Source organism: Streptomyces sp. NPDC127129 (assembly GCF_042671585.1).
Lineage (GTDB): Bacteria > Actinomycetota > Actinomycetes > Streptomycetales > Streptomycetaceae > Streptomyces.
Window position 1 is genome coordinate 281,841 of sequence record NZ_JBHXTV010000008.1, and the last position, 51,374, is coordinate 333,214.

The window sequence follows — 51,374 nt, forward strand, 5'->3', positions numbered from 1 at the left end:
CATGACCCAGAAGCCTGCCACCTCCACGCGGTCGCCAGGGTACGCGGATGATATTCCGGCGTGAGCGGCTCGAAGCCGCTGTGGGTGCGTTCGAGGCCGCCGTGCGGGCGCAGGACGCGGCTGCGGCGGAGGGGGCCTTCGAGGGGCTGCACCGGGCGTTCGGGCGCGCCCGGGACGAGGAGTTGCGGGAGGCCGCGCCCCGGCTCGCGGCGTTCCTGGCCGAGGTGCCCGCGGGCCCGCGGGCCGTGGTCGCGGTCATGATCGGCGCGTGCGTGGAGCGGGGTGCCGACGCGGTCGTCTGCGCGCCCGCCGTCCTCGCCGCCGCACGTGAGGCGTTCGAGACCGCCGAGGTGTTCTGCGAGCGCTGGGCGGCCACCGGTGGCGGTGACCTGCCGGGCCACGAGGACGACCTCACGGAGGCCGACGTCGAGCGGGTGGGCTTCGACGCCGTCGTCGGCTGGGAGTCGCTCCCGCAGTGGGAGATGGCCTGCGTCGCGATGCTCAACGTGAAGGCGGTACGGCGCGCAGCCGACGGCAAGGCGGAGCTGCGGGCGGTCGTGGAGCGCGTCCGGGAGGCCTCGGGGGATCCGTTCAAGTGCCTCGCCTACGCCTTGGACGTGCTGGACGACGAGCCGCTCGTCATGCTCGACCGGAAGACCGGCGCCGGCTTCGCCGTACGGGTCTCCGGGATCGGCGACAACTTCCAGCTGCACACCCTCCTGGCCGACGCCCTGATCGGCGGCGGACACCTGCCCGGCAGGGCGCCCACCCCGCAGGCCGTCGCCATGTGCCGCGACCGGCCCGGGATGACCTCGACCACCGGGTCCTTCAATCTCGTCGGCGCCGACGGCGAATGGATCTGGAACGAGGGCAACCCCTCGGAGATCCCCGTCGTCGGCGGCGTACGGATCGTGGTCCTCGACCCGCCGCCGTACGAACGGAGCTGGCCCGCCGGACGGTTCTTCCCCGGGATGACCGGCGAGCTCGTGCTGGAACGCGTCCTGCCCGGGACCGAGGCCGCGGGGCTGCTCGTCCAGGTGGCGGAGTCCGTGCGCTGAGGTGCGGCACATGTGCGGCCCGGGTCCGTGGGGTTCGGGGCGGGGCGGTGTACGGGTAGGGCCATGACGATTCCCGTGGACAGACTCACCGATCCCGCCGTGCGCGCCTTCGTCGCGGCCCTCAACGCCAACGACCGTGACGCGTTCTTCGCGGTCCTCACCCCCGGCGCCACCATGTCCGACGACGGCTCCGACCGGAACGTCGACGAGTGGACCGACAAGGAGATCTTCTCCTCGCGCGGCCACATGGAGATCGAGTCCGAGAAGGACGGCGGGCACGCCCTCGTCGCCCGCTACCGCAACGACACCTGGGGCGAGATGCGGACCGCCTGGCGGTTCCAGGTGCAGGACGGGAAGGTCACCCGCTTCGAGACCGGCCAGGCGTAGCCGGAGGGTGCCTTCAGGGCCTCTCGGCACCTGTTCCCGAGAGGCCCTTCCGAGGCCCCTAGCCCCGGCCGATGTACGGCATCGCCGTTGCCATCACCGTCGCGAACTGCACGTTCGCCTCCAGCGGCAGGGCCGCCATGTGCACCACCGTCGCCGCCACGTCCGCCGCGTCCATCACCGGCTCCGCCGCCAGCTCCCCGTTCGCCTGCAGGATCCCCGACTGCATCCGCGCCGTCATCTCCGTCGCCGCGTTCCCGATGTCGATCTGCCCGCACGCGATCCGGTACGGGCGGCCGTCCAGCGAGAGCGACTTCGTCAGGCCCGTCATCGCGTGCTTGGTCGCCGTGTAGGCGATCGAGTGCGGGCGCGGCACGTGTGCCGAGATCGAGCCGTTGTTGATGATCCGGCCGCCCTGCGGGGACTGTTCCTTCATCACCCGGAACGCCGCCTGGGCGCACAGGAACGAGCCGGTCAGGTTCACGTCCACGACCGAGCGCCAGGTCTCGTAGGCCAGGTCCTCGACCGGGGTCCCGCCGCCCGCGAACGTCCCCGCGTTGTTGAAGAGCAGGTCGACCCGGCCGAACCGGTCCCGTACCGACTCGAAGAGCCGTGCCACCTCCTCCGGTGACGTCACGTCCGTCGGGACGACGTACGCCGCGCCGGCCGCCGCCAGGGCGTCCGCCGTCTCCTCCAGGGGCTCGCGCCGGCGGCCGGCGAGCGCCACCGACCAGCCCGCCCCGGCCAGGGCCAGGGCCACACCCCGGCCGATGCCCGATCCCGCTCCCGTCACCACAGCGATGCGCGACTCAGTGCTCATGGGCGCGCAGCGTACGTGAGATCGGTGCACAGGGAACTCATCTGTCCGACACGCGGATGTTCTGTACCCGACAACCCAGGGACGTCCCGCGCCACTCCAATGCCTGACGGACAACATCCGTCAGGGGAGGGGCGTATGACGTACGCACAGACATCCACGCCGAACCATTCCGACGAACTCCGCGCCGCCGCCCGGCACTTCGGGCGCCGCGGCTTCCTCACCACCGCGGGCGCCGCCGCCGCGCTCGCCCTCGCGGTCCAGCTGCCTGCGGCCGGCACGGCGAGCGCCGCCGAGCTGGATCCGCGCCGCATCACCGAGGACCCGTTCACCCTGGGGGTGGCATCCGGCGACCCGCTGCCGGGCTCGGTCGTCCTCTGGACCCGGCTCGCGCCCCGGCCCTTCGACCCCGACAGCGGCCTGCCCCGCGAGCGCGTGGCGGTCCACTGGGAGCTCGCGCACGACGAGCGCTTCGGCCGGACCGTCCGGCGCGGCAAGGTCACCGCCCATCCCGAGTTCCAGCACAGCGTCCACGTCGAGATCGACCACCTCGACCCGGACCGGGTGTACTTCTACCGGTTCCGCGCCGGGGCCTGGACCAGCCCCGTCGGCCGCACCCGGACCGCGCCCGCCCCCGGCGCGCGCATATCCGGCCTCAAGCTCGCCGCCGTCTCCTGCCAGGCGTACCACGACGGCTACTTCACCGCCTACGGCCACCTCGCCCAGGAGGACCTCGACGTCGTCTTCCACCTCGGCGACTACCTCTACGAGTACGCCGTCACCGCCACCGGCGGCGCCCGCGCCTACACCGACCGGCGGCTGCCCGCCGTCTTCAACCGGGAGACGCTCACCCTGGAGGACTACCGGCTGCGGTACGCCCTCTACAAGTCCGACCCCGACCTGCGGGCGGCCCATGCCGCGCACCCCTTCGTGGTCACCTGGGACGACCACGAGACCGAGAACAACTACGCGGGCGACATCCCCGAGAACGACGTGCCGCCGGAGGAGTTCCTGCTCCGCAGGGCCGCCGCCTACCGCGCCTACTGGGAGAACCAGCCGCTCCGGAGGATCCAGCGCCCCGAGGGCCCGGACATGCGGCTCTACCGCCGTCTCCGCTTCGGCCGCCTCGCCCAGTTCGACATCCTCGACACCCGCCAGTACCGCTCCAACCAGGCGTACGGAGACGGCTGGCGGGTTCCCGGGCCCGAGTCCGAGGACCCGAGCCGCACCATGACCGGCGCCACGCAGGAGCGCTGGCTGCTCGACGGCTGGCGCGACTCGCGCGCGCTGTGGAACGTCGTCCCGCAGCAGGTCGTCTTCGCCGAGCGCCGCGACGTGCCGAGCGACGCCTTCAAGCTCTCCATGGACTCCTGGGACGGGTACCCGGCCTCCCGGCAGCGGATCCTGGACGGCGCGGCGGCGGCCGGCATCGAGAACCTGATGGTGCTCACCGGCGACGTCCACGTCGGTTACGGCCTCGACATCAAGGCCGACCACCGCGACCCCACCTCGCGGACCCTCGGCACCGAGATCGTCGCCACCTCGATCGCCAGCGGCAAGGACGGCGCCGACCGGCCCGCCAACTACGCCAACCTCACCGCCGCCAACCCGCACCTGAAGTTCTACAACGGCCGGCGCGGCTATGTGACGGTCGCGCTCGGCCAGGACAGCGCCCGCGCCGACTTCCGTACGGTCGCGGCCGTGACGACCCCCGGCGCCCCGGTCACCACGGCCGGGTCCTTCGTCACCGAGGCGGGCAACCCCGGGCTCACACCGGCGTGACCGACAGCTCTCCGGGATAGCGGACGCCGATGCGGTCCCGTACCGCGTCGAGCGTCCGCATCACGGCGAGGGAGCCGTCCAGCGGTACGAGGGGGGACTCCGTCAGGCCCGCCCGCAGACAGCGCGCGACCTCGGCCGCCTCCGGCAGCAGCGACTCCCGGTCGCCGTCGAGGACGAACTCCTCCGGCTCCCGGCCGTGGCGCCGCAGCGTGAAGCGGTCGGGGAAGAAGAAGCCGGCCGGGACGTCGATCCGGCCCGCCGACCCCGTCACCGAGGCGGCCATCGGGGTGTCCGCCACGAGCGAGCAGGACAGCAGGGCCGAGGCCCCCGAGGACCAGCCGAGGAGCATCCCCGTGTTCAGGTCCACGCCCTCGGGCGAGAGCAGCGCGTGCGCCTGGACCGAGTCGGGTTCGCCGAGCAGCAGCTGGGCGAAGGAGACCGGATAGACGCCGAGGTCCAGGAGCGCCCCGCCGCCGAGGGCCGGGTCGCGCAGCCGGTGGCCGGCGGCGAACGGGCCCGCGAGCCCGAAGTCCGCCTGCACCGTCCTGACCTCGCCGACCGCACCCTCCGCGACCAGCTCCCGGATGCGGCGGATCAGCGGGTTGCAGTACATCCACATGGCCTCCATCAGGAAGAGACCACGGTCCCGGGCGAGGGTGGCCAGCTCCTCCGCCTCGCGCGCGTTCAGGGTGAGCGCCTTCTCGCAGAGCACCGGCTTGCCGGCCTCCAGGGCGAGCCCGGCGGCCTCCCGGTGCGCGTGGTGCGGGGTGGCCACGTACACCACGTCGACGTCCGGATCGGCGACGAGCGCGGCCCACTCGCCGTACGCCTTCGGAATCCCGAACCGGTCGGCGAAGGCCCGCGCCGACGCCTCCGTACGGGAGGCCACGGCCACCACCTCGGCGTCGTCCGCCGCGAGCAGGTCCCCGGCGAACTTCGCCGCGATCCCGCCCGTCGCCAGCACGCCCCACCGCACGGTCCTGCCCATGCCCCACCCCACGAAAGTCTCGGCCCGTTCCGACGAGCTGAGAGCATAGGGAAAGTTTCAACGAAATGGAGCAGTCGATGCCGGAGAGCGGCCAGCCCACGAAGCGGGGATCCCAGGCACACATATCCGCCGGTCCCGCGGCCCCCGCGCGGCGTGCGAGCCTGCTCGTCACGCTCGTCCTCGGCGGTCTGACCGCGCTTCCGCCGCTGTCCATGGACATGTACCTGCCGGCGCTGCCGGAGGTCACCGAGATGCTGCGCTCGCCTGCGGCAACCGTCCAGCTGACCCTGACCGCCTGTCTCGCCGGCATGGCGCTCGGTCAGCTCGTCGTCGGCCCGATGAGCGACCGGTGGGGCCGTCGCAGACCGCTGCTCATCGGCATGCTCGTGTACGTCGCGGCCACCGCGGTCTGCGCCTTCGCCCCCACCGTCGAACTGCTCATCGGCTTCCGGCTGCTCCAGGGCCTGGCGGGCGCGGCGGGCATCGTGATCGCCCGGGCCGTCGTCCGCGACCTGTACGACGGCGTCGCGATGGCCCGGTTCTTCTCCACCCTGATGCTGATCTCCGGCGCGGCCCCGATCATCGCCCCGCTCATCGGCGGCCAGATCCTGCGGATCACCGACTGGCGGGGCGTCTTCCACGTCCTCGCCCTCATCGGCGTGCTCCTGACCCTGGTGGTCTGGAAGTGGCTGGAGGAGACGCTGCCGCCCGAGCGCCGCCACGAGGGCGGTGTCGGGGAGGCGCTGCGCACCATGCGCGGACTGCTCGCCGACCGGGTCTTCACCGGCTACATGCTGGCCGGAGGGCTCGCCTTCGCCGCGCTCTTCGCGTACATCTCGGCCTCCCCGTTCGTCGTGCAGGAGATCTACGGCGCCTCGCCGCAGACCTTCAGCCTCCTCTTCGGCCTCAACTCCGTCGGTCTCGTCGCCGTCGGGCAGATCAACGGCAAGCTGCTCGTCGGCCGGGTCAGCCTCGACAAGGCGCTGGGCTGGGGGCTCTGCGTGATCCTGCTCGCCTCGGTGGCGCTGCTCGTCATGACGAGCGGGGTCCTCGGGAAGCCGGGGCTCGCGCCCGTGGCCGCCGGGCTCTTCGTCCTGATGTCGGCGATGGGTCTGGCGATGCCCAACACCAACGCGCAGGCGCTGATGCGCACTCCGCACGCGGCGGGCTCCGCCTCCGCGCTGCTCGGCACCTCCTCGTTCCTCATCGGGGCGGTCGCCTCGCCGCTCGTCGGCATCGCGGGCGAGGCCACGGCCGTGCCGATGGCCGTGGTGCAGCTGGTGTGCGCGGCCGGGGCGCTCGCCTGCTTCCTGGGGATGTGCCGGCCGTGGCGCCCCCGGGAGGCCGCCTAAAATGTGGAGGTGAACGCCTCCCCCTCCTTCCCCTCCGGCGACGCACTGCGCGCCGCGCTCGCCGGGCTCCTGGCCGGGCTGCCGCCGCGCCAGGCGACGCAGGCCGTCGACCGGCTGATCGCCAACTACCGGGGGACCACCCCGACCGACGCCCCCGTACTGCGGGACCGCTCCGACGTCGCCGCGTACGCCGCGTACCGGATGCCGGCGACGTTCGAGGCGGTACGGGCGGCGCTCGGCGCGCTGCGGGACGCGGCCCCCGCCTGGGAGCCGGCCACGCACACGGACATCGGCGGCGGCACCGGGTCCGCGAGCTGGGCGGTCGCGGAGGCCTGGGACGGGGCCGCGCGCACGACCGTGCTCGACTGGGCCGAGCCCGCGCTCGCCCTCGGCGAGGAGCTTGCCGACGGGGTCTTCGAGGCGGAGTGGCGGCGGGCCCGGATCAGCGGGGCGCTGAGCCTCGACGCCACGGACCTGGTGACCGTCAGCTACGTCCTGAAGGAGCTGACCGAGGCCGACCGCCGCGCGGTCGTGACCGAGGCGGCGCGGGTGGCGCAGGCGGTCGTGATCGTCGAGCCGGGCACCCCCGACGGCTACGAGCGGATCATCGCGGCACGCTCCCTCCTCGTGGAGGCGGGCTTCACCGTGGCCGCGCCGTGCCCGCACAGCGGGACCTGCCCGATCGAGCCGGGCAGGGACTGGTGCCACTTCGCGGCCCGGGTGAGCAGGTCGTCGCTGCACCGGCAGGTGAAGGGCGGTTCGCTGCCGTACGAGGACGAGAAGTTCAGCTACGTGGCGGCGACCCGGTTCCCCGTCCTGCCGGCGGCCTCCCGCGTCATCCGCAAGCCCCAGATCCGCAAGGGCCAGGTCCTGCTGGACCTCTGCGGCCCCGAGGAGACCGGCCTGACGCGCGAGACGGTCACCAAGCGGCACGGGGCGCTGTACAAGGCGGCGCGGGACGCGGAGTGGGGCGACCCCTGGCCCCCGGAGTCCTCGGAGTCCTCGGATTCCTCGGAGTAGGACCCGGGGGCAGGGGCCGCCCCCGGGCTCACCCCTGGGCGGGGCGCAGCTCCTGGGTGCAGCACTTCACGCTGCCGCCGCCCTTGAGCAGCTCCGACAGGTCCATGCCGAGGGGCTCGAAGCCCCGGTCACGGAGGGGTTCGAGGAGCCCCACCGCCGCCTGCGGCAGCAGCACGTGGTGGCCGTCGCTCACCGCGTTCAGGCCGAGCGTCGCCGCGTCCTCCTCCGTCGCGAGCAGGGCGTCGGGGTAGAGCCTGGCCAGCACCTCCCGGCTGCCGGGGGAGAAGGCGCCGGGGTAGTACATGATCTCGTCGCGCGCAGGGTCCAGGACGCAGAGCGCCGTGTCCAGGTGGTAGTACCGCGGGTCCACCAGCTCCAGGCCGATCACCGGGCGCCCGAAGAACTCCTGCGCCTCCAGGTGCGAGAGCGGGGTGGAGCGGAAGCCCCGGCCGGCCAGGATCCAGGACGAGGTCACGGCGAAGTCGCCCTCCGCCTCGTTCACGTGCTCCGGCACGCGGACCTCCGCGTAACCGTTTCCGCGGAACCAGTCCAGATGCGCCTTCTCCTCCTCCGTACGCTCCGGATGGGCGAACTTCGCGCCGAGCACGCGGCCGTCCACCACGGTCGCGCCGTTCGCGGTGAAGACCATGTCGGGCAGGCCCGGGACCGGGTCGAGCAGCTCCACGGTGTGGCCGAGCGCGCGGTACTTGGCCGTCAGGTCCTCCCACTGGGCGAGGGCGAGCGGCAGGTCGACCGGCTTGGTGGGGTCCATCCAGGGGTTGATGGAGTACGTCACCTCGAAGTGCGTGGGTGGGCACATCAGATAACGGCGGGGCGAGGCCTCGCGCGGGGTCTGGCGCAAAGAGAGCTCCTCACGGACGGAAGAACAGTCGTCGGACGGAGCCCATGGTCCGCCCTCGAACGGCTCCGCGCAGTGGACCGTTCGGGTGGTTCACCGAACGTTCGGTCCGGGTATCCGAAACCGGCAGGCGAGACGCGCCGTCTCGTCCGCTGCTAGATTGGCGCCATGCCCGACACCAGGACCCCCGCCGCCAAGAGCCCCGACGCCACCCGTCGCAGCGAGCGCTCCCGCCGCGCCATCTACGAGGCGGCCCTCGCGCTCGTGTCCGAGACCGGCTACGCCAGGACGACCGTCGAGGGCATCGCCGCCCGCGCCGGGGTCGGCAAGCAGACCATCTACCGCTGGTGGCCCTCCAAGGCCGCCGTCCTCCTCGAGGCCTTCCTGGACCTCGCCGCCCAGGCCAACGAGGCGCTCGGGGGCGACGCCGACAGTGAGATCCCCGACACCGGGGACCTCGCCGCCGACCTCAAGTACGTGCTCCGCGCCACGGTCGACGAGCTGAACAACCCCACCTACGACGCCCCCTCCCGCGCCCTGGCCGCCGAGGGCGTCGTCAACCCCGAGCTCGGCGCCCAGTTCGTCGAGAAACTCCTCGAACCCCAGCTCCAGTACTACGTACGCCGCATCGAGGCCGCCCAGGCGGCCGGCGACATCGACCCCGACGTCGACCCGCGCATCGCCCTCGAACTCCTCGTCGGCCCCCTGAACCACCGCTGGCTGCACCGCACCCTGCCCCTCACCCACGCCTACGCCGACACCCTCGTCGACTACGCGCTGCGCGGGCTCGCGCCCAGGGCGTAACCCCGTTACGTACCCCGGTTGGGGACTCCGGTCACCCGGAGCACCGGAAGATGCGACGATGGGCAGAGCCGAACGGGCGAGGACAGGTGTGAGGGGATAGATGGGCGACGGTATCGGCCGCTACCGCGGCACGGAGAGCAGGCTCCCGCAGTGGCTGCGCAGGCGGCCCAAACGCACCGCGGCCGAGGACGAGAACCGCCGCGAGAACCTGCTCCTGGCCACCGCCGCCGCCGGACTGCCCCTCGCCCCCGCCGCGTACCCCGTCGGCTACCGCTGTTCCTGCGAGCGCATCGGCTGTCCCACCCCCGCCCGGCACCCCGTCTCCTTCGCCTGGCAGACCCAGTCCACGTCCGACCGCGCCCAGATCGAGCGCTGGGCCCGGAACGAGCCCGAGGCGAACTTCGTCACGGCCACCGGCATGGTCCACGACGTCCTCGACGTCCCCCTGGACGCCGGCCGGGCCGCCCTGGAGCGGCTCCTCGACCAGGGCGTGGAGGTCGGACCGGTCGCCGAGTCCGCCGACAGCGCGGGCGACGGCGGCCGGATGCTCTTCTTCACCGCCACCCGCGGCACCCCCGAGGACGAGGACGAGTGGTGGCCCTGCGAGCTGGACTGCCATCCGGAGACCATGGACGAGCACCCGGGGCTGCGCTGGCACTGTCGCGGCAGCTACGTGCTCGTTCCGCCGGCCCGGCTCATCGGTGACGAGGAGGAGCGGCCGGCGGTCAGCTGGGTCCGCGGCCCCGAGCACCCGCTGCCCGACCCGCTGAACCTCCTGGAGACCCTGACCGACGCCTGCGCCCGGCACGCGGCCGAGCAGGGTGACCAGCACACCGGACACGAGGTGGCCTGGCCGCTCGGCCGCCGCTGAACCGGAGCGACCGCCTACCGGAGCGGGCCGTGAACCGTACGGGCCGTGAACCGTACGGGCCCGGCCGGCTCTCCTCGCCGTATGACGAGCCCTACGAGCCCTACGAGCCCTTCGCGCCCGTGACGCCCTGGAGCCGGCCCGCGACCGTGACGCCGTCCGCGTCCGTGCCCGCCGGCTTCACCAGCACCGTCTGGCTCGACACCCACTCCTTGGTGACGGTGTTCTTGACCTCGCCCGTCATCAGCGCCTTCACATCGGGATCGACCTTGGGCCGGTAGCCCGTGGCCGCCGTCTGCTGCTCGAAGTACCGCGTCGCGAAGAAGACCAGGGCCCCGCCGTCCTCGGTCGCGAGGGCCAGTGGCGCGAAGTCCCCGGCGTCCGTGACCTGGTCGGCGTACTGCGTCGCGAGACCCAGCCGCTTCGAGCCCTTCTCACGCTCCTCACGCCAGAGCGTGGTGTGCGGACCGGCGGCGAACTGGCCCCGCTCGCCCCCGTCGAGGAACGAGACGTAGTTCCGTCCCAGGTCCTTGGGCGCGACGGCGAGAGCCGTGGAGTCCGCGGGGACCGGGACGGCGAAGCCGCCCTCGGTCTTGAACGCGGGGATCTCGTTCGGGGTCAGGATCGCCAGATAGGCGACCTCCCACAGCTGGTCGGCGCCGTTGCGCACGAAGACCAGGAGCCAGCGGTTGTCGCCCGGGCCGTCGTCGGCGTCCCGGTTGGAGTCGGTGTCCGCGACGAACCAGCGCGGCCAGCCCGCCTTCTTGGGGAGGACGTACGTCGCGTCCGTCAGCTCCAGGGGCTGGTGCTGCGGGTTGCCTCCGGGCGCCGTGATCGAACGGGACTTCAGACCGGCCTGGTTGATCGCCCCCAGCGCCCCGGTGACCCGGTCCGCGTCGAGCTTCGGGTCGTGCGCCTTGTCGGCCTCGTTGTAGGCGTCGGTGAACTCCTTGAGAGCCTGTTCGGCCTCGGCCTTCGTCGCCGCCGGGATCAGCTCCCGCTCACCGTGCACCGTCACGCAGCCGCTCGCCGTCAGCGCCAGCACGGCCGTCGCCGTCGCCGCCACGGACACCCGGGACGGTCGTCCCGGCTCAGCGAGTGCCCTCGACGGTCCCCTCAGCCTTCTCATCGGTCGCCTTCTGCTCCTTCACCGGCACGGACGGAACCGACCCTACCGGGGTCAGGAACAGTGCGAGTGCCGGGACCAGATAGAGCACCCACACCGTGACCTGAAGAACCGTCGGGTTCGGCTGGAAGTTGAAGACGCCCTTGAGTAGCGTCCCGTACCAGCTGTCCGGCGGGATCGTCGCCGAGATGTCGAAGGCCTTGTCCGCGAGACCGCCCAGGAAGCGCGCCTCCTGCAGGTCGTGCACGCCGTACGCGAGGACGCCCGCCGCCACCACGACCAACATGCCGCCGGTCCAGGTGAAGAACCGCGCCAGGTCGATCCTCAGCGCGCCCCGGTAGAAGAGCCAGCCGAGCAGCACCGCCGTCGCGATGCCGAGCAGCACCCCGATCAGCGGCGCGGACGTGCCGTCCGAGGAGGCGCGTACCGACGCCCAGACGAAGAGCGCCGTCTCCAGACCCTCGCGGCCCACCGCCAGGAACGCGGTGGCCACCAGAGCGCCCGTGCCCATCCGGAGCGCCGTGTCGAGCCTTCCCTGCAGCTCCGCCTTCAGATGGCGGGCCGTGCGCCGCATCCAGAAGACCATCCAGGTGACCAGCACCACCGCGAGGATGGAGAGCGAGCCGCCCAGCAGCTCCTGTGCCTCGAACGTCAGCTCCCGGGAGCCGAATTCGAGCCCGGCGCCGAAGGCGAGCGCGATCCCCGCCGCCGCGCCGATGCCGGCCCAGACCGGCTTCAAGGCGTCGCGGCGCCCGGTCTTCACCAGGTACGCGACGAGGATGCAGACGACCAGACTGGCTTCCAGGCCTTCGCGCAGGCCGATCAGATAGTTGCCGAACACGTCGGTCCCTTCCCGTCTAGGAGAACAGCGCCCGGCCCCACCAGTCGTCCTTGTCGCGGACGCCCGGCGGGACGGCGAAGAGCGCCGAACCCACGTGCTGGATGTACTCGTTGAGGACGTCCGCGCGGGCCAGCGAGGTCTGGACCGGCACGAAGCCGGTACGGACGTCCCGCTGGTACGCGAGGAAGAACAGGCCCGCCTCCAGGCGGCCCAGGCCGTCCGTGCCGTCCGTGAAGGAGTAGCCGCGGCGCAGGATCGTGGCCCCGTTGTTGCTGTCGGGGTGCGCGAGGCGGACGTGCGCCTCCGGCTTCATCGCCTTCAGGAACGGCTCGTCGTGCTCCCTGGCCTTGCCGACGGGCGCGCCCTCCTTCTTGTCGCGGCCGAAGATGTCCTCCTGCTCGGCCAGCGGAGTGCGGTCCCAGGTCTCGACGTTCATCCGGATCCGGCGGGCGACGAGGTAGGAGCCGCCCGTCATCCAGGAGGCCTGTCCCGGGGCGTCCTTCGCGGCGACCCAGACGTGCTTGTCGAGCCCGGCGGTGTCGGTGCCCGCGATGTTGCGGGTGCCGTCCTTGAAACCGAAGAGGTTGCGCGGGGTCTGGGCGTCCGGGGTGGTGGAGGACGTCTTGCCGAAGCCGAGCTGCGACCAGCGGACCGCGACCCGGCCGAAGCCGATCCTGGCCAGGTTGCGGATCGCGTGCACCGCGACCTGCGGGTCGTCGGCGCAGGCCTGGACACAGAGGTCGCCGCCGCTGCGGGCCGGGTCCAGGTTGTCGCCGGGGAACCTGGGCAGGTCGATCAGGGCGCCGGGCCGCCGGTCCTTCAGGCCGAAGCGGCCGTCGAAGAGGGAGGGCCCGAAGCCGATGGTGAGGGTGAGCCGGGACGGCTTGAGGCCGAGGGCCTCGCCGGTGTCGTCCGGCGGTGCCTCCGGCAGGCCGCCGTAGGCGCCCTCGCCGACCTCGTGACCGGCCGTCATCCGCTCGGCGGCGCGCGTCCACTCCTTCAGGAGCCGCACCAGTTCGGCGCGGTCGTCCGTCTTCACGTCGAAGGCGGCGAAGTGCAGCCGGTCCTGGACGGCCGTGGCGATCCCGGCCTGGTGGGCGCCGTGGAACGGCACGGCCGAACCGCCGTCGGCCACGGGGACGGAGGCGTCCCCGGTACGGGCGAGGGCGACGGCACCGCCGGCCGCGGCGGCGCCGAGCGCGAGCCCGGCACCGCCCCAGCCCAGGACCGTGCGCCGCGAGGCCGGGGTGCGCCCCGGCGCCGTGTTCTCCTGCGCGTCGGACATGTCGGTGTCCCCCTACTTCACGACGGCGGCGGCGAGCTTGGAGAGCGGCTCGGCCAGCGCGTTGACGCCGTCCGACAGCTCCTTGCGCTCGGCCTTGCCGACCTTGTCGTACGAGGTGAAGACGTAGCTCGTCTTGTCCGCGCGGTACTTGTCCAGGAGCGTGTTCAGCGCCGCGAACTGCTTGTCCAGCTCGGCGACGAGCGCCGGGTCGTTCTTCGAGGCGACCGGCTTGAGCAGCTCGAAGGACTTCTGCGCGCCCTCGACGTTCGCCTTGAAGTCGACCAGGTCGGTGTGGGAGTAACGCTCCTCCTCGCCCGTGACCTTGCCGGTGGCGACCTCGTCCAGGAGCTCCTTGGCGCCGTTGGCCATCGAGGTCGGGGTGATGTCGGCCTTGCCGACGCGCTTCACCCAGTCCGCGAGGTCCTTGTCGAGGATGTCGGCGAGCTGCTTCTCGCGGTCGCCGATCTTGTTGTCCTGCCAGAGGGCCTTCTCCAGGCGGTGCCAGCCGGTCCAGTCCTTCGCCGGGTCCTGGCCCTCCTCGAGACCGTCCTCGCGGACGTCGACCTTGGGGTCGATGTCGCCGAAGGACTCGGCGACCGGCTCGGTGCGCTCCCAGCCGATGCGCGAGTCGGCGTACGCCTTCTTCGCGGCCTCGACGTCACCCGCGCGGACGGCGTCGGTGAAGACCTTCACCTTCGGCAGGGTGCCGTCGGCCTGCGCCTGCACGTACTGGCGGTAGGAGGCGACGGCGGCGTCCATCTCGGGCGAGCGCTTGGCGGCGGCCGCGCCACCGGTGACGGTGACCTTCTGGCGGATGCCGTCGCCCGTCATGCCCGGCTTGCAGGCGATCTCGTACTCGCCCGCCTTGACCTCGGCGGTGATCGTGGCCTTGGTGCCGGGGCCGATGTTCTCGCGCTCGGTCACGATCCGGTCGTCCGGGTAGAGGACGTAGACCTCGGTGACCTTCGTGCCGCGGTTCTCGACGGCGAGCTTCACGTGTCCCGCCGGGAACTCCTTGGCGGAGACCTCGCAGGAGTCGTCCTTGGCGACGACCTGGACGGCGCCGTCGCCGCCCTTGGCGTCGCTCTTCTCGGCGCAGCCCGTGACGGCGGTCAGGGCCGCCACGGTGGCGGCGGCGGTGACGACGGAGAGACGGACGGCGCGCATACGGGCTCCAGGAAGGGACGGTGTCGGGGGAAAGGCGGGCCTAACTTAACCGAGGCTTACCTCACCCGAAACGGGGCGTCCAGTGATTCGTCTCTCACGTTTCCGCCCCGCTCACGGTGGGGTCACGGAGCGCCCAACGGCGCCCCAAGGCCGGGTCAACCACGGGTCAAGGAGCCGGATTTGTCTGTTTCGGCGTCTCCGTCGCCGGGTGCGGCCCCGCGCCGGGGAACGACCAGCGGCACCCCGGTCCTCGGGTGCGGGAGGACCTCCAGCGGCTGCCGGTACACCCGGCTCAGGAGCGCCTCCTCGAAGACCTCGGCCGGCGGCCCGTCGACGGCGATCCGGCCGCCGTGCAGCACCCCGACCCGGTCCGCGTGCGCGGCCGCGAGTCCCAGGTCGTGCAGGACGACGACGACCGCGACGCCGGCCGCGGCACGCTCCCGGCAGACACGCAGCACCAGTTCCTGGTGGCGCAGGTCGAGCGCCGCCGTCGGCTCGTCGAGCAGCATCAGCGGGGTGCGCTGGGCCAGCACCCGGGCCAGGGCGACACGGGCCCGCTCGCCGCCGGAGAGCGCGGAGAACGGGCGGTCGGCGAACTCCTCGACCTCGGTGGCTGCCATCGCCTCGGCGACGGCCGCCTCGTCCTCGTCCTCGCCTCCGGTCCCCGCCCAGGGCGCCCGCCCCATCCGGACGACCTCGGCGACCGGGAAGGGGAACGCGAGCGCGGCCGCCTGCGGCAGCACGGCCCGGCGCAGGGCGAGTTCGGGCGCCGACCAGCCGGCGGCGGGCCGGCCGCAGATCCGTACCTCGCCGGCGGCGGGCGGGAGATCGGCGGCCAGGGCGGCCAGCAGCGTCGACTTCCCGGCCCCGTTGGGCCCGACCAGGGCCAGTACCTCACCGGCGCGTACGGCGGTGTCCACCCCGCCGAGCACCTCCCGTCCGCCGAGTCCGACGCGCAGCCCCCGGGCCTCGGCGACGACCTCGCCCGCCACGGGAGGGGCGGGCAGCTCACGCGTACGACGGGGGAGGAGACCGCGGAACCGTACGGACCTCATACCCAACCACCTTGCCTGCGACGGGTCCTGCGCAGCAGCCAGAAGAAGAACGGGCTGCCGAGGAGGGCGGTCAGGACGCCCAGGGGCAGTTCGGCGGGCGCCGCGACCGTACGGGCCGCCAGGTCGCCGGCCGCGAGCACCACCGCACCGCCCAGGGCGCTCCCCGGGACGAGGAAGCGGTGGCCGGGGCCGTTCGCCATGCGCAGCAGGTGCGGCACCAGCAGACCCACGAAGGAGATGATGCCCGCCACCGCGACCGCGGCGGCCGTCAGCAGCGCGACGACCAGGATCAGGACGATCCGCAGCCGCTCGACGTCCACGCCCAGGTGACGGGCCGGCCGCTCCCCGAGCGCGAGGAGGTCCAGCGTGCGGGCGTGGAGCGGGGCGACGGCCAGTCCGGCCACCGCGCAGGGCAGCACGGCGAGCACCTTGGGCCAGGTGGCCTGGGCGAGCGAGCCGAGCTGCCAGAAGGTGATCTGGGTGATCTGCGCGTTGTCCGCGAAGAAGATGAACAGGCCGATGAGGGCGCCCGCGAAGGCGTTCACCGCGATACCGGTGAGGATCAGCGTCACCACCTCGGTACGGCCGCCGTCCCGGGACACCGCGTACACGAGGAGGACGGTGGCGAGCCCGGCCACGAACGCGCAGACCGTCACGGTCCAGTTGCCGAGGAACGTGAGTCCGAGCGCGATCGCACCGACCGCGCCGACGGCCGCGCCGGCCGAGATGCCGATCACCCCGGGCTCGGCGAGCGGGTTGCCGAACACCCCCTGCATCAGGGCGCCCGCGCAGCCGAGCGAGGCGCCGACGAGGAGCGCGAGGACGACCCGGGGGAGCCGGATGTTCCACAGGACGCTCTCGGCCGAACGCTCAAGGGCGTGGCCGCCGAGGCCGAGGCGGTGCTGGACGGAGGCGAGGACGTCTCCGAGCGGGATCTCGTACGCCCCGATGCCGGCGGAGAGCAGCGCGAGGGCTGCCAGCGCGACGGCGAGCACGAGCGTGAGTGCGGCGGCCCTGCCGCGGGGTGCGACGCGGCGGGAGGCCTGGGGGCCCGGGACCGGTAGGGGGGCCGTCGAGTCGGCGGATCGCGCCGCGCCCGCCGGTGTCACCGAGTCGTCGACGGCGGTCACTTCGTCTCCCCGTACAGCTGGTCGACGAGTGACTTCAGTACCTGGTCCGTACGCGGGCCGTAGTTGAGCAGGACGCCGTCGTCGATCGAGACGACCCTGCGGTCCCTGCCTGCCGGGGTCTCGGCGACGCCGGGGACCTTCTTCAGGCCCTCGATCCCGCCGACCGACTCGAGTCCCTTGCGCATCACGAGGATCGCGTCCGGCGCGGCGGCGGCCAGGGCCTCGCTGGTGATGGGCGTGAAGTCCTTCTTCAGGCCCGATTCCTTGCCCGCGTCGACGGCTCCCGCCGCCTCCAGGAGCGACGCCGCCCCGGACTCGGCCCCGCCGAGCAGATAGACGGCCGCGGATCCGCGTACGTAGAGGAAGGCGACCCGCGGCCTGTCCCCGCCGGCTCCGGCGGGGATGTCCCGGCGGACGGCGTCGATCCGGTCCTGCGTGCGCCGCTTCAGCGCGGTCCCGGCCTCCGGCGCACCGACGGCGGCGGCGACCGTGTCGATCCGCGCGGACACGTCCGCGAGCTCCTTCGCCGGCTCCACCACGACGAGCGGGACGCCCGCGTCGCGGATCTGGGCGATCGCCTCGGCCGGCCCCGTGGAGGTGTCGGCGAGCACGAGGGTGGGCCGAAGCGACAGCACGCTCTCGGCGGAGACGTCGTGGGCGCGGGTCACCACCGGGAGTTCCGCGGCCTGTTCGAAGGTGGCCGTGACGTCCCGGGCGACGACGCGGTCGCCGAGGCCGAGGGTGAACACGATCTCGTTCAGGGAGCCGGTGAGCGGGACGATCCGTTCGGTGGAGGTGACGGTGACCCTGCGGCCGTCCGCCGACTCCACGGTCGCCGGGAGCGTGGACTCCGGTGCGCCGGCGAGGGGTTCGACCCGGTCGGGGGCGGCGTGCCGGGTCGTGGCGGGCGCGGCCGTCCCGGGAGCGCTTCCGCCACCGCAGCCGGTGGCCACGAGGGCCGGGGCGAGTGCCGACATCAGCACACCCGCGAGGCGAGTTCTCCGCACGAGGAGGCACCTTCCGTTCGTTCCGGGCAGCGGTCTGTCGTTCTGCCTCGGGTTAGCTTAGGTTAGCCTTACCTCACTTGCCAGCCCTCGGAGGGGTTCCATGCTGCTGTCCAGACGGGCCCGAGCGCTCGCCGTCACGCTCTTCGCGGCGCTCCTCGGGTCCCTGCTCCCGGCCACCTCCGCCGAGGCGGCGGACCGTACCGTGCAGGGGGGCAGGCTCGACTGGGGGATCAGATCCTCGTTCCAGAGCTATGTCACCGGCCCCATCGCACAGGGCAGTTGGAACCTCACGGGCGGCGCCGCCACCGTCGGCGGCAGCCGGTTCCGCTTCCACTCCGCCCAGGGCTCGTACGACCCCGCGAGCGGAGCCTTCACGGCCGGCTTCGCGGGCGGGGTGCGCTTCGTCGGTCATCGCAGGAGCGACGGCACCCACGAGCTCGATCTGACGATCAGCCGGCCTCGCGTCCGGATCGAGGGCGGGCGCGGCACGCTCCACGCCGACATGGCGAGCAAGGCCAAGGGCACGGGGAGGATCACCTCCACCGCCCAGGTGCCGATCGCCTCGCTCGACCTGTCCGGCATCGACATGCGCGGCGGCGGCAGCCCCGTCTCCCTCGCCGACGTGCCCACGACGCTCACCACCCAGGGTGCGCGCGCCTTCGCCGGGTACTACCCGGCCGGGACCCCGCTCGACCCGGTCAGCCTCACCGTGGACGTGCAGGCGGCCGCCGAGCCGTCGCTCACGGGCGCCACCAAGTCGCCGGAGCCGACGGCGAGTTCCTCGACCGCCGACGGATCCCTCAGGGACGCGGCGGTCGACTGGGGCGTGCGCCGCACCTTCCGCGAGTACGTCACCGGCTCCGTCGCCCAGGGCGGGTGGACCCTCTCCGGCGGTGCCCAGGACGGCGGCGCGCTGTTCCGCTTCCCGGCCGGGAAGGGAACGTACGACCCGCGGAAGGAGACCCTCGACGCCGACTTCACCGGCACCGTCCGCTTCACCGGCACCCACCTGGACCTCTCCCTCGGCGCCGTCTCCGTCACGGTGAAGGGCGGCAGAGGCACGCTCAGCGCGGATGTGACCAGCGCCGGGAAGACCGGGAAGGCCGTCCCCCTGATCACCTTCACGGCTCGGGACTTCGCGCCCAGGAACGGCCTCGCCGTTCTGACCGAGGCGCCCGCGACCCTCACCGAGGGCGGCGCCAGGGCCTTCGGCGGGATGTACAAGGCCGGCACGGAGATGGACCCGGTGTCCCTGGCCGTCGCCGTCGACGCGACAGCGCGGCTACCGGCCCTCCCGGACCTGGGCGGCGACGCGACTCCCTCCTCCTCTCCCACCTCCACGCCTCCGGCGTCGATCGCCCCCGCGAAGACGGCCGCCGCGAGCGAGTCCACCGGCACGGCCGCCTACGTCGCCGTCGGTGCGGGCGTGCTCCTGGTCGCCGCCCTCGCCGTCCTCGTCGCCGTACGCCGCAGGTCGGTCACCGCGGCCGCCGACCCCGCCGACCCCACCACCCCCACCGACTGAAGCCCCCGATTCCCACCCCCGTAGGGAGACCACCCACCATGTCCACCGTCACCCGACGCCCTGTCGTCCTCGCCGCCGCCGTCGCCACCGCGGCAGCCCTCGGCACGAGCGTCCTCGCCCTGCCCGCCCTCGCCGCCGACGGCGCGGACGGAGCGGCCGCCGCTCCCGCCCTGCAGCTCAAGGACGGCACGCTCGACTGGGGCTTCAAGGAGTCCTTCCGGAAGTACCTCGCCTCGCCGATGGCGCAGGGGAAGACCACGGTCGGCGGCGGCGCGAAGCAGGCGGCGGACCACGGCGTGTTCACCTTCGTGGAGGGCGCCGGCACGTACGACACCGGCACGCACGCCACCGCCACCGGCTTCAAGGGCAGCGTCCGCTTCGAGGCCCACCACGGCGTCCTCGACATCACGCTCTCCGACGTGAAGCTGACCACCAGGGGCACGGCCGCGCCGACCGGCGAGATCCTCGCCGACGTCGTCACCAAGGCCAAGGACGGCACGTTCGTCACCCGGAACGACGTCGCCGTGGCCGCGCTCGACATGACCGGCGTGCGGCCGGGCCAGGGCGCGGGCGGCGCGATGGTCTTCAAGGACATACCGGCGAAGCTGACCAAGGGCGGCGCGGAGGCGTTCGCGGGCTTCTACAAGGAGGGTGACGCGCTCGACGCGGCGACCCTGACGGTGAAGGCGGGCGGCACCCAGCCGACCCCGACGCCCACGCCGACGAAGACCACGACGCCCACGCCGGCCCCAACCCCCACGCCGACGAAGACCACGGCACCGCCCACCACGGCCCCCACCACCGCGAAGCCCACCGCCCTACCGGCCACCGGCACCTCGTCCGTGGTGAGCGGCAGGCTCACCTGGGGCGTGAAGGGAACCTGGCGGTCGTACGTCGTGAACACCTGCGGCGGCAAGGCCGTCACGACCGGCGGCGCGACGAGGAACGGACCGGTGTACGACTTCGCCCTCGCCTCCGGCGCCTGGAAGGCGAGCAGCCGCACGGCGGACGCGGCCTTCAAGGGCACGGTCCGCTTCGAGTGCGCCGCGCACACGATCGACCTGGCGATCAGCGACGTGAAGGTGATGGCGAAGGGCTCGGCCGGCACTCTCGTCGCGGACGTCACGACCTCCAAGGGCACGAGGAACGACGTGACCTTCGCCGACCTCGACTTCACCAAGGCCGACTACACGGCGAAGAACGGCGTCGTCACCCTGAAGTCCGTCCCGGCCAGGCTGACCAAGGACGGCGCGGCCCAGTTCGCCGGACCGAACGGCGAGGCCTTCTACAAGCCGGGCACGGCCATCGACCCGGTGACGGTCGCCCTCACCGTGGACAAGGACGCCACGCTGCCGTCCACGACCACGGGCACGGGCGGGACCACGGGCGGCACCGCGGGCGGCTCGACCACCGGCGGTGGAGGCACCGTCGGCGGCTCCGGCTCCCTCGCCGCCACCGGCGCGGATGTCCCGGCCGGCACCCTCCTCGCCACCGCCGGGGCCACCGCCCTCGCGGGCGCGGCCGTCGTCCTCGCGGCCCGCCGCCGCACGACGGAGTCCTGACCCCACCTCCCCGCAGCCAGGGCCGCACCCCGAGAACGCCGGTGCGGCCCTGCCGCGTGCGCCGATTCCCGGGGGACCGGCGGAACGGGGCGCGTGGATGCTTGAATTCCGCCATGAACACGACCGCGACGACTGGCGCCTCCGACCTCGACGTCCTGCGCGTCTTCTGCGCCGGCGACGGCCGGTACGGCAACGCCCTGGGTGTCGTACGGGACGGGCGCACGTATCCCGACGAGGCGTCCCGGCAGGCGCTCGCCAAGGAGCTCGGGTTCAGCGAGACCGTTTTCGTGGACGATCCCGAGCGGGGCGTCGTCGACATCTACACGCCCGGTGTGCGGCTGCCGTTCGCCGGTTACCCGCTGGTCGGGACCGCCTGGCTGCTCGACCTGGAGGTCGTGTGCCCGCCCGTCGGCGAGGTGTGGGTGCGCGGGGACGGGGAGTTCACCTGGATCGAGGCGCGGGCCGAGTGGGCCCCGCCGCGGACCCTGCTCCGGTACGGCTCCGCTGCCGAGGTGGACGCGCTCGAGGTGCCCCCGCCGGGGACCTGGATCTACGCATGGGCCTGGGAGGACGAGGCCGCCGGGCGGGTCAGGGCGCGCGGCTTCCCGGGGCGGGGTGACGGCATCGACGAGGACGAGGCGACGGGCGCCGCGGCCCTGCTGCTCACGGCCGAGCTGGGCCGCGCGCTGAACATCACGCAGGGCCGGGGGTCGCAGATCCTCACGGCCCCCGGCCCCGACGGAGTGATCGAGCTGGGCGGGCGGGTCCGCCTCGAACGGACCCTCACCCTCTGACGCTCAGGCGCTCACGCGCTGAGCGGGAACTCGACGCCCAGCTCCCGGAAGACCGCGCCGTTGAAGTCGAACGCGCGCTTGCACTCGTCGATGATCCGCTGCTTCTCCAGGTCGTCGGCGTTCACCCCGTCGAGCAGCTCCCGGTACCCGCGCTTGAAGGCCGCCGGGTTCGCGATCTCCTCGAACACGTAGAAGCGGACGCCGTCGCCCTTGCGCGTGAAGCCCCACGTCCGTTCCGCCTTGTCGCGGATGATCTGGCCGCCGGAGAGGTCCCCGAGATAGCGCGTGTAGTGGTGCGCCACGTAGCCGGCGGGCCACTCCCGCGCGCACTCCGCCACCCGCGCCGCGTACGCGGCCGTGGCGGGCAGCGGGGAGAGCCCCTCGCGCCAGTCAGGGCCCCGCAGATGGGCGAGGTCCTGCTCCAGGGCGGCCGTGCGGAACAGCTCCGGCTGTATGAACGGCCCGGCGACCGGGTCGTCCTTCAGCGCCTCGGCACCCTCCTCCAGCGCGCGGTACACGAACCACAGCTGCTCCGTGTACCGCGTATAGGCGTCCACCGCGAGGCGGCCGCCGAGCAGGTCGCTCATGAAGGTCGACGTCTCGGCCTCGGTGTGCTGCTCGTGAGAGGCCGTGCGGATGAGCGTCGAGAAAGGCGTGTCCAAGGCGTGCCTCCGGGCCGATGGGGACGGGAACCTGCTGTGATACTGCTACTTAGGCTTACCTAAGTCAACTGGTTCCCGACGTCCTGTCGGTAAATGACTACCCCCGGAGCGGGTCAGGGCAACGTGAGAATCTCGGCCCCGGTCTCCGTCACGACGAGCGTGTGCTCGAACTGCGCCGTCCGCTTCCGGTCCTTGGTCACGACGGTCCAGCCGTCGTCCCACATGTCGTACTCGTGCGTGCCCAGCGTCAGCATCGGCTCGATGGTGAACGTCATGCCGGGCTGGATGACCGTGGTGGCGTGCGGGGAGTCGTAGTGCGGGATGATCAGCCCGGAATGGAAGGACGAGTTGATGCCGTGCCCGGTGAAGTCGCGCACCACGCCGTAGCCGAACCGCTTGGCGTACGACTCGATGACCCGGCCGATGATGTTGATCTGCCGGCCCGGCTTGACCGCCTTGACGGCCCGGTTCAGGGACTCGCGGGTGCGCTCGACGAGCAGCCGGGACTCCTCGTCCACGTCCCCGCACAGATAGGTGGCGTTGTTGTCGCCGTGGACCCCGTTGATGTACGCCGTGACGTCCAGGTTCACGATGTCGCCGTCGTTGAGGACGGTCGAGTCGGGGATTCCGTGGCAGATGACCTCGTTGACCGAGGAGCAGAGCGACTTCGGGAAGCCGCGGTAGCCGAGGGTGGAGGGGTACGCCCCGTGGTCGCACATGAACTCGTGGGCGACCCGGTCCAGCTCGTCCGTGGTGACACCCGGCGCGATGTGCTTGGCGGCCTCCTCCATCGCCTGTGCGGCGATGCGGCCGGCGATCCGCATCCGCTCGACGGTGTCGGAATCCTGCACCTCGGGCCCGGTGTACGGGGTGGGTGCGGGCTTCCCGACGTACTCGGGACGACGGATGGCTCCCGGAACGGAGCGGTGGGGGGAGAGCTCCCCCGGTACGAGCAGCGACTGGCCAGACATGTCAGCGAGTCTAACGACCGTGACTGGGGCAGCATGGCCTCAGAGGAAGGAGCCGACGATGGCCCTGTTCAAGAAGCGCACGGTGGGCAAACCGGGCGAGTGGTACTACTGCCTGGAGCACAAGAAGGTCGAAGAGGGCCCGGAGTGCCCGTCGAAGAACCGTTTCGGCCCGTACGCCACCCGTGAGGAGGCGTCCCACGCGATGCAGACCGCGCGGGAACGCAACGAGGAGTGGGAGACGGACCCGAAGTGGCACGACGCCCCGAAGCAGGGCGAGACCCCGGACTAGAGCGCGGGCCGGGCCGGGCCGAACAGCACCGGCTCCGGCCGCGTCCGCCCGTCAGGAGGCCGGGGCCCCGGTCCCGGCCCCCCGCGCGCCCTGCGCCTCCTGTGCCTCACGCGCCTCCCGTTCCGCCTGCGCGGTCCGGTGGAGCAGCGCGTCCTCGTCCGTCTCGGAGTCGTACCGGAGCAGCTTGGGCAGGGCCAGGCAGAGCAGCCCCACCGAGGCCACGCACGCCACGCCGCCCGACCAGATCGCCGCCCGTGTCCCCGTCCAGCCCGCCATGGCACCCGCCCGGACCTGGCCCAGCTGCGGGCCCACGCTGTAGGAGAGCACCTCGATGCCGGCGAGCCGGCCACGCAGCTCCTCCGGGATCGTCTGGTTCCAGATCGTGGCGCGGCCCAGACCGCTCGCCATGTCGCCCGCGCCCGCGAAGGCGAGACAGAGCAGCACCAGCCAGATGTTCGAGAACCAGCCCGCGGCGGCGATCGCCAGCCCCCACGCCGTCGCCCCGCACACGACGAGCCACCCGTGCCGGCGGATCCGTGAGGTCCAGCCGCTGGTCAGACCGAGGACGAGCGAACCGGCCGAGCCCGCCGCGTACATCAGGCCCAGCGCCCAGTCGGCGTCCAGCTCGTCGGCCAGGAACGGGAAGATCGTGTTCGGGAACGCGAAGAACATCGCCGCCAGATCGATCGCGTACGTTCCGAGGAGCACCGGCCGCGACCAGGCGTAGCGAGCGCCCTGCGCGATGCCGCGCAGCGAGGGCTTGTCGGCGTCGTGTGCGGGCGGCGCGGGGGAGAGCCGCAGACACAGGAGTACGGAGACGAGGAAACCGGCGATCGTCACGGCATAGGCCGGGGCGTGCCCCGCGTACGCCACGAGCAGACCCGCCAGCGCGGGGCCCGCGATGGTGCCCATCTGCCAGCGCAGCGAGTTGAGCGCCGCGGCGGCGGTCTGCATGTCGTGCGGCACGATCCGGGCCAGCAGCGAGTCCAGCGCCGGGCGCTGAAGACCGGCGAGCGCGGAGACACCGGCGGCGACCACGTACAGCGGCCAGAGCATCGGCTCGGGCAGAGCCGAGTTCAGGAGCAGCAGCAGGGCGAGCAGCGCGAGCCCGGACTCGGTGGCGATGAGTACCTTGCGCCGGTCGACGGCGTCGGCGAGCGCGCCGCCGTAGAGCCCGAAGACGACCAGGGGGACCAGCTCGACCGCGCCCATCGCGCCGACGGCGAGCGGAGAGCCGGTCAGATCCTTGATCTGCAACGGCAGCGCGATCATCGCCACGGCGCTGGAGAAGAAGGCGACGAGCCCCTGGACCCAGAGGAGCCGGAAGTCGCGGGAGGAGCGCCAGGGCGCGAGATCGGGCAGGACGGCGGAGAGCTTCGAGGTCACGAGGTGCCATGCTCCGACCGCCGCGACGCGCCCGGCAACCGAATTTACGGGGAGCGGGGGGCTACCAGCGGGCCGGAGGCGGCGACGTCAGGTGGTCCGCCAGGAGCGAGAGGCGGTCCCGGAAGCGGCGGCGCCCGCGCGGCGAGGGCAGGCTGTTCTCGCCGGCCGCCGCGCTCACCAGATGCTGGACGGTGTCGAGGTCGACCTCCGCGCCCTCCCGCACCGTCAGCGTCTCGTGCGCCAGACCCCGGACCTCCGCATCGCCGCCGTCGAGCGAGAGCACCGTCGCCCCCGCCCTGCGCGCGTCGTGGACCCGCTCCAGGAGCCCCGCGGCGGGCCGCTCCGGTGCCACCATCAGCAGCGTCGCCCCCCGCCGGGCCGAATCGAGGCGGCCGAGACCCACGGCCAGATGCGCCGGATCCCCCGGCCGCACCTGGTGCCGTACGAGCGTCGGCGTCAGCTCGGGCCGGCCCGACCAGGCCGCCTCGTCCACCAGATGCGCCGCCAGGTGCCAGGGCTCGTACCCCTCCGTCCCCACCAGCAGCAGCCCGCCCCCGTGGGGGACGACCGCGGAGCGGAGCGACCCCGCGAACCGGCGTGCCGCGGCCGGCCACTCCGTCCCGGCGAGCACTTCCCGCAGCAACGCGACGCGTACGGCATCCATGGGGCCGCATCCTGCCGCAGCCGGGCCGCGCGGGGAGGGCGGTTGCCCGGGGTTCCACCCGTACGGGAAGTTGCACCCGACGGGAAACGGAAGGGCTGACCGGCCAGTAATGTCGAGGCCATGACTACGACTGACAGCAAGCCCGCCCCCAAGGACCCCTGGGACCTCCCCGACGTGTCCGGCCTCGTCGTCGGCGTCCTCGGCGGCACCGGCGACCAGGGCCGCGGCCTCGCCTACCGTCTCGCCAAGGCCGGCCAGAAGGTGATCATCGGCTCCCGCGCCGCCGAGCGCGCGCAGAGCGCCGCAGACGAGCTGGGCCTCGGCGTCGAGGGCGCCGACAACGCCGAATGCGCCCGCCGCAGCGACATCGTGATCGTCGCCGTGCCGTGGGACGGGCACGCCAGGACGCTGGAGTCGCTCCGCGACGACCTCGCGGGCAAGCTCGTCGTCGACTGCGTCAACCCGCTCGGCTTCGACAAGAAGGGCGCCTACGCCCTCAAGCCCGAGGAGGGTTCCGCCGCCGAGCAGGCCGCGGCCCTGCTGCCCGGAGCCCGGGTCACCGCCGCCTTCCACCACCTCTCCGCCGTCCTGCTCCAGGACCCCTCGATCGACGAGATCGACACGGACGTGATGGTCCTCGGCGAGGAGCGCGCCGACGTCGAGATCGTCCAGGCGCTCGCCGGCCGCATCCCCGGGATGCGCGGCGTCTTCGCGGGCCGGCTGCGCAACGCGCACCAGGTCGAGTCGCTCGTCGCCAACCTGATCTCGGTCAACCGCCGCTACAAGGCCCACGCGGGGCTGCGGGTCACCGACGTCTGACCACGTGCCCGGACGGACCGGGGCATGGGGGACACTGGTCGGGCACCATCAGCCGTACCCGGACAGGAGCCGACCCCCATGCCCCGCCTCGCTCTGTACGCCCTCGCCGTCTGCGCCCTCGCCGTAGCCGCGGCCGTCGTCTCCTTCGTCGCGGGCATGTGGCTGGGGATCGTCTGGGTCCTGCTCGCCGGCCTCTCGTCGAACATGGCCTGGTACTACATCCGCCGCGCCAAGGCCGACGCCGCCCGCGCCTCCGAGACGGCCTGACCCCCGGGGAACGCTCCCCGGACTAGCCGGCCTCCTGGTCGGCCCGCTCCCGGGCGGCCTTCTTCGCGCGCCGCCGCGCCCCCCGCCTCCGCCACCGTCCGGTCCACCAGCTCAGGGCCACGGTGAGCAGGAATTCCAGCAGGAACACCAGGGGCACGCCGAGCCCGGCGACGACCAGCATGAGCCAGTCCCAGTCGTCGCGCCAGAGCCACTCGATCAGTCCCGCGATCCCCAGGGCACCCGTGACGGCGACTCCGTACGTCACCACGGCCGCCCACGCCGTCCACTGCAGCGCCGCGGCGGGATTCCTGGTGACCCGCCCCCACCACAGCCAGCGTCCCGGCAGGCCGGCGATCCGGGAGGGCCAGGGCCAGTGCCACGGGGGGACCTTGCGGCCGAAGCCCCGCCAGAACATGGTCCGGCCGGCGTCCGCCCATGCCCCCTGGATCGGCGAGCCCTTGCCCACCAGGATGCTGAGCACGGCTTCGAGCAGTCTTCCCGCGGTGTTCCGCCCCTGCGCGGTCTTGAGGTAGTCCGTGAACAGCTTCTTGTCGTCCGGTCCGGAGAGCTCGTCGAGGTTGCGGCTCATCCGCTCGGTGCCGATCTCGGCCTCGAGGATGGTCTCGTGCAGCTCCAGCTCCAGGGAGCGGCGCTCCCGGTGGTTCGCGACGAACAGGCGCAGCAGGTGGTGCGCCCCGTCGAGCCGCCCCCACGTGAAGTCGGACTCGCGCCATTCCGGGTCGACGAAGGCCCCGAAGTGGTCGAGGCGGACGCCGTACAGCTTGCGTTCGCCGAGGGGCGCGTACTTGTCCAGGGGGAAGACCGGACTGTGGTCGTCGGGCCCCAGCCGCAGGAACTCGAACTCGGGCGTGTGCTCTCCCAGCTCCTCCGGTGAGGAGAAGGACTGCGCGACCACCTCCGCGACGAGGCAGGCCTTGAGGACCGTCCGCTCGCGCTCCCTGTCGGGCCGCTCGGGGCCTTCCTCGCCGGGACCGGCCGTCGCCCTCACGTAGGCGCCGACGGCCGCCTCGACCTGCTCGCCGAGGACCCGTCCGAGACCGAGGTCCTTGTAGATCGTGTTCATCGTGGAGATCGGTCCCCGGTCGGCGACCACCTTCCTGCGGGCGGGATCGCCGCCGGCCGTGTCCGCGTTGCGCAGCAGTCCGAACACGCGGTCCGTCACGGCGTGCACGGCCCGTACGCAGGTGCTCAGTTCCTCCAGGGCCCGGCCGAGGCAGCCCTCCTCGCGCTCGCGTTCCCCGGCCTCCTCGACGGTCGGGGCGCAGGGCGGCAGGGTCCCGTTGCGCCGCGTCTCCTTCAGCCGCCTCTCGATGTCCGCCGCGAGCGTCCACACCAGCCGTTCGACACCGTGGACACCCCACTCCCAGGGGGCGGCCACGGGGTCGCCCAGCGCGCGAGCGGACCTGGGCACCCATCCCGTGGGCGGAGCGCCGTTCTCCAGGATGGCCTCGGCGTTCTCCTGCGGGATGCCGACCAGGGAGCGGACGCCCCGTCCCTCCTCCCGCAGCTGCCGGATCTTCCACGCGGCGGCGGTGATACGGCTGTGCCGGTACTCGGTGAAGAGGTGTTCGGCGACGGTGAGCATGGCCTCCCGCTGGGCCTCTCCCGTCTCGGGGTGGAACTGGCGCTCGAAGAGCTCCTGGTGGCGGGTGTGGGAGTGCCGGCCCATGTGTTCGCGCAGTTCGGTCGTGCCGGTGCGGAAGTCCGCCTCGCGCGGATAGTTGATGGCCGTGCCGAGGACCGACGGCCATTCGGTGGCCTTGCCCGGAGGCCGGCTCTCCACATGGCGCTGGGCGACGCCGGACGAGGGGACCACGAAGACCAGGACCCGCCGCACCGGCCCCTCCACCCGGCGGTCCGAGATGGCTTCGAGCACCGGCCCGAAGGGGGCGTTGTTGAGCAGGCCCCCGTCGACGATCCAGCTGGCCCGGTCCCGGCCGCGGCTCGGGATCTGGGGGTGGGGGCGGACCCGCTGCTGGAGCAGGGGCGACTCGTCGACGGGTGAGAAGGCCAGGGGGAAACCGGCCGACGCGCGGGCCGCCAGGCCGAGCCGGCCCAGGACGTCGTCGTCCAGGAAGTCCCTGCGGACGCGTGGCTCGGTCTTCCAGATCTCGCACGGTGCGACGGCCTTGCGGAAGACGACCGCGTCCGGGTCGTGCTGGAACTTGTAGATCCTGCGGTGGTCCGCCACGTCGAAGCGGCCGCCGAAACCGTCCTGGAAGTCCTCGGGCACGCCGTCGAGCGCGGTCGCGGTGACGAAGAGCGTCACCGGCTCGGCGTCGCGCTCGCTGGAGCCCATGCCGCTCAGGATGTCGCCGATGGTGTCCTGGAAGAACCGGCCGTCCAGGACGCTGTTGTGCGGCGGCTTCCTCAGCAGCTTGTCGTCGTCGAGCGCCGCCGCGTTCCGCCAGGTCTCACGGAGGTTGGGCAGCGCCGTCCCCCGCCCGATGGCGGCGGCCAGCAGGGAGCCGTTGAGGCCGCCGGCCGACGTGCCCGCGATGACGTCGACGAGGACGTGCGTGTTCGCCTCGTGGACGACGCGTTTCCACAGCTCGAAGACGGGCCGGTCGCGGGGGTCGACGTATTCGGGAGGCAGACCCGAACGGACGGCGCGCGACGCCCGCCGGAGCAGGTCGATCTCGTGCGTGACCCCGCCCATCCAGACGGCCAGGCTCACGCCGCCGTTGAGGACGAGGGCCAGACGTGTCTGCTCGAGAGCCGCCATGTCTGCAGTATGCATATAAGTGCATATGCACCCGTCATGTCTGGGGTGTGTCCGCCGCCGGGGATCGCCCGGGCGGCGGTACGAGCGGCCTTACGGGCGGCCGTACGGGCGGCGGTACGGGCGGGTCCCTCAGACCTCGCAGAGCTCGGGCGTCTCCTGCCAGAAGCGGTAGAGGTTCGAGCCGCAGTAGCGCGAGAGCTCCGGCACGCCGAGCGCACGCATCAGCGCGTCGATCGTGTCGAAGAACGCGCCGTTGACCGCCGGGACGAAGAGCAGCGCGATCACGACGAAGAAGCCGTAGGGCGCGTACGGCTCGATCTGCCGCTTGATCCTGTACGACAGCCAGGGCTCGACCACCCCGTAGCCGTCGAGGCCCGGCACCGGCAGGAAGTTCAGCAGCGCCGCCGTCACCTGGAGGAACGCCAGGAACGCGAGCGCGTACTGGAACGCGAGCGGGACGCCGTCCAGCGCGTCCAGCCAGAACGGAGCCGTACAGACGATCGCGAACAGGACGTTCGCCAGCGGTCCCGCCGCCGAGATGAGGCTGTGCTTCCAGCGCCCCTTGATCCGGCCCTGCTCGATGAAGACCGCGCCGCCCGGCAGACCGATGCCACCCATGATCACGAAGAGCACCGGCAGGATGATGCTCAGCACCGCGTGGGTGTAGGCGAGCGGGTTGAGGGTGAGGTACCCCTTCGCGCCGACCGTGATGTCCCCGCCGTGCAACGCGGTACGCGCGTGCGCGTACTCGTGCAGGCAGAGCGAGACGATCCACGCCGAGGTCACGAAGAGGAAGATCGCCACCCCGGGGGAGGCGGCGAAGCCGGTCCACGCGGCCCAGCCGGTGACCGCCATGACGGCGAGGATCGCCAGGAAGACCGGGCTGATCCTGCGCTCATGCCTGCGGGTGGTGGCCGTGGTCATCGGTGGGACTCCCTGGGGCGCGGCGGGGTGTGTGCGGGAAACGTGCCGGGGCGGGGGTGAGTTCCTGGGACGGTCCCCGGCTCACGGAGAATAGGGCCTGTGCGCTATTCCGTCCTCGGTCCGACCCAGGTCCACACCGCCCACGGCACCTCCGTCGCGCTCGGTGGCGCCCGCCTGCGGGCACTGCTGACCGTGCTGGTCCTGCGGGCGGGACGCACGGTGCCCGTCTCCGTCCTCGTCGACGAGGTGTGGGCCGAGGACCCGCCGGCCGACGCCGCCGCCGCGCTCCAGGCCCTGGTCGGGCGGTTGCGGCGGGCGCTCGGCCGGGACGCGGTGGAGTCGTCCCCCGGCGGCTACCGCCTCGCGGCCGGCCCCGACGACGTGGACGCGCAGCGCTTCGAACGGCTGGCGGGCGAGGGCGTACGGGCACTGGGCGCGGGCGACCCGGGGCGGGCCGCGGAGCTGCTCGACGAGGCACTGGGACTGTGGCGGGGGCCCGCACTCGCCGACCTGCCCGACCGCACGGCGGAGGCGGCCCGCTGGGAGACCCGCCGCCTCGACGTCCGCCGGGCCCGTTTCGACGCGGCGCTCGCGCTCCGGGAGGGGGCGTCGGCCCTGCCCGAACTGGCCGCCCTCTGCGAGGCGCACCCGCTCGACGAACCCCTCCAGGCCCTGCGGATCCGGGCGTTGCGCGACACGGGCCGCGCGGCGGAGGCCCTCGCCGCCTACGAGGCCGTCCGCCGCGAGCTGGCGAACCGCCTGGGCACGAACCCCTCGCCGGTCCTGACCGCCCTCCACGCGGACCTGCTGTCCCCCACACCGACGGGCCCGCTCCCGCCCGTACCCGCCACCCCGGACGGCGGCGGCCGTGCCCCGCGGGACCCCCGCGCCCACGACGCCGCGGGACGGGACGGCTCCGGGGCCGCGGCGGCGTCCGCGGCCTCTGCGGCCCCCGGCCGGGGCGTGTCCGGCCGGGCGTCCGGGGCGACGGGACCCGGGGTCGCGGCCTCCGCGGACGGCTCCGGGCTGCCGCAGGTCCCGCTCGCAGGTCGGGCGGGGGAGGCCCTCGCGGGTGCGGGACCGTCCGTCGTCACGACGGCCTGGCCCGGAAACCTCCGGGCGCGGCTCACCAGTTTCGTCGGCCGCGACCAGGACATCGCCCAGCTCCGGGACGACCTGCACGGGAGCCGGCTCGTCACCCTCCTCGGCCCCGGCGGGGCCGGGAAGACCCGGCTCTCCCAGGAGGGGGCCGAACGCGCCGCCGACGCCGGGGCCTGGCCCGACGGCGTCTGGCTCGCCGAACTCGCGCCCGTCACCGACCCCGAGGCCGTCGCCGAGGCCGTGCTCGGTGCCGTCGGGGCGCGCGAGACCGTGCTGCGCGGCGCGGGCGCGGAGGAGCTGCGCGGCACCGACACCCCGCTCGGCCGCCTCGTCGAGCACTGCGCCGCTCGCCGCCTGCTGCTCGTCCTGGACAACTGCGAGCACGTCGTGGCCGCGGCGGCCGCCCTCGCGGAGTCCCTCCTCGCCCGCTGCCCCGGGGTGACCGTCCTCGCCACGAGCCGCGAACCGCTCGGCGTCCCCGGCGAGTTCCTGCGTCCGGTGGAGCCGCTGCCGCCCGAGAGCGCGCTGCGCCTGCTCGGCGAGCGCGGCGCCGCCGCCCGCCCCGGCTTCGACCCCGGCGACGACCCCGAGGCGTGCGCCGAGATCTGCCGGCGCCTCGACGGCCTCCCGCTCGCGATCGAGCTCGCGGCGGCGCGGCTACGACTGCTCACACCGCGCCAGATCGCCGACCGCCTCGACGACCGCTTCCTTCTCCTCACCTCGGGAGCCCGCACCGTCCTGCCCCGCCAGCAGACCCTCCGCGCGGTGGTCGACTGGTCCTGGGACCTGCTCGACGCGCCCGAACGGGCCGTCCTGCGCCGCCTGTCCGCCTTCACGGGCGGCTGCGACCTGGAGGCGGCGGAGGCGGTCTGCACCGAACCCGTCCGCACGGCCGGCGCACCGCGCCCCGAGACCCTCGGCGTGCTCGGCTCGCTCGTCGACAAGTCGCTGGTCGTCGCCGCTCCCGCCGACGACGGAACGATGCGCTACCGCCTTCTGGAGACCGTCGCCGAATACGCCGGCGAGCGGCTCGACGAGGCGGGCGAGCGTGCCGGGACCGAGCGGCGCCACCTCGTCCACTACCGCGAACTCGCCCGCGTCACCGACCCCGAACTCCGCGGCGGCGGCCAGCGCCGGGCCATGACCTGGTTCCGGACCGAGTACGACAACCTGCGTACCGCGCTGCGCCGTGCCGTCGCCGGACGGGACGAGCACGAGGCGCTCATGCTCGTCCACTGCCTCCTCTGGTACTGGCAGCTGCGCGATCTGCGCGCCGACGCCCTGCACTGGGCGGAGGAGGTCGCCGCCCTCGGACCCGACCCCTTCGCGCCGCCCGCCGCCCCCGCCCCACCGCTCCACGAGCCCTGCACCGCCGCGCCGCCACCGCTGAGCGAGGAACAGCTCTGGGAGGCCCGGCGCGGGGTGCGGCTGATCGAGCTGCTCAACATGGACTACGAGAGGGGCGGGTGGACCGGTCTGGAGGGCTCGGAGCGACTGCGCCGCATCAACGCCGTCTACCGGCCCGGACTTCCCCAGACCTGCCGGCTGCCCGGCTCCTTCGCCGTCTTCGCCGTCCTGCTCATCGGGGAAGGGGGCAGGATGCGGGAGGTCCTCGACGCCACGGTCGAGGCGTGCCGCACCTACGGCTACGACTGGGAGCTCGCCAACGCCCTCCAGACCCGCGCCAACCTGCTGGCCAACCGGTCCGACATGGCGGGCGACGCGGCCGCCGACGCCGAGGAGAGCCTGAAGATCTTCGTCCGCCTCGACGACGCCTGGGGCGCGGCCGAAGCGCTCTCCTCGCGCGGCGAGGCCCGCGAGCGACAGCGCCGGTACGAGGGAGCGGCCGAGGACTTCGCCGCGGCCATCGGCTACGCGGAGCGGATCGGCGCCCAGACCCAGAAGGCCGTGCTGCGCGCCCGCTACGCGGACATGCTCGCTGTGACCGGCCGTGAGGAGGAGGCGGAGGCGATCCTCCGCGAGGTCCTGGCGGACGGGGAGAACCGCGGACACGAACCGGTGCTCGCCGCCCGGCTGTTCCTGGCGATGCTGCTCGGCCGCACCGGCCGCACGGCCGAGGCCCGGCAGCAACTGACCGGCCTGCTGGAGGACTTCAGCTCCGAGACCCTGTCGATCTTCGCCGGGTTCACCCTCGGCAGCCTGGCCTGGCTGGACAACCTCGACGGGCGGTACGCCTCGGCGCTCGGCCTCGCCCGGGAGGCCCTGGACCGGTCCCTGGGCACGCTCTCGCTGATGGTCGCCCCGCAGATGCCGGCCCTCCACGTGGTCACCGGCGCCTGGGCCCTCGCCGGTCTCGGCGGCCCCCGTGCGACCGTCGGGGCCCGGCTGCTCGGTGCCCTGCCGGGCCTGCTCCCCGAGAGCCATCTGCTCTCACCGCCCGAGCGGGAGAACCTGGAGCGGGCCACGGCACTGGCCCGGACCGTCCTCGGCGACGAGTCCTTCGAGGCCGCGTACGCCGAAGGCGGTGGCCTCTCCGTGGAGGAGGCCACCGCCCTGCTCGCCCGCGCCGACGCGATCGACGGGCCGCTCTAGGCTCAGGTCTTCTTGCGGAACTTGGCGACCGCGAGCGGCGCCGTGACGGCCGTGATCGCCACGGCCCAGCCGAGCGTCATCCACACCGAGTCGCCCACCGGGGTGCCGTTGATCATGGCGCGGGCGGCGTCCGCGAGGTTCGACAGCGGGTTGTAGTCGGTGAAGGCCTCCAGCCAGCCGGGCATCGAGGTCGGCGGGGCGAAGATCGAGGAACCGAACTGCAGCGGCATCAGGACCAGCATGGCCATCCCCTGGACGGCCTGGGCCGTCTTCAACGCGAGACCGAGCAGGATGAAGATCCACATCAGCGAGGCGCCGAAGACCATGGACAGACCGATGGCGCCGAAGAGGTCCAGGACCGAGCCCTTGATCTCCAGGCCCAGCAGGAAGCCCATGCCGAGGAGGATCGCGGTGGCGATCAGCATCCGGCCGATCTCGACGACGATCTTCGCGATGAGGACGGAGGACCGGGCGATCGGCATCGTCCGGAACCGGTCCATGACCCCCTTCTTGAAGTCGTCGTTGATGCCCACGCCGACGGCCATGGCGATGTTCATGCCCATCATCGCCATCAGGCCCGGCACCACGTAGTTGACGTACGCGTCGTTGTTGCCCTTGCCGGAGATCGCGCCGCCGAAGACGTACACGAAGAGCAGGACGAAGATGATCGGCATCAGGACCGCGTCGAACATCGACTCCGGGTCCTGCTTGATCTGCAGCGCGTTCCGCCGGGCCAGGGCACCGATGTGGCGGAGGTTGGCGCGCAGACCGATCCGGCCCTCGGCGCCGGGCGCCGGGCGCCTCGGGGCGGGGCCCGGCGCCTCGACCGGGGCCTTGGTGAGCTCTGTGGTCGTCGTGGTGCTCACGCGGCGACCTCCTCGGGGATCGTGTCGGAAACGGTGGTCTTCTCGCCCGTGATGGCGAGGAAGACCTCGTCCAGGCTGGGCAGGTGTGTGCCGATGTGGGCGATGCCGAAGCCACGCGTGCCGAGCAGGCCCACGACGGCGGTCAGCTGCTCGTCGCTCAGGATCGGCACGTACAGCGCGCCCTCGTCGGGGACGACGGTCGAGCCGGCGATGCCGTCCAGGCCCGACTCCCGCAGTGCCGAGGCCATCGCGGGCAGGTCGGCCGGGTCCACCGGGCGGATCGTGAGCGTGCGGCCGCCGACGCGGGCCTTGAGCTCGTCCACCTTGCCGTTGGCGATGACCTTGCCCCGGTCGATGACGGTCAGCTCGCTCGCGAGCTGCTCCGCCTCCTCCATGTACTGCGTGGTGAGCAGCACGGTCACGCCCTCGGCGACCATCCGCTTCACCTCGTCCCAGACCTCGTTGCGCGTGCGCGGGTCGAGGCCGGTGGTCGGCTCGTCCAGATAGAGGACGGCGGGCTGCCCGATCATCGAGGCGGCCAGGTCGAGCCGCCGGCGCATGCCGCCGGAGTACTGCATCGCGGGCCGCTTGGCCGCCTCGGTCAGCGAGAACCGCTCCAGGAGGTCGTCGGCGCGGCGCCGGGCGTCCGTGCGGGAGAGGTCGAGCAGCCGCCCGATCATGTAGAGGTTCTCCCAGCCGGAGAGCTTCTCGTCGACCGAGGCGTACTGGCCGGTGAGCCCTATCGTCCGGCGGAGCTGCCGGGGCTGCTTCACCACGTCGTAGCCGGCGACGGTGGCGGTCCCGGAGTCCGGGACGATGAGGGTGGACAGGCAGCGGACGAGGGTGGTCTTGCCGGCCCCGTTCGGGCCGAGCACGCCGAGGACCGTGCCCTCCCGGACGTCCAGGTCGACCCCGTCGAGGGCCTTCGTCTCGCCGTAGTGCTTCACGAGGCCTCGTACCTCGACGGCGTTGTGTGCGGATCGCGTCATGGCCACCATCAGACCAGCCGCCACTGACAACGCACCGACAGACGACCGACAGCGTTCCGACAGCCGGCCGACCACGGCCGGAACGCTGTCGGAGGCCCCCCGCGGGCCCGGGAAACGGGCCGGCCGCGGGCCGCGCGAAGACCTCTCGCGCGGCCCGCGGCCGGGTGTCCCGATCGCACGGCCTCCTAGTGGAAGGTGTGCTCCTCGGCGGGGAACTCGCCGCCGGCGACGTCCTCCGCGAAGGCCCGGGCGGCGTCGCCGAGGGTCGCGCGGAGGTTCGCGTACTGCTTGGTGAAGCGCGGCACCTTGCCGCCGGTCAGACCGGCCATGTCGGTCCAGACGAGGACCTGGGCGTCGGTGTGCGGGCCGGCGCCGATGCCGATGGTCGGGATGTGCAGGGAGCGGGTGACCTCGGCGGCCAGCTCGGCCGGTACGAGTTCGAGGACGACGGCGAAGGCGCCCGCGTCCTGGGCCGCCTTGGCGTCGCTGAGCAGCCGGTGCGCGGCCTCGTCGCTGCGGCCCTGCACCCGGTAGCCCATGGTGTTGACGGACTGCGGGGTCAGGCCCAGGTGGGACATGACGGGGATCCCGGCCTGGACGAGCAGCTCGGTCTGCGGCAGCGAACGCTCGCCGCCCTCCAGCTTGACCGCGCCGACGCCCGCGTCCTTGACGAGCCGGGTCGCGTTGCGCAGGGCCTGGACGGGCCCTTCCTGGTACGAGCCGAAGGGGAGGTCGCCGACGACGAGGGCGCGCTTGGTGCCCCGTACGACGGCGGCCGACAGGAGGGTCATCTCGTCCATCGTGACGGGCACGGTGGTGTCGTAGCCGAGATGGCAGTTGCCCATGGAGTCGCCGACGAGGACGACCGGGATGCCGGCCTCGTCGAAGACGGAAGCGGTCATGGCGTCGTAGGCGGTGAGCATCGGCCACTTCTCGCCGCGGGCCTTGGCCGCGCTGATGTCGTGGACCGTGATACGGCGCGTGCCCTTGCCTCCGTACAGCGCCTTGCTGCTGTCGGGGGACTGCTTCGGGGCAGGCTGAAGCGTCATGGTGAACGGCTCCTTCGTCATCTCGAGGCGCCCTGACGGCGTCCCCGGACCACGTCCATGGTGGCACTTCCCGCGGCGAGGGGGGAAGTGCGGCGAAGTGGCGCTGTTCACACCGCCGCAACGGTGGAATTTCGGCGCGTACGTACGAATGTGCGCGTTCTGTCACAGCCGCCCCGCCCGCCCGCCGCGACGGGAACCCGCCGCGCGGCCCTGTCGTCCCTCGTGGCAGTACCGCGGGCCCGGCATCACCTAGTGTCGACGTCGGGTCGCGGGGCACGACAGCACGACGGCAAGGCAGTGAGGACTGAGTGATGGCGCGGGTGGACATGGCGGAGACGGAGAACGGCGGCGGCCGGGACGAGCGCTCCGGGTCCCGGTTCCGATCGGCGCTCGACCGCCTCCGAGGGGACCGGGGCATCTGGCGCCGGGGCATCCTGCTGGCCGTCTGCGCGGTGCTGCTCACGCTGGCGATGGCCTTCCACGCCGAGATCCCCAACCGGATCGGCAACCTGGGCAGCCTCAACGAGACCTTCCTGCCCTGGCTGGGCGTCTTCGTGCCGGTCCTGCTGGTCCTGGCCCTGCTGCGGCGCTCCGCGACCGCGCTGATCGCCCTCCTTCTGCCGGCCGTGGTCTGGGCGAACCTCTTCGGGGGACTGGTCACCGACAAGTCCGAGGCGGGCGGTGACCTCACCGTCGCCACCCACAACGTCAACGCCGACAACCCCGACCCCGAGGGCACGGCGCGCCAGATCGCCGAGTCGGGCGCGGACGTGGTGGCCCTGGAGGAGCTCAAGGGCGAGATGGTCCCGGTCTACGAGAAGGGCCTGGCCGGGGCGTACAAGTACCACGCGGTGCAGGGCACGGTCGGCCTGTGGAGCAAGTACCCGCTGCACGGCACCGACGCCGTCGACATCGGGATGGGCTGGACCCGGGCGATGCGCTCCACGGTCTCCGCGCCCGGCGGCGAGGTCGCCGTCTACGTCGCCCACCTGCCGTCCGTACGGGTCAGGATGGAGGCGGGCTTCACCGCCAACCAGCGCGACAACAGCGCGAACCTGCTGGGCGAGGCCATCGCCGCGGAGTCCCACGAGCGGGTCGTGCTGCTCGGCGACCTCAACGGCACCATGAACGACCGCTCGCTCAACGCCGTCACCGCCCAGATGCGCTCCACGCAGGGTGCGTCGGGCGACGGCTTCGGCTTCAGCTGGCCCGCCTCGTTCCCGATGGCGCGGATCGACCAGATCCTGGTGAAGGGCGTCGAGCCGATGTCGTCGTGGACGCTGCCGGAGACGGACAGCGACCACCTGCCGATCGCGGCGCGCGTCAGGCTCTGATCCGCCGGGGGCGATCCTGGATCGGATCGGATCGGATCGGATCGGATCGGATCCGATCCGCGGCCGGGTCGCAACCTTCCCGTCACCTGGGGGAGGCCGCCGGGAACATGTCGGCTGAGACAATTTGTTCAGTCGAAGAACTATTCCCTGGAAAGGCTTCCCCCATGCCCCTGGCGCTGTTCGCGCTCGCCGTCTCCGCCTTCGGCATCGGCACCACCGAATTCGTGATGATGGGCCTGCTGCCCAACGTCGCCGACGACCTCGGCACCTCCGTCCCCACCGCCGGCCACCTGGTCTCGGCGTACGCGATCGGCGTCGTCATCGGCGCACCGCTGCTCACCGCCCTCGGCTCCCGCGTGCCGCGCAAGAAGATGCTTCTCCTGCTGATGGCCCTGTTCGTCGTCGGCAACCTGGCGTCCGCGCTCGCCCCCGGCTTCGGCTGGCTGGTCGCGGGCCGGGTCCTGGCCGGGCTCCCGCACGGCGCGTTCTTCGGCGTGGGCGCCGTCGTCGCCGCCCGGCTCGTGGCCGAGGGCCGCCAGGCACGCGCGGTCGCCACGATGTTCCTGGGGCTCACGGTCGCCAACATCCTCGGCGTACCGGCCGCGACCCTCCTCGGCCAGCACCTCGGCTGGCGGGCCACCTTCCTCGTCGTCACCGTCATCGGCCTGCTGGCCATGGCGGCGCTCGCCCGGCTCGTGCCGTACGTCCCCGTCGACGAACGCCAGAGCCTGGGCCGCGAGGTGCGCGCCCTCGGCCGGCCGCAGGTGCTGCTCGGCCTGCTCACCGCGGTCTTCGGGTTCGCGGGCATCTTCGCCGTCTACTCCTACCTCGCCTCGATGACCACCGAGGTGATGGGGCTGGCCGAGTCCTCCGTCACCCTCGTCCTCGCCCTCTTCGGCATCGGCATGACGGCCGGCGCGCTCGCCGCGGGCCCGCTCACCGACCGGGCGCTGCGGCCCACGCTGTACGGCTCGCTCACCGCGCTCGCGCTCGTCCTGGTCGCCTTCCGCTTCACGATCCACGTCCCGTGGCTGGCGCTCGTGACCGTCGTCGTCCTCGGCGCCGTCGGCTTCATGACCACCACCCCGCTCCAGATGCTCGTCATGAACAAGGCCAAGGACGCGCCGACCCTGGCCTCCGCCTCCAACCACTCCGCCTTCAACCTGGCCAACGCGGGCGGTGCCTGGGCGGGCGGCGCGGCCGTCGCGGCCGGCTGGGGCTGGACCTCCCCGGCACTCGTCGGCGCGGTCCTCGCCGTCCTCGGCCTGGCGATCGCCGCCGTGGCGGGCCTGCTGGACCGTGTGCGGACGGACGAGGGCGCCTCCCGCGTCGTCGCGGGAGGCGCCCCGGCCGCCGAACGGGCGGTCAGCGGCTCGTCGTCTCCCGCCAGCGGTTCGTGATCGGCAGCCGCCGGTCCTTGCCGAAGCCCTTCGCCGAGATCTTGGTGCCCGGCGGGTACTGGCGCCGCTTGTACTCCGCCGTGTCCACCATCCGCAGCGTCCGGGCCACCAGCTCCTCGTCGAAGCCGGCCGCGACGATGGCGTCCTTGCCCTGGTCGCGGTCGACGTACAGCGCGAGGATCCGGTCCAGCACGTCGTAGTCCGGCAGCGAGTCGGTGTCGACCTGCCCCGGCCGCAGCTCGGCGCTCGGCGGCTTGGTGATCGAGCTCTCCGGGATCGGCGGGGTCATGCCCCGCTCCTCGGCCGCCCGGTTGCGCCAGCGCGCCAGCCGGAACACGGTCGACTTGTAGACGTCCTTGATGGGGCCGTACGCGCCGACCGAGTCGCCGTACAGGGTCGAATACCCCACCGCCAGCTCGGACTTGTTGCCCGGCGCGAGGACGATGTGGCCCTCCTGGTTGGAGATCGCCATCAGCATCGTGCCGCGCAGCCGGGACTGCAGGTTCTCCTCCGCGAGACCGGTGAGCCCGAGTGAACCCATGTACGCGTCGAACATCGGCTCGATCGAGACCGTGCGGAAGTTGAGTCCGGTGCGGCGGGCGAGGTCGGCGGCGTCGCCGCGCGAGTGGTCCGAGGAGTACTTCGACGGCATCGAGACGCCGTACACGTTCTGCGCGCCCACCGCGTCGCAGGCGATCGCCGCGACCAGCGCCGAGTCGATGCCGCCCGAGAGGCCGACGAGGACCGAGCGGAAACCGTTCTTCGCCACGTACGCGCGCAGGCCCACCACCAGCGCCGAGTAGACCTCCTCGTCGTCGTCGAGCCGGTCCGCGTAGCCGCCGGTCAGCTCCGGCTCGTACGCGGGCAGCGGCTCCTCGGAGAGGATCACCCGGTCGATCCGCAGCCCGTCGTCGACGACGCCCTCCGGCGCGTCGGGGGAGGCGGCCGGCAGGTCGAGGTCGAGGATCACCGTGCCCTCGGAGAACTGCGGGGCCCGCGCGACGACTTCGCCGCTCGCGTCGACGACGATCGAGTCGCCGTCGAAGACCAGCTCGTCCTGGCCGCCGATCATCGCGAGATAGGCGGTGGTGCAGCCCGCCTCCTGGGCGCGCTTGCGGACCAGTTCGAGCCGGGTGTCGTCCTTCTCCCGTTCGTACGGCGAGGCGTTGATCGACACGAGCAGTCCGGCACCCGCGCTGCGGGCCGCCGGAACCCGGCCGCCCTCCTGCCACAGGTCCTCGCAGATCGCGAGCGCCACGTCGACGCCGTGGACGCGGACGACGGGCATGGTGTCGCCCTGCACGAAGTAGCGGTACTCGTCGAAGACGCCGTAGTTGGGGAGGTGGTGCTTGGCGAAGCGCAGCACCACCTCGCCCCGGTGCAGCACGGCCGCGGCGTTCTCGGGGGACCCGGCGGGCCGGCCGAGCCGCGGGACGGCGCGGTCCGAACGGTCGAGATAGCCGACGATCACCGGGAGCTCGCCGAACCCCTCGGCGTCGAGGCGCCGGGCGAGCGCCCGCAGGGCGTCCCGGGACGCCTCCACGAAGGAGGAGCGCAGCGCGAGGTCCTCGACGGGATAGCCGGTCAGCACCATCTCGGGGAACGCGACCAGATGCGCGCCCTGCTCGGCGGAGTGCCGGGTCCAGTGGACGACCGCCTCGGCGTTCCCGGCGAGATCGCCGACGGTCGAGTCGATCTGATTCAGAGCGAGGCGTAGTTGAGGCACCCGCCCAGTGTAATCGTCAGACCGACGCTATGTCCTGGCGAACGCCCGGTCGGCCGGGCGTTCGGCTGTTTCGCCGGCTTGCGGACCGGCCGCGTCGGGCTCCGGCTACTTGGTCGGACCGACCCAGATCGCTTCCTCGTGCTCCAGGATGGTCGGGCTCAGCTGGACCTGCAGCTCCCCGTCCGCGTTCGGAGCGACCGAGAAGGCGAAGTTCGCCTTGGCCTGCTTGCCGGGGAGCACGTTGCCCCGGAACATCTCCGTGGCGTTGCTGCCGTCGAAGACCGGCTCGGCCCGCGAGCCCTCCGCGTCGCTCGCGTCCACCAGGGCGCCGGAGACGTCGAGGGTCTCCTTGCTGCCGTTGACGATCGTGACCGTCACCTGGAACGCGCTGTTGCCCTTGGTGTGCCCGGCGGCGAACTGGTCGGGCTTGTAGGCGCGCGGCTTGGAGACGGTCACCTTGATCCCGTCCTCGTACGCGAAGGTCTGACCGAACTTCAGCGCCGCCGGAGCGGCCTCGGTCGGCTCGGCGTCCGTGGGCTCCGCGCCGGGCTCGGCGGGAGCGGAGGTGGCGTTCCCCTGCTTCTCGATCTCCTTGTCGATGTCGTCCTTGATGTCCTTCACCGCGGTGGCGACGACGATCACCCAGACGATCGAGACGACGATGGAGAGCCCGCCGAGGATGAGGCCCGTCAGGGCCATGCCCTTGTTCGTCGCCTCGCCCTTGCGGCCCCGGGAGAAGCCGATGATGCCGAATATCAGGGCCAGCAGGCCCAGGATCCCGCCGAGCCAGAACAGGAACGGGACGATCGCGAAGAGCAGGCCCACGATGCCGAGCACCAGAGCGGTCACCCCGAGCCCGTTGCGCGGCTGCTGGAACGGCGGCTGCGGCGGCATCCCGGGCATACCGTTCGGCGGCGGCCCCCAGGAGTTCTGGCCGGGGGCGTTCGTGGGCGTGGTCATGCGGCATCCTCCGAGATGGTCAGGGTGTTGACGTTAAGCCAGCTGATTATGGAGGAGCCAGGGATTTTGTGAACAACCGGTGGGGGGAGGGTGCCGCGCCGGGCCCGTCGACGCCACCCCGGTCGGCGCGGCCCGGGGCCGTCCGCCTAACATCCGTACCACTATGTCCCCTTCTCGTCCCGGCAGTGCCGCGCGAGTCACCGCGGTCCTCCTCGTCCTCGGCGCGCTCGCCTACACCGCCTGGGTCGTCGAAGTCGTCGTCCGGACCGGGCTCGACCCGGTCCGGACGTACGTCTCCGAACTCGCCGCCACCGACCAGCCGTTCGGCGGCCTCTTCCGCGCGACCGACCTCACGGCCGGGCTGCTCCTCCTCGCGGCGGCCGCCACGGCGCTCCGGTCGGCCCGGCGCACCCCCACCACGACCCGCCGCCCCCTCGTCCTCCTCGGGTGGCTCGCCCTCGGGCTGTTCGGCGCCGCCACCGCCGCCGACTCCCGGCTGCCGCTCAGCTGCGCGCCCACCGTCGACCCCGCGTGCGCCGCCCGTGAGGCCTCCGGCCTCGTCCCGGCCACGCACACCGCGCACGCCGTCAGCTCCGGCCTCGCCATGGCCGGTGCCCTGGCCGCCATGGTCGCCCTCACCCTGGCCGCCCGCCGCTACCGGATCTGGCGGCCCCTCGCGCGTACCGGCGCCGTCCTCGTCGTCCTCGAACTCGCCGCAACCGCCTGGACCCTGGCCGCCGTCGCCGCCTTCGAGGCCGGCGCGGGTCTCTGGTGGCTGGGGGCCGGCCAGCGGATCCAGCTCCTCCTCGTGGCACTCTGGCTCGGAGTACTCGCCGTCTCCGTGGCCAGGGAGAGAACGTGAGCGTGTTCGTACGGGTCGGGGGCGTGGCCCACCACGCCGTGGTCGAGGGCACCGGACCCGTCTGCGTCCTCAGCGCCGGCCTCGGGATGAGCTGGTTCGACTGGGACGCGGTCGTCCCGTTGCTCACTCCCACCCACACGGTCGTCCGCTTCGACCGCCCCGGCCACGGCCTCTCCGCCCCGGCCGCCGTCCCGCCGAGCGCCGCGGGCGAGGCCCACCGCGTCGCGGCCCTCCTCGACGCGCTGTCCCTGCCCGGGCCCGCCACCGTCGTCGGGCACTCCATCGCCGGGTTCCACGTGGAGGCCTTCGCACGCCTCCACCCGGAACGTACCGCCGGGATCGTCCTCGTCGACGCGTCCGTCGAGGAACACGCCCGTACCCCCGCCGCCCCCGCCCTGCGCACCGCCGCCGCCCGCGGACTCGGGACCCTGCTCTCCGCCGCAGGCGTCCCGGCCGCCCTCGGCCCCGCCGCCCGCCGCGCCACCGTACGGCTCTCCCGCGCCCGGGGCGGCGACCCGGCACCCGCCGACCTCGTCCGGCGCGTGTACTCCACCTCACGCGTGCTCCACGGCACGCTCCTGGAGAACACCCACTACCGCGCGGTCGCCGCCGAACTCCTCGCCCTGCGCGAGCGGTTCCCGCTGCCGCCGGAGCGCCCCGTCACCGTCCTCGCCGCCCCCGACGGCTCCGCCCGCTGGGCGGGCCGCCAGCGCGCACTGGCCCGACGGCTCGGCGCCCGGTACGAGGCGGTCGAACCGTCGGGCCATCTGATGATGTGGGACCGCCCGGACGCCGTGGCGCGCGCGGTACGGGATCAGGAGGAGGCGTAGACGGTCGCGCAGAACTCCTTGATCTGCTCGTCGTTGAGATGCTGCGCCAGATCGGCCTCGCTGATCATCCCCACCAGACGCTTGTTCTCGATGACCGGCAGCCGCCTGATCTGGTGCCCCGTCATCTCGTCCAGGACCTGGCTCACGTCCGACCCCGCCTCGATCCAGCGCGGGGTGCCCTGCGCCATCTCCCCGCAGGTCACCTTCGCGGGGTCATGGCCCATGGCGACACAGCCGACCACGATGTCGCGGTCCGTGATGATGCCGCACAGCCGCTCGTGCTCGTCGGCGATGGGCAGCGCGCCCACATTGAGGTCGCGCATCAGCTGCGCCGCGCGGTCGAGCGTTTCGTGCCGGGGGATCCACTGGGCCCCCGGATGCATGATGTCCTTCGCCGTGGTCATGGGGTGCGTACCTCCGTAGAAACGTCGTCGTACGTACGTCCCCGAGCCCCCACCATTGTCCGCGTACGCGACGGCCCCCGCGACCGCTGAGGTCACGGGGGCCGTCGCGTACGCCGATCCGCGGCCCTCAGGCGCGCGGCTTCGCGCCCCGCGCCTTCAGCAGGTCCGCCATCAGCGCGATCTCCGACTCCTGGCCGTCGACCATGCCCTGCGCGAGGTTCTTCTCGATCTCCACGGAGCACTTGTCCACACAGCCCTGGGCCATGTGCACACCGCCCTTGTGGTGGTCGGTCATCAGCTGGAGGTAGAGGATCTCCGCCTCCCTGCCACTGGCCTTGCGCAGCCGCTCCATCTCGGTCCTGGTCGCCATGCCCGGCATCAGCGCCCCGTCGAGCGGACCGCCGCCGCCGTGCCCGTCCATGCCCATCCAGGTCATCGGCTCGGTGCCGGACTCGACCTTCGGCAGGCCCCACATGTCCAGCCAGCCCAGCATCATGCCGCGCTGGTTGGCCTGGGTGTTGGCGATGTCGTACGCCAGCCGGCGCACCTCCTCGTCCTCGGTGCGGTCCCGGACGATGAACGACATCTCGACGGCCTGCTGGTGGTGGACCGCCATGTCACGGGCGAAGCCCGCGTCCGCGGAGGCCGACACCGGGGTCGCCGGCGCCTCCTCCCGCTCGGCGGAGGCGACCGTGACGGCGCCCCCGGCGAAGAGCAGCGCGAGGACGACGGCGGCGATCGACGCCCCGTGCGTACGGGTCAGCCTCACTGGGTCGCCCCGACACCGCCGGTGCAGGCCGCGCCGGGCTCGGGGGTCTGCGGGCCCTGCACGTACTTGGTGAAGAAGGCGTCGACCCGCGGGTCGCTCGCGCTGTCCACGGTCACCTGCTTGCCCCAGGCGCTCAGCATGATCGCGCCGGACTGGTCGTCGACCGGGCTCATCAGCGAGTACGGGGTCTTGCCGACCTTCTCCGCCAGCTTCTTCACCTCGGCCTCGGCGGCCTTCTTGCTGTACGTGACCCAGACGGCGCCGTGCTCCAGCGAGTGCACCGCGTTCATCTCGGCGATCTTCGTCTTGTAGACGTCGCCGTCGCAGTTCTGCCAGACCTGGTCGTGGTCACCGCCGACCGGGGGCTTCATCTCGTAGGAGACCGGGGTCGTCACGTGGTTGCGGCCGAGCTTCTTGGCGTCCCAGGACTTCTCGTCCTGGATGGGGGCCTTGGCGGCGGCCTCCTGCTGCTCCTTCTTCTCGGACTGCTTGTTGAGCACGTAGCCGCCGAAGCCGACCAGGCTCAGGACGACGACGGCGGAGACGCCGATCGTGATGAAGCGGTTGCGGCGCTCGCGGGCCTGCTCGGCGCGGCGCATCTCCTCTATTCGGGCGCGGCGGTCGGCGTTGGCGGAGCGGTTGGCGGCCATGTGAATGTCGTCCTTCTCGGATGGGGGGTTGGCATCAGGCGTCGGGCGTGAGCCGGGGGCGGGGATGGATGCGGCCCGCCGGCTACGTCCGCATGACTTGAAGGACGTGCAGGTCCGGCGCGCGCGGCTGCGCGTCGGAGCGGAAGGCCCGGCCGGAGGGGTGCGCCGGTACGGGGCCCGGGAGCCGGCCCTCCGCGTGCTGCGGGGGGTCGAGCGGCGGCGCGGTGAGCACCGCCGGGCTGAGCGAGGGGAACAGGGAGCAGTCGCCGCGGTCGTACGGGCAGACGTACTCGTGCTCGGCGGCCGTGACCCGGTGGTGCGCCCGTGTGGTCTCGTCGTGGGACGGGGCCGTGTCACCGGCACCCAGACAGACGAAGAGCGCGGCGAGGAGCGTCGCCACGGCACTCGCCAGTGCCATGGGACGCGCGCGCCTGGACAGGCGTACGAGTGGAGGGCCCCCCATGTGCGGAGATCGTAGTGGCCCATGGGCCGGAAGTGGGGATCCGGGGGCAAGTACGGGGGACCCGCGAGGGGAACAGACGCACGGAACCGGCCGGTCCGGCGTTACCTGAGTCACACACGAGCAGGCACTATGGGTGTGCAACGTGCGCGAAACCATGTGGTGGGATGCTCAGGTGCCCCCCGATGTGCCCGAGGCGGTGGGAACAGGCGGCCTGACCAGCAAAGATGGGTGTGGAAATGGACAAGCAGCAGGAATTTGTGCTCCGGACGCTCGAAGAGCGAGACATCCGGTTCGTGCGGCTGTGGTTCACCGACGTGCTCGGCTTCCTGAAGTCGGTGGCCGTGGCGCCCGCCGAGCTTGAGCAGGCGTTCGACGAGGGCATCGGCTTCGACGGCTCCGCCATCGAGGGCTTCGCCCGTGTATACGAGTCGGACATGATCGCCAAGCCGGATCCGAGCACGTTCCAGATCCTGCCGTGGCGCGCGGAGGCTCCGGGCACGGCCCGGATGTTCTGCGACATCCTCATGCCCGACGGCTCGCCGTCCTTCGCGGACCCGCGCTTCGTCCTCAAGCGCATCCTGGCCAAGACCTCGGACCTGGGCTTCACCTTCTACACCCACCCCGAGATCGAGTTCTTCCTGCTGAAGGACAAGCCTCTGGACGGCACGAAGCCGACCCCGGCGGACAACTCGGGGTACTTCGACCACACCCCGCAGAACGTGGGCATGGACTTCCGCCGCCAGGCCATCACGATGCTGGAGTCGATGGGCATCTCGGTGGAGTTCTCGCACCACGAGGGTGCCCCCGGCCAGCAGGAGATCGACCTCCGCTACGCCGACGCGCTCTCCACGGCCGACAACATCATGACCTTCCGCCTGGTCATGAAGCAGGTCGCGCTGGAGCAGGGCGTGCAGGCCACGTTCATGCCGAAGCCCTTCTCGGAGTACCCGGGCTCGGGCATGCACACCCACCTCTCCCTCTTCGAGGGCGACCGCAACGCGTTCTACGAGTCGGGTGCGGAGTACCAGCTCTCCAAGGTGGGCCGCTCCTTCATCGCCGGCCTGCTGAAGCACGCGGCCGAGATCTCGGCCGTCACGAACCAGTGGGTCAACTCCTACAAGCGCATCTGGGGTGGCTCGGCCCGCAGCGCGGGCGCGGGCGGCGAGGCCCCGTCGTACATCTGCTGGGGCCACAACAACCGCTCGGCCCTGATCCGCGTCCCGATGTACAAGCCGGGCAAGACGGGCTCGTCCCGCGTCGAGGTCCGCTCGATCGACTCGGGCGCCAACCCCTACCTGACCTACGCGGTCCTGCTGGCGGCGGGCCTGAAGGGCATCGAGGAGGGCTACGAACTCCCGGCGGGCGCGGACGACGACGTCTGGGCCCTCTCGGACGCGGAACGCCGCGCGATGGGCATCGAGCCGCTGCCGCAGAACCTGGGCGAGGCGATCGCCCTGATGGAGAAGAGCGAACTGGTGGCGGAGACGCTGGGCGAGCACGTCTTCGACTTCTTCCTGCGCAACAAGAAGCAGGAGTGGGAGGAGTACCGCTCCGAGGTCACGGCGTTCGAGCTGCGGAAGAACCTGCCGGTGCTGTAGGCGCAGGTCGGAGCGGGTAGACCCGCGACAAGACGGCTCAGGGCCGACGGTGGTGAACCGTCGGCCCTGCATGCACGGGGAGCCCACCGCGATGCCGCGACCTCGGTGTGGAGGTGCAACCCCTCGCCTCGCTCAGGGGGCCGTCCAGATGGATACGTCTAGCGGAGGCGCTGGAGCGCGGGGAGCCAGGTCACGGGAGCGTTTGATTGGCTTCACATTGCTGCCGGGGACTGAGGCAGACGAGAGCGTCCCCCCACCACACAAGCTGCGCTCTCGCATGCTACGTGGGGCGCGGAACACCCGAAGATCTGCTCTCGCTGCGCAGACTGGGACCGTGCGACGGATGAGCCGCGGTCTTAGGCTGAGGGTTCCAAGTGAAGTTCTGACGCACCTCAAACTTAGTATCCGAGGCCGCAAACGGGCTGACTGTGGGGGGAATCATGGGAACTGCACTGATCGCCGTGCTTGGCACCCTGCTGGGCGCCATGGTCACTGGGAGTATGCAACATCTGACCAGTCGGGCCGCACGTCGCGACCGTGACCAGCAGGCGCAACGGGCCGTAGTGGCACAGCTGCTTGGGAGTGCGGCGGAACACCGAGCGGTCCAGTACCTCAGGCACAATGCGCGACGGGAGGGAGGGGCCGATACGTATGAGACTCGGTCAGTGCGCTATGCAGCCAGGTCTCAGCTCACCAAGGCCCTCTCAGAACTCCGGCTTTCCGGGATCGATCCCGAAATCGCCCGCTTGGCTGTGGACCTGGTTGCCGCTTCCATCGCGCTGGGTGAGGCGGAGTCCACCGACCGTACGGCAGTCGATGCCGCAGGCGACGTTGCACGAGCCGCCCACACCGCTCTGGAGACTGCAGCAGCTACCCACTTGAGGTAAAGGCGCGGTTGCGAGATCCGGCCTGGCCCCGCTAGCCCTTCCCCCGTTCGGGATGGCGCCAGGTGACGCTGGCGGGGCGTCACTTCCTGCGCAATAAGAAGCAGGAGTGGGAGGAGTACCGCTCCGAGGTCACGGCCTTCGAGCTCCGGAAGAACCTGCCGGTGCTGTAAGCGCAGGTCGGAGCGGGTAGACCCGCGACAAGACGGCTCAGGGCCGACGGTGGTGAACCGTCGGCCCTGAGGCGTTTCACTGCGGGTGGGTCAGGAGACGTGGTTGTACGTGCGGTCTCCGGTCAGGGCCGGGCTGGAGGTCCGGGGGGCGAAGGGGGTCGTCTGGTCGCCGGTGCCCGCGTAGAACCAGCCGGTGTTGTTCGGGCCGTACGCGTAGAGGTCGGGGCGGCCGTCGTAGTTGGCGTCGCCGATGCCGATGGTGTCGGTGTAGGCGTTCCAGCCGCCGCCGATCTGCTTGCGGGCGGCGAAGGTGCCGTCGCCCTTGCCGAGGTAGAGCCAGAGCACGCCGGCCTTGTCGCGGGCGACGAGGTCGCCGGCGGCGGCGCCGCCGATGTTGCCGGTGGCGGTGATCTGGTTGTAGATGCCCCAGCCGCCGGTGCCGATCTTCTGGCGCTTGGCGAAGGGGGCGCTGACGTTGCCGGTGTTGGTGTAGAGCCAGAGGGCGCCGGCCTTGTCGGTGGCGACGAGGTCGCCCCGGCCGTCGCCGTTCAGGTCGCTGCCGCCGGTCAGCTGGGTGTACGTGTTCCAGCCGCCGCCGATCTGCTTCCGGGCCGCGAGGGACGACCCGTAGGCGCTGGCCGTCACGTCGTACAGCCAGAGGACGCCGTTCCTGTCCCGGGCGACGAAGTCGGCGGAACCGGGGCCGATGCCGCCGACCGTCTCGATCCGGTCGTAGATCTGCCAGCCGCCACCGACCTTGTAGGCACTGTAGATCGGCACGAGGGTCTTCTTGGCGACGTCGTACTCGGTGCGGGCCTCCCACAGCACGCCCTGGGCATCGCGGCCCAGCAGGTCGGGGCCGCCGTCCAGGTCCTGGTCGTGCAGGGAGGAGAGTCCCTTGGCGCCCGTGAAGCTCCCGGAGGCCTTCACGTCCGGACCGACGCCGTTCTGCGGAGTGGCCGTGAACGACCAGTCGTACTCCCCGACAGCGGCCTCCTTGCCCATCTCCGATTCGGCCGCGATCTCCGGCCAGCTGATGCCGAAGACCCCGTTGCCGTAGTAGAAGGGGCTGCCCGCGGACTCGCTGTAGAGGTGCAGCTTCTTCGAGAACGACTTGCCGGTGCCGCGGTGGGTGATCTTCAGATCGACGTCGGCGTTCTCCCGGGACAGCTTCCACTTGAGGAGGGGACCCGGGGCGGCGAGGTCGACGGTGGGCGGTATCTGCGTGGCGAGGTGGACGAGCTGGGTCGGCTCTCCGGTGGAGGCGACCAGCTCGGCGGCCGGCTTACCGTTCGCGCCGAGGCTGATCCGGTAGAGCCCCTCACCGTGCTCGACGGTGCCGCCGCGCACGAGCAGCGTGTTGTCCGGACCGGGCTTGGCCGTGTTGACGTAGTCGAGGAGCTTGAACGTCTCGCCCGAGGTCAGGGACTTCGCCGTGAAGGGGATCAGAGGCCGCGCGACACCTGTGCCGTCTCCCGCGAGCCGCCCCGGGGTCCCGTACATCGCCCAGGTACCCAGCAGGCCGACGGCGCTGCGCTCCCCCTCGGCGAGATGGAGGTCGGTCATGGACTCCTCACCGGTGGCGCGGTCCACGGTGTAGTACTTGCCCCCGTCCCCCGTCCAGGCCAGGTGCGTGGCGGAGAGCGCGCTGAACTCCCCCTGGCCGCTGGAGGCCCCGTCGGTCTCGTGGGTGGAGACCACCTTGGCGGCGGCGAGGTCCACCACGGCGTACTCGCGCCGCCACGTCCCGGGGGTCCCGCTCTGCAGGGCGTAGTCGACGAGGACCGAGCCGTCACGCGCGGGGGTGGAGGTGATGTCCGAAGCCCCGGACGGGATACCTTCGATCTTCCGCTGCGTGACGGTGGTGCCGGTCCGGGTGACGAGGCGCAGCTCGAAGGATCCGTCGGCCTTCTTCATCTCCGCCAGGACCGTGTCCCGCGAAACGGCCTTCACGTAGACGCCGTTCAGTGCGCCGAGGTCGATCGTGACGGTCGTACCGCCGGCGGCCATGTCGTGCAGCTTCACGACCAGGGAACGGCGAGGGGTCTGCCCCAGTCCGGTCATGACCACGTCCGAGGCGGTGGAATCGGCCACCGGGGCGTCGATCGTGGTGGTCGAACCGTCTGCGAACCGGGTCCACTTGAGCACCGGCCGCGTGCCTCCCTCCCACCCGCGGGTCAGGAATCCGGTCTTTCCGGCCGCGCTGAACGCGAACGCCTTCGCCGGGTACGCGACGGATGCCGTCTGCGTTCCCGCGTCGCCGCCCGTCACGGCGGCGGGCAGGGACGCGGCACCGGCCGGAAGAGCTAAGGCGCCCGCACCGAGAGTGACAGCGAGGACCGTGGTGATCGCGGCGGAGGCACCGCGACGGGTCGTACGCGTGGACTTCAAAAGTTCCTCCAGTGTCAATCGAATCGACGAGTGATGTTGCTGGCGCCGTTTCATGAGACTCGTGTTCGGACCGGAGGGTTGTACGCGTGTTTCGGGCCCGCCCCCAACGCGGCGAGCCGCGCGGGACCCGGGGGGCCCCGCCCGCCCCCCCGGCGGGGGCGGCGCCCCGCCCGCACCCCCGCGGGCCCCCGCCGCAGGGGAGGGGGGGGGGCGGCCGCCC

General features: G+C 72.4%; 46 protein-coding genes and 1 pseudogene (1 of these 47 only partly in view). 20 read left to right on the forward strand and 27 right to left on the reverse strand.

Going from position 1 to position 51,374, the window contains the following annotated elements; genetic code table 11:
- On the reverse strand, positions 1-3 hold the start of the coding sequence (locus ACFVGW_RS18010; protein ID WP_383227381.1) for a MazG-like family protein. The gene continues 312 nt to the left of window position 1, outside the view; the window shows 3 of its 315 coding nt (coding positions 1-3); it begins with the start codon at positions 1-3; its stop codon lies off the left edge, out of view.
- A 44-nt stretch (positions 4-47) separates the two neighbouring features.
- On the opposite strand from ACFVGW_RS18010, the gene ACFVGW_RS18015 reads away from it, so the two are divergent.
- Together ACFVGW_RS18015 and ACFVGW_RS18020 are read left to right on the forward strand one after the other, a co-directional pair.
- Positions 48-1,058 (forward strand): hypothetical protein, encoded by a 1,011-nt coding sequence (locus tag ACFVGW_RS18015; protein WP_385852654.1) that lies wholly within the window; start codon positions 48-50, stop codon positions 1,056-1,058.
- A gap of 63 nt (positions 1,059-1,121) precedes the next feature.
- Positions 1,122-1,445 carry a nuclear transport factor 2 family protein gene (locus ACFVGW_RS18020; RefSeq protein WP_352188265.1) on the forward strand — a complete coding sequence of 108 codons (324 nt, stop codon included), beginning with the start codon at positions 1,122-1,124 and terminating at the stop codon, positions 1,443-1,445.
- A gap of 58 nt (positions 1,446-1,503) precedes the next feature.
- Here ACFVGW_RS18020 and ACFVGW_RS18025 read toward each other — a convergent pair whose 3' ends face one another.
- A complete protein-coding gene (locus ACFVGW_RS18025; protein WP_385852655.1) occupies positions 1,504-2,262 on the reverse strand; it encodes an SDR family oxidoreductase in 759 nt (252 codons plus the stop codon).
- 135 nt (positions 2,263-2,397) lie between these two features.
- On the opposite strand from ACFVGW_RS18025, the gene ACFVGW_RS18030 reads away from it, so the two are divergent.
- Entirely contained in the window at positions 2,398-4,041 is a 1,644-nt protein-coding gene (locus ACFVGW_RS18030; RefSeq protein ID WP_385852656.1) for an alkaline phosphatase D family protein, read from the forward strand.
- Here the strand turns inward: ACFVGW_RS18030 and ACFVGW_RS18035 are convergent.
- Positions 4,028-5,029: a Gfo/Idh/MocA family protein gene (locus ACFVGW_RS18035; RefSeq protein WP_385852657.1), complete on the reverse strand. Its 1,002-nt coding sequence runs from the start codon at positions 5,027-5,029 to the stop codon at positions 4,028-4,030. The genes ACFVGW_RS18030 and ACFVGW_RS18035 overlap by 14 nt on opposite strands.
- 77 nt (positions 5,030-5,106) lie before the next feature.
- Between ACFVGW_RS18035 and ACFVGW_RS18040 the strand changes: the two genes are divergently transcribed.
- Both ACFVGW_RS18040 and ACFVGW_RS18045 read left to right on the forward strand, forming a co-directional pair.
- Positions 5,107-6,381, forward strand: a complete 1,275-nt coding sequence (locus ACFVGW_RS18040) for a Bcr/CflA family multidrug efflux MFS transporter (protein WP_385852658.1) — start codon at positions 5,107-5,109, stop codon at positions 6,379-6,381.
- A gap of 9 nt (positions 6,382-6,390) precedes the next feature.
- Entirely contained in the window at positions 6,391-7,401 is a 1,011-nt protein-coding gene (locus ACFVGW_RS18045) for a small ribosomal subunit Rsm22 family protein (protein WP_385852659.1), read from the forward strand.
- A 28-nt stretch (positions 7,402-7,429) separates the two neighbouring features.
- On the opposite strand, the gene ddaH is transcribed toward ACFVGW_RS18045, so the two are convergent.
- Positions 7,430-8,263: a dimethylargininase gene (ddaH, locus tag ACFVGW_RS18050; protein ID WP_383310623.1), complete on the reverse strand. Its 834-nt coding sequence runs from the start codon at positions 8,261-8,263 to the stop codon at positions 7,430-7,432.
- A gap of 165 nt (positions 8,264-8,428) precedes the next feature.
- Here ddaH and ACFVGW_RS18055 point away from each other — a divergent pair, with 165 nt between their 5' ends.
- On the forward strand, positions 8,429-9,064 hold the full coding sequence (locus ACFVGW_RS18055) for a TetR/AcrR family transcriptional regulator (protein WP_385852660.1): 636 nt from the start codon (positions 8,429-8,431) through the stop codon (positions 9,062-9,064).
- 100 nt (positions 9,065-9,164) lie between these two features.
- Positions 9,165-9,935 carry a bifunctional DNA primase/polymerase gene (locus ACFVGW_RS18060; protein WP_385852661.1) on the forward strand — a complete coding sequence of 257 codons (771 nt, stop codon included), beginning with the start codon at positions 9,165-9,167 and terminating at the stop codon, positions 9,933-9,935.
- Between the two features lie 100 nt (positions 9,936-10,035).
- Here ACFVGW_RS18060 and ACFVGW_RS18065 read toward each other — a convergent pair whose 3' ends face one another.
- The 7 genes from ACFVGW_RS18065 to ACFVGW_RS18095 all read right to left on the reverse strand — a co-directional run bounded on the left by ACFVGW_RS18065 (position 10,036) and on the right by ACFVGW_RS18095 (position 17,513).
- On the reverse strand, positions 10,036-11,061 hold the full coding sequence (locus ACFVGW_RS18065) for a hypothetical protein (protein WP_385852662.1): 1,026 nt from the start codon (positions 11,059-11,061) through the stop codon (positions 10,036-10,038).
- Positions 11,024-11,899, reverse strand: a complete 876-nt coding sequence (efeU, locus tag ACFVGW_RS18070) for an iron uptake transporter permease EfeU (protein WP_385852663.1) — start codon at positions 11,897-11,899, stop codon at positions 11,024-11,026. The genes ACFVGW_RS18065 and efeU overlap by 38 nt, the downstream gene beginning before the upstream one ends.
- Positions 11,900-11,915: 16 nt before the next feature.
- Complete coding sequence (gene efeB, locus ACFVGW_RS18075; RefSeq protein ID WP_383310627.1) at positions 11,916-13,184, reverse strand: iron uptake transporter deferrochelatase/peroxidase subunit; 1,269 nt, start codon at positions 13,182-13,184, stop codon at positions 11,916-11,918.
- 12 nt (positions 13,185-13,196) lie between these two features.
- The gene (gene efeO / locus ACFVGW_RS18080; RefSeq protein ID WP_385852664.1) at positions 13,197-14,351 is read right to left on the reverse strand and encodes an iron uptake system protein EfeO; all 1,155 of its coding nucleotides are present in this window, start codon (positions 14,349-14,351) and stop codon (positions 13,197-13,199) included.
- A gap of 155 nt (positions 14,352-14,506) precedes the next feature.
- Complete coding sequence (locus ACFVGW_RS18085; RefSeq protein ID WP_385852665.1) at positions 14,507-15,406, reverse strand: heme ABC transporter ATP-binding protein; 900 nt, start codon at positions 15,404-15,406, stop codon at positions 14,507-14,509.
- Positions 15,403-16,536, reverse strand: coding sequence for a FecCD family ABC transporter permease (locus ACFVGW_RS18090; RefSeq protein WP_385852666.1), 1,134 nt, complete (start codon positions 16,534-16,536; stop codon positions 15,403-15,405). The genes ACFVGW_RS18085 and ACFVGW_RS18090 overlap by 4 nt, the downstream gene beginning before the upstream one ends.
- A complete protein-coding gene (locus ACFVGW_RS18095; protein ID WP_385852702.1) occupies positions 16,533-17,513 on the reverse strand; it encodes a hemin ABC transporter substrate-binding protein in 981 nt (326 codons plus the stop codon). Before ACFVGW_RS18095 ends, ACFVGW_RS18090 begins: the two co-directional genes overlap by 4 nt.
- A gap of 130 nt (positions 17,514-17,643) precedes the next feature.
- Between ACFVGW_RS18095 and ACFVGW_RS18100 the strand changes: the two genes are divergently transcribed.
- The 3 genes from ACFVGW_RS18100 to ACFVGW_RS18110 all read left to right on the forward strand — a co-directional run bounded on the left by ACFVGW_RS18100 (position 17,644) and on the right by ACFVGW_RS18110 (position 21,424).
- Positions 17,644-19,068, forward strand: a complete 1,425-nt coding sequence (locus ACFVGW_RS18100; protein WP_385852667.1) for an HtaA domain-containing protein — start codon at positions 17,644-17,646, stop codon at positions 19,066-19,068.
- 38 nt (positions 19,069-19,106) lie between these two features.
- Complete coding sequence (locus tag ACFVGW_RS18105; RefSeq protein ID WP_385852668.1) at positions 19,107-20,630, forward strand: HtaA domain-containing protein; 1,524 nt, start codon at positions 19,107-19,109, stop codon at positions 20,628-20,630.
- A gap of 113 nt (positions 20,631-20,743) precedes the next feature.
- Complete coding sequence (locus tag ACFVGW_RS18110) at positions 20,744-21,424, forward strand: PhzF family phenazine biosynthesis protein (RefSeq protein WP_385852669.1); 681 nt, start codon at positions 20,744-20,746, stop codon at positions 21,422-21,424.
- Between the two features lie 11 nt (positions 21,425-21,435).
- Here ACFVGW_RS18110 and ACFVGW_RS18115 read toward each other — a convergent pair whose 3' ends face one another.
- Together ACFVGW_RS18115 and map are read right to left on the reverse strand one after the other, a co-directional pair.
- Complete coding sequence (locus ACFVGW_RS18115; protein WP_385852670.1) at positions 21,436-22,086, reverse strand: heme oxygenase (biliverdin-producing); 651 nt, start codon at positions 22,084-22,086, stop codon at positions 21,436-21,438.
- A 113-nt stretch (positions 22,087-22,199) separates the two neighbouring features.
- A complete protein-coding gene (gene map, locus ACFVGW_RS18120) occupies positions 22,200-23,057 on the reverse strand; it encodes a type I methionyl aminopeptidase (protein WP_352188280.1) in 858 nt (285 codons plus the stop codon).
- Between the two features lie 58 nt (positions 23,058-23,115).
- On the opposite strand from map, the gene ACFVGW_RS18125 reads away from it, so the two are divergent.
- On the forward strand, positions 23,116-23,346 hold the full coding sequence (locus ACFVGW_RS18125; protein ID WP_352188281.1) for a hypothetical protein: 231 nt from the start codon (positions 23,116-23,118) through the stop codon (positions 23,344-23,346).
- A 51-nt stretch (positions 23,347-23,397) separates the two neighbouring features.
- Here the strand turns inward: ACFVGW_RS18125 and ACFVGW_RS18130 are convergent, their stop codons facing one another.
- Positions 23,398-24,732, reverse strand: a complete 1,335-nt coding sequence (locus ACFVGW_RS18130; RefSeq protein ID WP_385852671.1) for an MFS transporter — start codon at positions 24,730-24,732, stop codon at positions 23,398-23,400.
- Positions 24,733-24,793: 61 nt separating this feature from the next.
- Positions 24,794-25,396: a hypothetical protein gene (locus ACFVGW_RS18135; RefSeq protein ID WP_385852672.1), complete on the reverse strand. Its 603-nt coding sequence runs from the start codon at positions 25,394-25,396 to the stop codon at positions 24,794-24,796.
- Between the two features lie 120 nt (positions 25,397-25,516).
- Between ACFVGW_RS18135 and npdG the strand changes: the two genes are divergently transcribed.
- The gene (gene npdG / locus ACFVGW_RS18140) at positions 25,517-26,215 is read left to right on the forward strand and encodes an NADPH-dependent F420 reductase (RefSeq protein WP_383294191.1); all 699 of its coding nucleotides are present in this window, start codon (positions 25,517-25,519) and stop codon (positions 26,213-26,215) included.
- A 24-nt stretch (positions 26,216-26,239) separates the two neighbouring features.
- Positions 26,240-26,482, forward strand: coding sequence for a hypothetical protein (locus ACFVGW_RS18145; protein ID WP_352188285.1), 243 nt, complete (start codon positions 26,240-26,242; stop codon positions 26,480-26,482).
- Between the two features lie 22 nt (positions 26,483-26,504).
- On the opposite strand, the gene ACFVGW_RS18150 is transcribed toward ACFVGW_RS18145, so the two are convergent.
- Positions 26,505-29,228: a patatin-like protein gene (locus tag ACFVGW_RS18150; RefSeq protein ID WP_385852673.1), complete on the reverse strand. Its 2,724-nt coding sequence runs from the start codon at positions 29,226-29,228 to the stop codon at positions 26,505-26,507.
- A gap of 129 nt (positions 29,229-29,357) precedes the next feature.
- On the reverse strand, positions 29,358-30,152 hold the full coding sequence (locus ACFVGW_RS18155) for a site-2 protease family protein (protein ID WP_383227421.1): 795 nt from the start codon (positions 30,150-30,152) through the stop codon (positions 29,358-29,360).
- Positions 30,153-30,251: 99 nt separating this feature from the next.
- Here ACFVGW_RS18155 and ACFVGW_RS18160 point away from each other — a divergent pair, with 99 nt between their 5' ends.
- A complete protein-coding gene (locus ACFVGW_RS18160) occupies positions 30,252-33,806 on the forward strand; it encodes a BTAD domain-containing putative transcriptional regulator (protein ID WP_385852674.1) in 3,555 nt (1,184 codons plus the stop codon).
- A 2-nt stretch (positions 33,807-33,808) separates the two neighbouring features.
- Here ACFVGW_RS18160 and ACFVGW_RS18165 read toward each other — a convergent pair whose 3' ends face one another.
- From ACFVGW_RS18165 to panB, 3 genes are all read right to left on the reverse strand, one after another.
- The gene (locus tag ACFVGW_RS18165) at positions 33,809-34,672 is read right to left on the reverse strand and encodes an ABC transporter permease (protein ID WP_385852675.1); all 864 of its coding nucleotides are present in this window, start codon (positions 34,670-34,672) and stop codon (positions 33,809-33,811) included.
- Entirely contained in the window at positions 34,669-35,670 is a 1,002-nt protein-coding gene (locus ACFVGW_RS18170; RefSeq protein ID WP_383227433.1) for an ATP-binding cassette domain-containing protein, read from the reverse strand. Before ACFVGW_RS18170 ends, ACFVGW_RS18165 begins: the two co-directional genes overlap by 4 nt.
- Before the next feature lie 176 nt (positions 35,671-35,846).
- On the reverse strand, positions 35,847-36,710 hold the full coding sequence (panB, locus tag ACFVGW_RS18175) for a 3-methyl-2-oxobutanoate hydroxymethyltransferase (RefSeq protein WP_352188291.1): 864 nt from the start codon (positions 36,708-36,710) through the stop codon (positions 35,847-35,849).
- Between the two features lie 311 nt (positions 36,711-37,021).
- On the opposite strand from panB, the gene ACFVGW_RS18180 reads away from it, so the two are divergent.
- Positions 37,022-38,044 carry an endonuclease/exonuclease/phosphatase family protein gene (locus tag ACFVGW_RS18180; RefSeq protein WP_385852676.1) on the forward strand — a complete coding sequence of 341 codons (1,023 nt, stop codon included), beginning with the start codon at positions 37,022-37,024 and terminating at the stop codon, positions 38,042-38,044.
- Positions 38,045-38,208: 164 nt separating this feature from the next.
- Positions 38,209-39,444: an MFS transporter gene (locus ACFVGW_RS18185; RefSeq protein WP_385852677.1), complete on the forward strand. Its 1,236-nt coding sequence runs from the start codon at positions 38,209-38,211 to the stop codon at positions 39,442-39,444.
- Here ACFVGW_RS18185 and ACFVGW_RS18190 read toward each other — a convergent pair.
- Both ACFVGW_RS18190 and ACFVGW_RS18195 read right to left on the reverse strand, forming a co-directional pair.
- Positions 39,410-41,170, reverse strand: a complete 1,761-nt coding sequence (locus tag ACFVGW_RS18190; protein WP_385852678.1) for an NAD+ synthase — start codon at positions 41,168-41,170, stop codon at positions 39,410-39,412. The two genes, ACFVGW_RS18185 and ACFVGW_RS18190, sit on opposite strands and share 35 nt — an antisense overlap.
- Positions 41,171-41,275: 105 nt before the next feature.
- Positions 41,276-42,130, reverse strand: coding sequence for a DUF4190 domain-containing protein (locus ACFVGW_RS18195; RefSeq protein WP_383229531.1), 855 nt, complete (start codon positions 42,128-42,130; stop codon positions 41,276-41,278).
- Positions 42,131-42,293: 163 nt separating this feature from the next.
- On the opposite strand from ACFVGW_RS18195, the gene ACFVGW_RS18200 reads away from it, so the two are divergent.
- Together ACFVGW_RS18200 and ACFVGW_RS18205 are read left to right on the forward strand one after the other, a co-directional pair.
- Positions 42,294-42,992: a DUF998 domain-containing protein gene (locus ACFVGW_RS18200; protein WP_385852679.1), complete on the forward strand. Its 699-nt coding sequence runs from the start codon at positions 42,294-42,296 to the stop codon at positions 42,990-42,992.
- Positions 42,989-43,822 (forward strand): alpha/beta fold hydrolase, encoded by an 834-nt coding sequence (locus tag ACFVGW_RS18205; RefSeq protein WP_385852680.1) that lies wholly within the window; start codon positions 42,989-42,991, stop codon positions 43,820-43,822. Before ACFVGW_RS18200 ends, ACFVGW_RS18205 begins: the two co-directional genes overlap by 4 nt.
- Here ACFVGW_RS18205 and ACFVGW_RS18210 read toward each other — a convergent pair.
- The 4 genes from ACFVGW_RS18210 to ACFVGW_RS18225 all read right to left on the reverse strand — a co-directional run bounded on the left by ACFVGW_RS18210 (position 43,807) and on the right by ACFVGW_RS18225 (position 46,063).
- On the reverse strand, positions 43,807-44,226 hold the full coding sequence (locus ACFVGW_RS18210) for a CBS domain-containing protein (RefSeq protein ID WP_352188298.1): 420 nt from the start codon (positions 44,224-44,226) through the stop codon (positions 43,807-43,809). The genes ACFVGW_RS18205 and ACFVGW_RS18210 overlap by 16 nt on opposite strands.
- 127 nt (positions 44,227-44,353) lie before the next feature.
- Positions 44,354-44,989 (reverse strand): DUF305 domain-containing protein, encoded by a 636-nt coding sequence (locus tag ACFVGW_RS18215; protein WP_385852703.1) that lies wholly within the window; start codon positions 44,987-44,989, stop codon positions 44,354-44,356.
- Between the two features lie 2 nt (positions 44,990-44,991).
- Positions 44,992-45,645, reverse strand: coding sequence for a DUF3105 domain-containing protein (locus ACFVGW_RS18220; RefSeq protein ID WP_383229525.1), 654 nt, complete (start codon positions 45,643-45,645; stop codon positions 44,992-44,994).
- A gap of 82 nt (positions 45,646-45,727) precedes the next feature.
- Positions 45,728-46,063, reverse strand: coding sequence for a hypothetical protein (locus tag ACFVGW_RS18225; RefSeq protein ID WP_385852681.1), 336 nt, complete (start codon positions 46,061-46,063; stop codon positions 45,728-45,730).
- Positions 46,064-46,344: 281 nt separating this feature from the next.
- On the opposite strand from ACFVGW_RS18225, the gene ACFVGW_RS18230 reads away from it, so the two are divergent.
- Positions 46,345-47,706, forward strand: a complete 1,362-nt coding sequence (locus tag ACFVGW_RS18230) for a glutamine synthetase family protein (protein WP_352188302.1) — start codon at positions 46,345-46,347, stop codon at positions 47,704-47,706.
- Between the two features lie 970 nt (positions 47,707-48,676).
- Positions 48,677-48,763 (forward strand): annotated as a pseudogene (locus tag ACFVGW_RS18235) (glutamine synthetase); the annotation flags it as partial.
- Between the two features lie 90 nt (positions 48,764-48,853).
- Here ACFVGW_RS18235 and ACFVGW_RS18240 read toward each other — a convergent pair.
- Positions 48,854-51,154: an FG-GAP repeat domain-containing protein gene (locus ACFVGW_RS18240; protein WP_385852682.1), complete on the reverse strand. Its 2,301-nt coding sequence runs from the start codon at positions 51,152-51,154 to the stop codon at positions 48,854-48,856.
- Between the last annotated feature and the right edge of the window lie 220 nt (positions 51,155-51,374).

Excerpts from the sequence above, each read along its gene's own strand:
- ACFVGW_RS18185 (WP_385852677.1), top strand. The coding sequence starts at position 38,209 with ATGCCCCTGGCGCTGTTCGCGCTCGCCGTCTCCGCCTTCGGCATCGGC.
- ACFVGW_RS18030 (WP_385852656.1), top strand. The coding sequence starts at position 2,398 with ATGACGTACGCACAGACATCCACGCCGAACCATTCCGACGAACTCCGC.
- ACFVGW_RS18210 (WP_352188298.1), bottom strand. The coding sequence starts at position 44,226 with ATGACCACGGCGAAGGACATCATGCATCCGGGGGCCCAGTGGATCCCC.
- ACFVGW_RS18145 (WP_352188285.1), top strand. The coding sequence starts at position 26,240 with ATGGGGGACACTGGTCGGGCACCATCAGCCGTACCCGGACAGGAGCCG.
- ACFVGW_RS18105 (WP_385852668.1), top strand. The coding sequence starts at position 19,107 with ATGTCCACCGTCACCCGACGCCCTGTCGTCCTCGCCGCCGCCGTCGCC.
- npdG (WP_383294191.1), top strand. The coding sequence starts at position 25,517 with ATGACTACGACTGACAGCAAGCCCGCCCCCAAGGACCCCTGGGACCTC.
- ACFVGW_RS18040 (WP_385852658.1), top strand. The coding sequence starts at position 5,107 with ATGCCGGAGAGCGGCCAGCCCACGAAGCGGGGATCCCAGGCACACATA.
- ACFVGW_RS18230 (WP_352188302.1), top strand. The coding sequence starts at position 46,345 with ATGGACAAGCAGCAGGAATTTGTGCTCCGGACGCTCGAAGAGCGAGAC.
- ACFVGW_RS18095 (WP_385852702.1), bottom strand. The coding sequence starts at position 17,513 with ATGTCGGCACTCGCCCCGGCCCTCGTGGCCACCGGCTGCGGTGGCGGA.
- ACFVGW_RS18225 (WP_385852681.1), bottom strand. The coding sequence starts at position 46,063 with ATGGCACTGGCGAGTGCCGTGGCGACGCTCCTCGCCGCGCTCTTCGTC.
- ACFVGW_RS18060 (WP_385852661.1), top strand. The coding sequence starts at position 9,165 with ATGGGCGACGGTATCGGCCGCTACCGCGGCACGGAGAGCAGGCTCCCG.
- panB (WP_352188291.1), bottom strand. The coding sequence starts at position 36,710 with ATGACGCTTCAGCCTGCCCCGAAGCAGTCCCCCGACAGCAGCAAGGCG.
- ACFVGW_RS18195 (WP_383229531.1), bottom strand. The coding sequence starts at position 42,130 with ATGACCACGCCCACGAACGCCCCCGGCCAGAACTCCTGGGGGCCGCCG.
- ACFVGW_RS18065 (WP_385852662.1), bottom strand. The coding sequence starts at position 11,061 with ATGAGAAGGCTGAGGGGACCGTCGAGGGCACTCGCTGAGCCGGGACGA.
- ACFVGW_RS18025 (WP_385852655.1), bottom strand. The coding sequence starts at position 2,262 with ATGAGCACTGAGTCGCGCATCGCTGTGGTGACGGGAGCGGGATCGGGC.
- ACFVGW_RS18150 (WP_385852673.1), bottom strand. The coding sequence starts at position 29,228 with ATGGCGGCTCTCGAGCAGACACGTCTGGCCCTCGTCCTCAACGGCGGC.
- ACFVGW_RS18220 (WP_383229525.1), bottom strand. The coding sequence starts at position 45,645 with ATGGCCGCCAACCGCTCCGCCAACGCCGACCGCCGCGCCCGAATAGAG.
- efeB (WP_383310627.1), bottom strand. The coding sequence starts at position 13,184 with ATGTCCGACGCGCAGGAGAACACGGCGCCGGGGCGCACCCCGGCCTCG.
- ACFVGW_RS18055 (WP_385852660.1), top strand. The coding sequence starts at position 8,429 with ATGCCCGACACCAGGACCCCCGCCGCCAAGAGCCCCGACGCCACCCGT.
- ACFVGW_RS18125 (WP_352188281.1), top strand. The coding sequence starts at position 23,116 with ATGGCCCTGTTCAAGAAGCGCACGGTGGGCAAACCGGGCGAGTGGTAC.
- ACFVGW_RS18015 (WP_385852654.1), top strand. The coding sequence starts at position 48 with ATGATATTCCGGCGTGAGCGGCTCGAAGCCGCTGTGGGTGCGTTCGAG.
- efeO (WP_385852664.1), bottom strand. The coding sequence starts at position 14,351 with ATGCGCGCCGTCCGTCTCTCCGTCGTCACCGCCGCCGCCACCGTGGCG.
- ACFVGW_RS18020 (WP_352188265.1), top strand. The coding sequence starts at position 1,122 with ATGACGATTCCCGTGGACAGACTCACCGATCCCGCCGTGCGCGCCTTC.
- ACFVGW_RS18100 (WP_385852667.1), top strand. The coding sequence starts at position 17,644 with ATGCTGCTGTCCAGACGGGCCCGAGCGCTCGCCGTCACGCTCTTCGCG.
- ACFVGW_RS18155 (WP_383227421.1), bottom strand. The coding sequence starts at position 30,152 with ATGACCACGGCCACCACCCGCAGGCATGAGCGCAGGATCAGCCCGGTC.
- ACFVGW_RS18135 (WP_385852672.1), bottom strand. The coding sequence starts at position 25,396 with ATGGATGCCGTACGCGTCGCGTTGCTGCGGGAAGTGCTCGCCGGGACG.
- ACFVGW_RS18200 (WP_385852679.1), top strand. The coding sequence starts at position 42,294 with ATGTCCCCTTCTCGTCCCGGCAGTGCCGCGCGAGTCACCGCGGTCCTC.
- ACFVGW_RS18035 (WP_385852657.1), bottom strand. The coding sequence starts at position 5,029 with ATGGGCAGGACCGTGCGGTGGGGCGTGCTGGCGACGGGCGGGATCGCG.
- ACFVGW_RS18110 (WP_385852669.1), top strand. The coding sequence starts at position 20,744 with ATGAACACGACCGCGACGACTGGCGCCTCCGACCTCGACGTCCTGCGC.
- ACFVGW_RS18085 (WP_385852665.1), bottom strand. The coding sequence starts at position 15,406 with ATGAGGTCCGTACGGTTCCGCGGTCTCCTCCCCCGTCGTACGCGTGAG.
- ACFVGW_RS18170 (WP_383227433.1), bottom strand. The coding sequence starts at position 35,670 with ATGGTGGCCATGACGCGATCCGCACACAACGCCGTCGAGGTACGAGGC.
- map (WP_352188280.1), bottom strand. The coding sequence starts at position 23,057 with ATGTCTGGCCAGTCGCTGCTCGTACCGGGGGAGCTCTCCCCCCACCGC.
- ACFVGW_RS18180 (WP_385852676.1), top strand. The coding sequence starts at position 37,022 with ATGGCGCGGGTGGACATGGCGGAGACGGAGAACGGCGGCGGCCGGGAC.